The organism is Devosia sp. A449 (genome assembly GCF_054489375.1).
In genome coordinates this window covers 1-55,179 of record NZ_JBTMWU010000005.1, presented here as the reverse complement: position 1 = coordinate 55,179, position 55,179 = coordinate 1, and the positions used below count along the sequence as shown (strand labels likewise).

At 59.6% G+C, this 55,179-nt stretch carries 58 protein-coding genes, 1 tRNA gene and 3 pseudogenes; 25 read left to right on the top strand and 37 right to left on the bottom strand.

Translation table 11 applies throughout. The annotated features are described in order from the left end of the window. Positions 1–191: 191 nt before the first annotated feature. Entirely contained in the window at positions 192–356 is a 165-nt protein-coding gene (locus tag ACX3OW_RS14410) for a hypothetical protein (protein WP_459096487.1), read from the bottom strand. A gap of 124 nt (positions 357–480) precedes the next feature. Between ACX3OW_RS14410 and ACX3OW_RS14405 the strand changes: the two genes are divergently transcribed. From ACX3OW_RS14405 to ACX3OW_RS14390, 4 genes are all read left to right on the top strand, one after another. After that, a tRNA-Thr gene (locus ACX3OW_RS14405) sits at positions 481–555 on the top strand. Between the two features lie 222 nt (positions 556–777). Continuing rightward, positions 778–1,575, top strand: coding sequence for a hypothetical protein (locus ACX3OW_RS14400; RefSeq protein WP_459096486.1), 798 nt, complete (start codon positions 778–780; stop codon positions 1,573–1,575). A 219-nt stretch (positions 1,576–1,794) separates the two neighbouring features. Next, on the top strand, positions 1,795–2,067 hold the full coding sequence (locus ACX3OW_RS14395; RefSeq protein ID WP_459096485.1) for a DUF982 domain-containing protein: 273 nt from the start codon (positions 1,795–1,797) through the stop codon (positions 2,065–2,067). Positions 2,068–2,141: 74 nt separating this feature from the next. After that, positions 2,142–2,384, top strand: coding sequence for a hypothetical protein (locus tag ACX3OW_RS14390; protein WP_459096484.1), 243 nt, complete (start codon positions 2,142–2,144; stop codon positions 2,382–2,384). A gap of 146 nt (positions 2,385–2,530) precedes the next feature. On the opposite strand, the gene ACX3OW_RS14385 is transcribed toward ACX3OW_RS14390, so the two are convergent. Continuing rightward, positions 2,531–2,851 carry a hypothetical protein gene (locus ACX3OW_RS14385; RefSeq protein ID WP_459096483.1) on the bottom strand — a complete coding sequence of 107 codons (321 nt, stop codon included), beginning with the start codon at positions 2,849–2,851 and terminating at the stop codon, positions 2,531–2,533. Between the two features lie 632 nt (positions 2,852–3,483). Between ACX3OW_RS14385 and ACX3OW_RS14380 the strand changes: the two genes are divergently transcribed. Further along, on the top strand, positions 3,484–4,824 hold the full coding sequence (locus tag ACX3OW_RS14380) for a hypothetical protein (RefSeq protein WP_459096482.1): 1,341 nt from the start codon (positions 3,484–3,486) through the stop codon (positions 4,822–4,824). 22 nt (positions 4,825–4,846) lie between these two features. Here the strand turns inward: ACX3OW_RS14380 and ACX3OW_RS14375 are convergent, their stop codons facing one another. Next, a complete protein-coding gene (locus tag ACX3OW_RS14375) occupies positions 4,847–5,269 on the bottom strand; it encodes a nitroreductase/quinone reductase family protein (RefSeq protein WP_459096481.1) in 423 nt (140 codons plus the stop codon). A 104-nt stretch (positions 5,270–5,373) separates the two neighbouring features. Beyond that, a complete protein-coding gene (locus ACX3OW_RS14370) occupies positions 5,374–5,763 on the bottom strand; it encodes a PRC-barrel domain-containing protein (RefSeq protein WP_459096480.1) in 390 nt (129 codons plus the stop codon). 138 nt (positions 5,764–5,901) lie between these two features. On the opposite strand from ACX3OW_RS14370, the gene ACX3OW_RS14365 reads away from it, so the two are divergent. Both ACX3OW_RS14365 and ACX3OW_RS14360 read left to right on the top strand, forming a co-directional pair. Next, positions 5,902–6,159, top strand: a complete 258-nt coding sequence (locus ACX3OW_RS14365) for a hypothetical protein (RefSeq protein ID WP_459096479.1) — start codon at positions 5,902–5,904, stop codon at positions 6,157–6,159. Then, positions 6,159–6,473: a hypothetical protein gene (locus tag ACX3OW_RS14360; protein ID WP_459096478.1), complete on the top strand. Its 315-nt coding sequence runs from the start codon at positions 6,159–6,161 to the stop codon at positions 6,471–6,473. The genes ACX3OW_RS14365 and ACX3OW_RS14360 overlap by 1 nt, the downstream gene beginning before the upstream one ends. A gap of 65 nt (positions 6,474–6,538) precedes the next feature. Here ACX3OW_RS14360 and ACX3OW_RS14355 read toward each other — a convergent pair whose 3' ends face one another. The 3 genes from ACX3OW_RS14355 to ACX3OW_RS14345 all read right to left on the bottom strand — a co-directional run bounded on the left by ACX3OW_RS14355 (position 6,539) and on the right by ACX3OW_RS14345 (position 9,476). After that, the gene (locus tag ACX3OW_RS14355; protein WP_459096477.1) at positions 6,539–7,201 is read right to left on the bottom strand and encodes an OmpA family protein; all 663 of its coding nucleotides are present in this window, start codon (positions 7,199–7,201) and stop codon (positions 6,539–6,541) included. Between the two features lie 110 nt (positions 7,202–7,311). Next, positions 7,312–8,082: an SDR family NAD(P)-dependent oxidoreductase gene (locus ACX3OW_RS14350; protein ID WP_459096476.1), complete on the bottom strand. Its 771-nt coding sequence runs from the start codon at positions 8,080–8,082 to the stop codon at positions 7,312–7,314. 95 nt (positions 8,083–8,177) lie between these two features. Beyond that, entirely contained in the window at positions 8,178–9,476 is a 1,299-nt protein-coding gene (locus tag ACX3OW_RS14345) for a hypothetical protein (RefSeq protein ID WP_459096475.1), read from the bottom strand. Positions 9,477–9,814: 338 nt separating this feature from the next. On the opposite strand from ACX3OW_RS14345, the gene hemA reads away from it, so the two are divergent. Then, positions 9,815–11,095, top strand: a complete 1,281-nt coding sequence (hemA, locus tag ACX3OW_RS14340) for a 5-aminolevulinate synthase (RefSeq protein WP_459096474.1) — start codon at positions 9,815–9,817, stop codon at positions 11,093–11,095. 340 nt (positions 11,096–11,435) lie between these two features. Here the strand turns inward: hemA and ACX3OW_RS14335 are convergent. Together ACX3OW_RS14335 and ACX3OW_RS14330 are read right to left on the bottom strand one after the other, a co-directional pair. Further along, positions 11,436–11,618, bottom strand: a pseudogene (locus ACX3OW_RS14335) (response regulator transcription factor); the annotation flags it as partial. A gap of 313 nt (positions 11,619–11,931) precedes the next feature. Beyond that, the gene (locus tag ACX3OW_RS14330; RefSeq protein ID WP_459096473.1) at positions 11,932–12,498 is read right to left on the bottom strand and encodes a hypothetical protein; all 567 of its coding nucleotides are present in this window, start codon (positions 12,496–12,498) and stop codon (positions 11,932–11,934) included. 89 nt (positions 12,499–12,587) lie between these two features. Between ACX3OW_RS14330 and ACX3OW_RS14325 the strand changes: the two genes are divergently transcribed. The 3 genes from ACX3OW_RS14325 (at position 12,588) to ACX3OW_RS14315 (ending at position 14,352) form a co-directional block, all read left to right on the top strand. Beyond that, positions 12,588–12,965 carry a helix-turn-helix domain-containing protein gene (locus tag ACX3OW_RS14325; RefSeq protein ID WP_459096472.1) on the top strand — a complete coding sequence of 126 codons (378 nt, stop codon included), beginning with the start codon at positions 12,588–12,590 and terminating at the stop codon, positions 12,963–12,965. Positions 12,966–12,982: 17 nt separating this feature from the next. Further along, complete coding sequence (locus tag ACX3OW_RS14320) at positions 12,983–13,225, top strand: hypothetical protein (RefSeq protein ID WP_459096471.1); 243 nt, start codon at positions 12,983–12,985, stop codon at positions 13,223–13,225. 185 nt (positions 13,226–13,410) lie between these two features. Then, a complete protein-coding gene (locus ACX3OW_RS14315; protein ID WP_459096470.1) occupies positions 13,411–14,352 on the top strand; it encodes a tyrosine-type recombinase/integrase in 942 nt (313 codons plus the stop codon). Between the two features lie 927 nt (positions 14,353–15,279). On the opposite strand, the gene acnA is transcribed toward ACX3OW_RS14315, so the two are convergent. From acnA to ACX3OW_RS14275, 8 genes are all read right to left on the bottom strand, one after another. Continuing rightward, positions 15,280–17,751, bottom strand: a complete 2,472-nt coding sequence (acnA, locus tag ACX3OW_RS14310) for an aconitate hydratase AcnA (protein ID WP_459096469.1) — start codon at positions 17,749–17,751, stop codon at positions 15,280–15,282. Further along, complete coding sequence (locus tag ACX3OW_RS14305; RefSeq protein ID WP_459096468.1) at positions 17,748–18,974, bottom strand: CaiB/BaiF CoA transferase family protein; 1,227 nt, start codon at positions 18,972–18,974, stop codon at positions 17,748–17,750. The genes acnA and ACX3OW_RS14305 overlap by 4 nt, the downstream gene beginning before the upstream one ends. Continuing rightward, positions 18,967–19,797 (bottom strand): citryl-CoA lyase, encoded by an 831-nt coding sequence (locus ACX3OW_RS14300; RefSeq protein ID WP_459096467.1) that lies wholly within the window; start codon positions 19,795–19,797, stop codon positions 18,967–18,969. The genes ACX3OW_RS14305 and ACX3OW_RS14300 overlap by 8 nt, the downstream gene beginning before the upstream one ends. A gap of 4 nt (positions 19,798–19,801) precedes the next feature. Next, a complete protein-coding gene (locus ACX3OW_RS14295; RefSeq protein ID WP_459096466.1) occupies positions 19,802–20,233 on the bottom strand; it encodes an acyl-CoA thioesterase in 432 nt (143 codons plus the stop codon). Beyond that, positions 20,230–20,997, bottom strand: a complete 768-nt coding sequence (locus ACX3OW_RS14290; protein ID WP_459096465.1) for an enoyl-CoA hydratase/isomerase family protein — start codon at positions 20,995–20,997, stop codon at positions 20,230–20,232. Before ACX3OW_RS14290 ends, ACX3OW_RS14295 begins: the two co-directional genes overlap by 4 nt. Positions 20,998–21,255: 258 nt before the next feature. Continuing rightward, positions 21,256–22,227, bottom strand: coding sequence for a Bug family tripartite tricarboxylate transporter substrate binding protein (locus ACX3OW_RS14285; protein WP_459096464.1), 972 nt, complete (start codon positions 22,225–22,227; stop codon positions 21,256–21,258). 29 nt (positions 22,228–22,256) lie between these two features. After that, complete coding sequence (locus tag ACX3OW_RS14280; protein ID WP_459096463.1) at positions 22,257–22,748, bottom strand: hypothetical protein; 492 nt, start codon at positions 22,746–22,748, stop codon at positions 22,257–22,259. A 1-nt stretch (position 22,749) separates the two neighbouring features. Then, positions 22,750–23,274 carry an NIPSNAP family protein gene (locus tag ACX3OW_RS14275; RefSeq protein WP_459096462.1) on the bottom strand — a complete coding sequence of 175 codons (525 nt, stop codon included), beginning with the start codon at positions 23,272–23,274 and terminating at the stop codon, positions 22,750–22,752. Positions 23,275–23,597: 323 nt separating this feature from the next. Here ACX3OW_RS14275 and ACX3OW_RS14270 point away from each other — a divergent pair, with 323 nt between their 5' ends. Further along, positions 23,598–23,750 carry a hypothetical protein gene (locus ACX3OW_RS14270; protein WP_459096461.1) on the top strand — a complete coding sequence of 51 codons (153 nt, stop codon included), beginning with the start codon at positions 23,598–23,600 and terminating at the stop codon, positions 23,748–23,750. A 55-nt stretch (positions 23,751–23,805) separates the two neighbouring features. Here ACX3OW_RS14270 and ACX3OW_RS14265 read toward each other — a convergent pair whose 3' ends face one another. From ACX3OW_RS14265 to ACX3OW_RS14235, 7 genes are all read right to left on the bottom strand, one after another. Next, positions 23,806–25,311, bottom strand: a complete 1,506-nt coding sequence (locus ACX3OW_RS14265) for a class I adenylate-forming enzyme family protein (protein ID WP_459096460.1) — start codon at positions 25,309–25,311, stop codon at positions 23,806–23,808. Positions 25,312–25,382: 71 nt separating this feature from the next. Continuing rightward, positions 25,383–26,138 carry a citryl-CoA lyase gene (locus ACX3OW_RS14260; protein ID WP_459096459.1) on the bottom strand — a complete coding sequence of 252 codons (756 nt, stop codon included), beginning with the start codon at positions 26,136–26,138 and terminating at the stop codon, positions 25,383–25,385. 2 nt (positions 26,139–26,140) lie between these two features. Beyond that, the gene (locus ACX3OW_RS14255; RefSeq protein WP_459096458.1) at positions 26,141–27,298 is read right to left on the bottom strand and encodes a CaiB/BaiF CoA transferase family protein; all 1,158 of its coding nucleotides are present in this window, start codon (positions 27,296–27,298) and stop codon (positions 26,141–26,143) included. Between the two features lie 69 nt (positions 27,299–27,367). Continuing rightward, the gene (locus ACX3OW_RS14250) at positions 27,368–28,060 is read right to left on the bottom strand and encodes an IclR family transcriptional regulator (protein WP_459096457.1); all 693 of its coding nucleotides are present in this window, start codon (positions 28,058–28,060) and stop codon (positions 27,368–27,370) included. A gap of 227 nt (positions 28,061–28,287) precedes the next feature. Then, positions 28,288–29,790, bottom strand: a complete 1,503-nt coding sequence (locus ACX3OW_RS14245) for a tripartite tricarboxylate transporter permease (RefSeq protein ID WP_459096456.1) — start codon at positions 29,788–29,790, stop codon at positions 28,288–28,290. A gap of 9 nt (positions 29,791–29,799) precedes the next feature. Further along, a complete protein-coding gene (locus tag ACX3OW_RS14240; RefSeq protein ID WP_459096455.1) occupies positions 29,800–30,252 on the bottom strand; it encodes a tripartite tricarboxylate transporter TctB family protein in 453 nt (150 codons plus the stop codon). A 23-nt stretch (positions 30,253–30,275) separates the two neighbouring features. Further along, positions 30,276–31,256, bottom strand: coding sequence for a Bug family tripartite tricarboxylate transporter substrate binding protein (locus ACX3OW_RS14235; protein WP_459096454.1), 981 nt, complete (start codon positions 31,254–31,256; stop codon positions 30,276–30,278). A gap of 712 nt (positions 31,257–31,968) precedes the next feature. On the opposite strand from ACX3OW_RS14235, the gene ACX3OW_RS14230 reads away from it, so the two are divergent. Continuing rightward, positions 31,969–32,526 carry a hypothetical protein gene (locus tag ACX3OW_RS14230; protein WP_459096453.1) on the top strand — a complete coding sequence of 186 codons (558 nt, stop codon included), beginning with the start codon at positions 31,969–31,971 and terminating at the stop codon, positions 32,524–32,526. A 68-nt stretch (positions 32,527–32,594) separates the two neighbouring features. Here the strand turns inward: ACX3OW_RS14230 and ACX3OW_RS14225 are convergent. After that, positions 32,595–32,959: pseudogene (locus ACX3OW_RS14225) on the bottom strand (transposase); the annotation flags it as partial. A gap of 89 nt (positions 32,960–33,048) precedes the next feature. Here ACX3OW_RS14225 and ACX3OW_RS14220 point away from each other — a divergent pair. Beyond that, complete coding sequence (locus tag ACX3OW_RS14220; protein ID WP_459096452.1) at positions 33,049–33,429, top strand: hypothetical protein; 381 nt, start codon at positions 33,049–33,051, stop codon at positions 33,427–33,429. Positions 33,430–33,575: 146 nt separating this feature from the next. Here the strand turns inward: ACX3OW_RS14220 and ACX3OW_RS14215 are convergent, their stop codons facing one another. Both ACX3OW_RS14215 and ACX3OW_RS14210 read right to left on the bottom strand, forming a co-directional pair. Further along, entirely contained in the window at positions 33,576–34,427 is an 852-nt protein-coding gene (locus ACX3OW_RS14215) for a hypothetical protein (protein WP_459096451.1), read from the bottom strand. Between the two features lie 433 nt (positions 34,428–34,860). Continuing rightward, a complete protein-coding gene (locus tag ACX3OW_RS14210) occupies positions 34,861–35,757 on the bottom strand; it encodes a LysR substrate-binding domain-containing protein (protein WP_459096450.1) in 897 nt (298 codons plus the stop codon). Between the two features lie 109 nt (positions 35,758–35,866). Between ACX3OW_RS14210 and ACX3OW_RS14205 the strand changes: the two genes are divergently transcribed. The 7 genes and pseudogenes from ACX3OW_RS14205 to ACX3OW_RS14175 form a co-directional block, all read left to right on the top strand. After that, positions 35,867–36,745 carry an amidohydrolase family protein gene (locus tag ACX3OW_RS14205; RefSeq protein WP_459096449.1) on the top strand — a complete coding sequence of 293 codons (879 nt, stop codon included), beginning with the start codon at positions 35,867–35,869 and terminating at the stop codon, positions 36,743–36,745. A gap of 86 nt (positions 36,746–36,831) precedes the next feature. Next, entirely contained in the window at positions 36,832–37,794 is a 963-nt protein-coding gene (locus ACX3OW_RS14200) for a Bug family tripartite tricarboxylate transporter substrate binding protein (protein WP_459096448.1), read from the top strand. 82 nt (positions 37,795–37,876) lie between these two features. Next, positions 37,877–38,329 (top strand): tripartite tricarboxylate transporter TctB family protein, encoded by a 453-nt coding sequence (locus tag ACX3OW_RS14195; RefSeq protein ID WP_459096447.1) that lies wholly within the window; start codon positions 37,877–37,879, stop codon positions 38,327–38,329. Between the two features lie 13 nt (positions 38,330–38,342). After that, entirely contained in the window at positions 38,343–39,842 is a 1,500-nt protein-coding gene (locus ACX3OW_RS14190; protein ID WP_459096446.1) for a tripartite tricarboxylate transporter permease, read from the top strand. A gap of 52 nt (positions 39,843–39,894) precedes the next feature. After that, on the top strand, positions 39,895–40,500 hold the full coding sequence (locus ACX3OW_RS14185) for a glutathione S-transferase family protein (RefSeq protein WP_459096445.1): 606 nt from the start codon (positions 39,895–39,897) through the stop codon (positions 40,498–40,500). A 54-nt stretch (positions 40,501–40,554) separates the two neighbouring features. After that, a complete protein-coding gene (locus ACX3OW_RS14180; RefSeq protein ID WP_459096444.1) occupies positions 40,555–41,220 on the top strand; it encodes an RraA family protein in 666 nt (221 codons plus the stop codon). Positions 41,221–41,346: 126 nt separating this feature from the next. Continuing rightward, positions 41,347–41,647 (top strand): annotated as a pseudogene (locus ACX3OW_RS14175) (IS21 family transposase); the annotation flags it as partial. A gap of 18 nt (positions 41,648–41,665) precedes the next feature. Here the strand turns inward: ACX3OW_RS14175 and ACX3OW_RS14170 are convergent. Continuing rightward, positions 41,666–43,447, bottom strand: coding sequence for a recombinase family protein (locus tag ACX3OW_RS14170; protein WP_459096443.1), 1,782 nt, complete (start codon positions 43,445–43,447; stop codon positions 41,666–41,668). Continuing rightward, a complete protein-coding gene (locus ACX3OW_RS14165) occupies positions 43,383–43,763 on the bottom strand; it encodes a response regulator (RefSeq protein ID WP_459096442.1) in 381 nt (126 codons plus the stop codon). The genes ACX3OW_RS14170 and ACX3OW_RS14165 overlap by 65 nt, the downstream gene beginning before the upstream one ends. Positions 43,764–43,992: 229 nt before the next feature. Between ACX3OW_RS14165 and ACX3OW_RS14160 the strand changes: the two genes are divergently transcribed. Continuing rightward, on the top strand, positions 43,993–44,592 hold the full coding sequence (locus ACX3OW_RS14160; protein ID WP_459096441.1) for a hypothetical protein: 600 nt from the start codon (positions 43,993–43,995) through the stop codon (positions 44,590–44,592). Here ACX3OW_RS14160 and ACX3OW_RS14155 read toward each other — a convergent pair. From ACX3OW_RS14155 to mscL, 5 genes are all read right to left on the bottom strand, one after another. Continuing rightward, entirely contained in the window at positions 44,573–44,737 is a 165-nt protein-coding gene (locus ACX3OW_RS14155) for a hypothetical protein (protein ID WP_459096440.1), read from the bottom strand. The genes ACX3OW_RS14160 and ACX3OW_RS14155 overlap by 20 nt on opposite strands. Then, positions 44,700–45,212, bottom strand: coding sequence for a type II toxin-antitoxin system VapC family toxin (locus tag ACX3OW_RS14150; RefSeq protein ID WP_459096439.1), 513 nt, complete (start codon positions 45,210–45,212; stop codon positions 44,700–44,702). The genes ACX3OW_RS14155 and ACX3OW_RS14150 overlap by 38 nt, the downstream gene beginning before the upstream one ends. Continuing rightward, complete coding sequence (locus ACX3OW_RS14145) at positions 45,205–46,014, bottom strand: hypothetical protein (protein WP_459096438.1); 810 nt, start codon at positions 46,012–46,014, stop codon at positions 45,205–45,207. Before ACX3OW_RS14145 ends, ACX3OW_RS14150 begins: the two co-directional genes overlap by 8 nt. 40 nt (positions 46,015–46,054) lie before the next feature. Further along, positions 46,055–47,032 (bottom strand): IS1595 family transposase, encoded by a 978-nt coding sequence (locus ACX3OW_RS14140; protein ID WP_459096437.1) that lies wholly within the window; start codon positions 47,030–47,032, stop codon positions 46,055–46,057. A gap of 176 nt (positions 47,033–47,208) precedes the next feature. Further along, positions 47,209–47,643, bottom strand: a complete 435-nt coding sequence (mscL, locus tag ACX3OW_RS14135; protein WP_459096436.1) for a large conductance mechanosensitive channel protein MscL — start codon at positions 47,641–47,643, stop codon at positions 47,209–47,211. Between the two features lie 173 nt (positions 47,644–47,816). Between mscL and ACX3OW_RS14130 the strand changes: the two genes are divergently transcribed. Next, positions 47,817–49,439, top strand: coding sequence for an ATP-binding response regulator (locus ACX3OW_RS14130; protein WP_459096435.1), 1,623 nt, complete (start codon positions 47,817–47,819; stop codon positions 49,437–49,439). A gap of 10 nt (positions 49,440–49,449) precedes the next feature. Here the strand turns inward: ACX3OW_RS14130 and ACX3OW_RS14125 are convergent, their stop codons facing one another. Then, positions 49,450–50,805 carry an MATE family efflux transporter gene (locus ACX3OW_RS14125; protein ID WP_459096434.1) on the bottom strand — a complete coding sequence of 452 codons (1,356 nt, stop codon included), beginning with the start codon at positions 50,803–50,805 and terminating at the stop codon, positions 49,450–49,452. A 145-nt stretch (positions 50,806–50,950) separates the two neighbouring features. Beyond that, positions 50,951–51,244 (bottom strand): DUF6460 domain-containing protein, encoded by a 294-nt coding sequence (locus ACX3OW_RS14120; protein WP_459096433.1) that lies wholly within the window; start codon positions 51,242–51,244, stop codon positions 50,951–50,953. Positions 51,245–51,455: 211 nt separating this feature from the next. Here ACX3OW_RS14120 and ACX3OW_RS14115 point away from each other — a divergent pair, with 211 nt between their 5' ends. Next, positions 51,456–53,942, top strand: coding sequence for a ligase-associated DNA damage response DEXH box helicase (locus tag ACX3OW_RS14115; RefSeq protein ID WP_459096432.1), 2,487 nt, complete (start codon positions 51,456–51,458; stop codon positions 53,940–53,942). Positions 53,943–53,983: 41 nt separating this feature from the next. Beyond that, the gene (pdeM, locus tag ACX3OW_RS14110; RefSeq protein WP_459096431.1) at positions 53,984–54,646 is read left to right on the top strand and encodes a ligase-associated DNA damage response endonuclease PdeM; all 663 of its coding nucleotides are present in this window, start codon (positions 53,984–53,986) and stop codon (positions 54,644–54,646) included. Here pdeM and ACX3OW_RS14105 read toward each other — a convergent pair. Further along, positions 54,643–55,179, bottom strand: a 537-nt coding sequence (locus ACX3OW_RS14105; RefSeq protein ID WP_459096430.1) for a TIGR02186 family protein, incomplete at its 5' end; no start/stop codon positions are given. The genes pdeM and ACX3OW_RS14105 overlap by 4 nt on opposite strands.

Below are 55,179 nucleotides of genomic sequence, written 5' to 3'. Positions count from 1 at the left end.
CGCCGCACTCAGCGTCGATATGGGCATATTCACGTGAGGACGGCCTGCAACTCGTTGCTCTCTGCGCTTCCGGTGCTCACGTACTGCTGTACGCTCCGCTCCGGTTCTCGAAAGCCACGCCTTTCGTCTCGTCCTGACGTGAATCTTCTCCACATCGCAGTTCACTATCATCATAGTCGCCCGAAACTGGTTTACGGTTTATTGACCGTATCGGTTCCGGGGGGCGATTGGGGATCGGGCGCTTGCTGCTCGGATTGCTCGCGCGCCTTGGTCTGCCCCTTTCGCCGCTTGAGGTTTTCACGGAGCTTTGCGGCCAATCTTTGCTCACGTTGGGCGGCTTGTTGGGTTTTGGTCATCGCTGTGGGGAATCGTGTTGGCCGTTGAGATGGTTGATAGGCGTTTTTTGGCCTTGCGTCGAGGTTGGGCCTATGGCAAAGGAGCCCCGTCGCGCCGGGTAGCCCTACCCAACACCGCGCCGATGCTGCCGTAGCTCAGTGGTAGAGCACCCCCTTGGTAAGGGGGAGGCCGACAGTTCAATCCTGTCCGGCAGCACCAGTTTTCCCTTTGAAATCCTAGAGCTATCTGGTTTTACCAGGCAATCTGAAGCCGCCAGTGATTACACACGGGCGGTCCGCATGGGCCTTTCCATGCCTTGTCCTTTCAAGCATCGCAGCGCACTCCCTACGCGCTGGCTGAATTGGCACTTCCGGGCCTGCGGCCTATTGCTGGTCTTGGCGGGAGCGTGTCTAAGCCATGGCACAATGTAAGGGCTTGCCAATGCTTGATTCTTTCCTGCCGCGTGCGGCGCTTGGTGCTGGGTTGCTCGCCCTTGGCATGGTCGGTGGGCTTGCCCTGACCTCACCGGCATGGGCTGCGCCCGCAGTGAGCGGATGTTATGCCGGCAGCGAGGGCAACAGCGGGTTTGCTTACGGCGGGAACGCCTGTTCGGCGCCGACCGGATCGGCCGGTTCGGATCGGTGGGACACCACCGGCTTTATCGGGCTCAGCTTTTCCATCGGCGACGGCTTCAATCCCCATCTCGCCGTCGGCCTGCGCCACACCAACGTCAATCCCAGCAATTTCGTCTATGGCGGTGAAATCAACGCCTCGGTCTCCCTGATCAAGGGGCTCGAGGACATGCAAGTTCGTCTGCTCGGCATCGCCGGCGACGCCGGCACGCTCGGCGTCGGCCTGCTCGGGAATGCCGGCATCGGCTGGGATTTTGGCGCAAATTCGCTGTTGTTGAACGCCGGCCTGCAGGTGCCGTATGCGCGCTTCTTCATCGACTATACCGTTGATGACAGCGCGCTGCGCGCCTTCCTCGAGGCCAACTCCTACGGCAGAATCGAAACCGTGCAGAACACGCTGACCTGCGGCAGTGGCACGGTGCTGGCCAATGGCGCCGAAATGCTCCAGCAATGGGCAAGCGTCCTGCCCTCTACGGGCGTGTCGGGCGATATTTTCGCCGGATCTATCTTGTTTCCTGGCGCCTTCACCGAAGCCTTTGCCGGCGCCCCGTCGACTGCCTTCGTCAACGGTCAGTCCTGCTTCGAGGTGGGGCAGATACTTAACTAGCAGCAGTCCTGCGCCATATTGTACGCCTTGCGCCAGCGGCGGGGCGCACACTTACGCTTGCCCGGTTTTTGAACAGGCCGGCTGAGGCGTGGGCGCGGGCAACCCTAAATATGCCAACCCCTTGAATTCCCAAATTTATCCACCATGTATATTGGGCGGGGTCGCCCGCACCTCAATATAATAAAATATTTGGAGCACATGATGGGAAGAAAACCATTCATGCGGCCCGTTTTTCTTCGGCTAAAACAAAGCCGGACTGGAAACTATCAGGCTCGCAACGCCTCTGAGGCAATGGAATACTTGAAGCTTTTTTGGCCTGGCGCCAGAACCGGCGAGTACAGGCGTGCAAAAGCCATGTGTCGCAGCGCCTTGGACAACCTCGTATCGGCCGAGTCCGCGCGCAACTATTTGATTGCGGCAGCGGAGCGCGCCGGCATTCTCGACCGCGTCGTCAACCAGAGCAGCGTGCCGCCCGCACATGCGGCCGCATAGCACTGCCGGCGCATCACGCATATGCGCTCCCGGCATTTGAGGAACCTACCCCACCCAGCTAGAAGGAAATGAACATGACCAACATCAACTATTCCGCCCCCGCCGAACTTTTTCCCGGCAGGAACGCGAAAACATCGCGCCAGATCGGCTATCGGCGCTTCGCCTCGGTTGCTGAGGCTGTCCGCTTCGCCGTCGAGGATATGCCGGCCATCTTGCTGCGCGGGGCTTACCTCGAAGTGGAAGAGAAGCGTTTCGACGGCTCGCAAATCCGCACCCTCTACAACGCTGAAACCTTCCCACTGGCGCGTGCTGCGTAAGCTTGGAGCGAAACGCCGCAGGCTTTCGCCGAACGGTTGCATCCATGCCGGCAGAGCCTGGTGACTGAAAGACAGACCGCCCCGCAATGCAGCGGGCCGGTCCTTTCGCCGTTGGATAACAGACAACAACAACTCTGCCTTGCGGCTCAGGCCAGGATGGCGGTGCCGTTGGTCTTGTTGGCAGGCCTGGGGCTGTAGGAGCGGATGGCGGCGGCCGGTGTCACGTCGGCGGGAACGGCAGGGCGTGGCGCCAGGGCCTTGGTCTTGGGGACGCTTGCCGGCTTGGGTTTTGCAGCCGGGTTCATCGCGCGACTGGCGGCGGCGAAGCGGCGTTTCTGGCTGGGAGACATGTCGGCAAGCAGGCTGGTGATCAGCGGCAGCACCCGCTCGTCAAAATAGTCACGGGTAACGCTAGCCCCGACACTGATCCCTTTATTGGTAATATTGAAGTCGATGCGGTCTTTCACTCGTCCGCACCTTTTAAATATTGCCCATAGCAGTGTGATGACATGGCTCTGCCGTCAAATCATTGGCGAAATTCGATTCCCCGGCCGGTGTGCGTTCATTAGAATCGCGCCTTCGGCCGGCTCGACCAATTCATACAACTGAACCGCAGACGTTAACGACGACGGCGAGTTTGTGGTTAATATTTGGTTAATGAAATTGGTAAAGTTTTAGGCTTTTTGTCTGCTTTTCGACGGCTCCAGCAGGCCAGATCCCTTCCCCCAAACGGCGTGCCGTGCAGTAGCCACGAGAAAAATAGCTCGCCTCTAAATTCTGTAAGCCCTTATTTTTACTCAGCTAATTTCCTACACGCAGATTCACCCGCCGCGTTTTCCTGGTGCAGATGGCCAATGTGGTTTGGCCGCTAGCTCTGCGGCGGCGGCGTGTGATTGCGGCGGGCAGCGCTGTTAATAAGGGGTGATAACCACCCGCGGCGGTGGATGGCGGGCGTGAGATATGGCATGCCATGCTTAACGCTGGTAGTTAATGACTCCTTAACGGGGCCTATCGAGGTCGGCAGGGCGAAGGCTGAGGCGGGTACGGCACACGAAGATGCCGCGCTATTGCCGCCCAATATATCGAGGGGAATCGCCGAATGGTTGCGGCATGGGTTGAGACGCTGGCCGACAGGGTTGGGCTGAAGCCGAAGCGCGTGGCCCCGAGCCGGCGCCCGGTACCGCGCGCGCCGGCGGAGCGTCCACGCGGCGATGTGTTCGAACAGCGATTAGAGGCCATTTTCGAGGGCACGCGCCCGGTGGCGGGTCGCGTGGTCGGCGGCAGCCTGGAATTCGCTGGCCTGAGCGAGATCCGCTCCGCGCTGGGCGTGACCTGGGACCTGGTGCGCGAGCGCGTGCGCCAGATTACGGAAACGGAACTGCAGCGGCAGCTGCGGCCGCTCGACCTCTACCGCATCTACAATAATTCAACCTATCTGCTGTGCCTGTTCGACCTGTCCGAGGCCGAAGCGCGCAGCAGAATCGGCCTGATTTCCCAGAGCATCTGCGACGCGCTGGTGACGGAAATTCCCTTCATTCGTGGCCGCATCCGGCCGGAACATTTCGTCGGCACCCTCAATGGCGGAGCCCTGCATGGCGTTGAGGGGACGCTGATCGACCGGCTGTTCAATTACACGCGGACGATCAAGGACGAAGCCCAACGCAAGACCGCCGGCAGCACGCGCTCCCTGGTGGACCGTTCAAGAGTGCTGTTTTCGCCGTGCTGGAAGCGCTCCAAGAATGTCGTGGCGCTCAACCGCTGCATTCTGGATGCCAGAGGGCGCGGCCATGGGCAAAGCCGATTGGCCTATGGGGACTATGACGAAGCCGCCGCCAATCTGGACTTTCTCATGCTGTCACGGGCGGCAAAGTCGCTCTACGAGATGAAGCCGTCCGGACGCGCCGCGCCGGTGCTGATCCCGGTGCAATATGAGACGCTGAGCAATTCGCGCAGTTTTGCCACCTACGCGGCGCTGCTGGCCGCAATTCGCGGGCCATACCGGCGGCTGATTGCCCTGCAAATCGTGGATATCGACAGTTCGCATACGCCGCAGGCCATATTGGAGGTGGTGAACAGACTGTCGCCACAGGTCAAATGGCTGTCGCTGACCTTCGACCTGTCCGATCTGCGGATTGCCGAAGCCGCGCAGCTGCCGGTCTGGGCGCTGGCGACCGATCTCAGCAATTGGCGCAGCACCGACGGTTCGGTGTATCAAAAGCTGTGCCAGCTTCGCGCCGTCGCCTCCGCCGCCGGGCTGAACACGATTGCGCGCGGCGTCGACTCCGTCGGCCTGGCGCAATTGGGGGTCAAGGCCGGCATCACCTATATGGACGGCTCAGCGATCCAGCCGCTCTCCTATAGTCCACGCCCCATCAGCCCGCTAACGGCAACGCCGTTCGGCTTTTCGTCGGGCGATTTCATGAAGCGCTGGCATACCTGACGGCATTAGCCGTGGCTCGGGGTCAGCGTCGGGTCAGCTCGACCACTGGAATGACGTCGCGGGTGGTGGTCTCTGCATATTTGGCGAATTGCGGAAACAGGCTCGCCTGTTTGGCATAGACGCTGTCGCGCTCGGCCCCGTCCAGCACGCGGGCGCGCACCGGAATGCGCTCGATCGTGGTGCCATCGCCCACTGAGATATCAAACTCGGGCTGAGCGACAACATTGTGAAACCACGCCGGGTCCTTCGGGCCGCCGCCATAGGAGCCGAAGACATACCAGGGGCCGGCTGCCTCTTGCAGGAACATCAGCGGCTGAGTCCGTTCCAGGCCGGATTTCGCCCCGCTAGCGTGCAACAGCAGCACCGGGGCGTCCTTGAAATGGCCGCCGGGGTGGCCGCCATGGCGATTGAAGTCGGCGATAACCTGCTCGTTAAAATTGCTCATGCTGCCAACCTCATCTGCCTTGGGAAACAAGCCTTACAACTATCCGCCGGCCTGTCGAGGACGAAAGCGCGTCCCCTCTCTGAGCGGAGAGGGGACGCAGGCGCCTAGATCCAATAAGGCGGGACGCCATAATGGTCATAGACCTTGCGGCCATTTTCGGCGGTCCAATAATCGTCGTCTTCATCCTCATATTTCGGCGCATTGGTGAGCTGCTCCTTGGTCACGTCGACCCGGTAGCCGCCCAGGCTCTCGTCGTAATTGAGCTTGGACCAGGGCAGCGGATAATGCTCGTTGCCGATGCCGAGGAAGCCGCCGAAGCTGAGCACGGCATAGGAGACCTTGCCGCTGCGCTTTTCCACCAGGATGCGCTCGATCGAGCCGATATGCTCGCCCCGCGGATCATAAACCTTGGTGCCTTCAACCTTGTCAGAGGCGATGAGATCGTGGGTTTCCTTGACGGTGCCGTCGCCAGCGCGAATGTCTTCGTAAGCCATCTCGTTCTCCTGTGTTGGGTGTGCTGGGTCAACGTCGCCCCGGCGCAGGGGTTCCGACAAAGAACGGGGGAACTCCCGGCGCAGCGGCGCATTTGATCTCTGAGCAGTCCTCAACCCCATATGCCAAGGAGAAGTGCCATGGTTTTTGACAGCCTCCGCGACCGCATCGGTGGGCACGACAAGATTACGCCGATGGGTATCGCCCATAACAGCCTATTCACCGCCAAGGAGAAGATCGACCTGCTGCAACAGCTCAAGGCGGATGTGACCGGCGCCAGCCATGAGGGCGAGGATTTCGGCTTCGACGCCGACGAGATCGATCGCGCCATCGCCGAAATTCGCGAAGGCGTGCAGAACGGCGTCGGCACTCAAACGGTCTTCAAGGGAGATTTCTGATGGCAACTGTCCCCAAACAACCCCTGCCCAATGTGGCGCGGGTCGATGCGCTGGTCGACGAAAATGGCTCGCGCATTGACGTGCCGGAAAATTCGCCCCTGCGGGTGGCCGGTGAGCATGACGCATCGGTTGGCGGCACCAGCCCGACCAATTGGTGGCTCTATGGGCTGATCGGCCTCGCCATCATCATCGCCGTGCTGCTGGTGATGCAGATGCTGCAGGGCGCGCCGGCCACCGATATGCAGCCGGGCACCCCGACCTCGGAAAGCGTGGTCACGCCGGCGACCGATCCGGCCATGCCGGTGGCCCAGTAAACCCACCGCACCACGAAAAAAGGCGCGACCCGGAGGTCGCGCCTTTTGTTGGTCTAGCGTCGCGATCAGCCGTTGATCGGGGCGATCTGGATTTCGACGCGGCGGTTCTGCGCGCGGCCCTGCTCGGTAGCGTTGGACGCGATCGGGCTCGTTTCGCCCTTGCCTTCGATATAGAAGCGGCGCTGATCGATGCCCTGATTGGCCAGAATGGTGGCCACGGAAACGGCGCGGCGCTGGCTGAGGCTGAGATTGTAATTATCGTCGCCCTGGCTGTCGGTGTGGCCATAGACGTCGACAATCGACTTATCAAACTTCTTGAGCACCAGCGCGACCGAGACCAGCGTCTGGTTGAAGCCGGGGTTCACCGTCGACTGATCGGTGGCGAAGGTGATGTTGGACGGCATGTTGAGCACGATGTTCTGGCCGACACGGGTCACCGAAACGCCGGTGCCCTGCAGCTGTGCGCGCAGCTCGGATTCCTGCTGGTCCATATAGGCGCCGATGCCGGCGCCGGTCAGGCCACCCACGCCAGCGCCGATCAGCGCGCCGACGCGCGGATCACCACCGACCGCCGCGCCGACCAGAGCACCAGCCACCGCGCCACCACCGGCACCGAGCAGGCCGCCGCCGGCGGTGTTGGAAAGCTGCTGCTGGCCAGTATAGGCGTTGGTCGTGCAGGCAGAGAGTGCCATGGCGGCCGCGAAAGCGACCAGAATCTTCGACTTCATCAAGAATCCCCCTGAAGGATTGGTATATGGCCAGTTGGTGACCACTGAATACGGCAGCATGGTGGTGAACGATAGCGCCTGAACGGCAGATGAACCAGTCTTGGCGATAATCAGCTATTCGCCCAGCCGCCATCGACCAGAAATTGCTGGGCCGAGATCATGGCGCTGTCTTCTGCGGCCAGAAACAGCGCCATGCGCGCCACGTCCTGCGGATGAGCGTGACCGGCCAGCGCCTGCTCGGCCTCGATGCTGCGCAAAGCCGCCTCGTCGATCCACAGCGCCAGCTGGCGCTCGGTGATGACCGCGCCGGGCACCAGCGAATTGACGCGAATGCCGGATTTGCCCAGCTCGCGCGCCATGGAACGGGTCAGGCCATGGATCGCCGCCTTGGCGGTTTCATAGATGGGAATGCCGGGCGACATGATCATCCAGCTGATCGAGCCGGTATTGATGATCGAGCCGCGCCCGGCCTTGATCATGCCCGGCGCCACGGCCTGGATGGCAAAGAACGCATGCTTGAGATTGACCGCCATATTGTCATCCCAATAGGCGGGCGTGACCTGACGCCAGTCATGGCGCTGGTCATGGGCAGCATTATTGACCAGCACCAGCGCATCGCCATGGGCTTCGGCAAAGCCGGCAATGGCGGCCTGATAGGCCGTGGTGTCGGTGATATCGCAGGCGGTGAAGCGCACGCTGTGGCCGGCTTGGGTCAGCTCGGCCGCCAGTTTTTTGCCCTCGGTTTTGGCGATATCGACAAAGCCGACCTTGGCGCCCTGCGCGGCAAAGTGGCGGACAAGACTTTCCCCAATGCCCGAGGCACCGCCTGAAATAACGACGGGCGTGCTGGACAGACTGGGATAATGCGCAAATTCGATCATGAAGCCTCCGGTTGACCGCGTGGGTAGCGCGGGCATGCCGGGGGAGCAAGTCTAGCGTTCCCTCTCCTCGGGGGAGAGCGGGAAGAGGGCTCGCGCTACCCGCGCGGGGCGACGTCGCGCGCCTCCATCGCCTCGAGCAGCGCCACCACCTTGTCGACATTGGCCAGATGCCGGGTCTCCATGGAGAAATTCAGCGTCACATGCTCGCGACCGGGGCAAAAGGTGACGATATTGGTGGCCGGGTGCCAGGCGCCGCAATAGATCGGCTCGATCAACCCATGGGTCATCGGGCCATAGGTGCGGTGCGGCGGCACCAGCGTCAGCACCACATGGATGCCGCCATTGAAGCGCCAGAAGCGTTTGCCCGGCAGCGCGGGCAGCACGCGGTTGAAGCCGCGCAGCGCCTTGAACATGGCGTTCATCATCACCTGGAATTTGGTGATGTCCTTCTGCTCGATGCTGGCCACGGTAGCGTCGACGGCGTGGACGTAATCGACGAAATCCTCGAGCACGGTGAATTTGGCTTCCAGCGCCCGCACCCGGAAAAACTCGTCATCGGCGTCGTTCCGCCGGGTATCGAGCATGGTATAGGCGGCGGCGATCACCTTCTTGCTCATCGCCTTTTCGGCGCCGGTGCCATTGAGCGCGTGGGTCACCAGCGCAAACAGCAAGGAGCGCTGCCGCACGCCGAGCTTGTTGGCCAATTGGCGCAGTCGGTGGCGCTGCAGCGCCAGGGTGCGGAAGCCCCAGGGCTGTTCCGCCGGTGCCAGCACGCTGGCGATGGCGATATAGAGTACCGCCATGAACCCACCCTGCAGCGCCCCCTTGCAGCGGGCGCGCCAACCCAGCCGATTAGAACGATCCGACATGGTGCCGTGGCTGGCCGATTGCGAGCGGGTCAGCAGCGCCGAATCCGAACCTTCAAGCAGCGCATGGCTGGAGCGGATCTGGATGATCGACGCCCGCCCCGCCGCATCCGGCCCGCCCCGGCGCACCGCCGCCATGACGCGGAATAGCGGCAGATCCTTGTGCTCGAAGATATCCAGCGATTTGCCGAGCCAGCGGTCGGGATAACCATCCAGTTCATCCACCAGCTCGACAGTGGTGATGGCATCGAGAATATGTTTGGGAAAGGGTTGGCCGGGGCGCGCGCCGGCAAAGCCATGCGTCAGCTGCGGCGCCAGCGCCACCATTTCGGCCACCAGATTGCCCAGCCGGTCCTGATCGAAGCTCTGGGTGGAAAAGGCGGTGAAAAACACCGTGTCCTTGCCCTCGAACAGGAACCACTGGAAATCGGTGAACAGGGCCTGCGGATGGCGGCGCACCGCGGCCTGGGCCAGGTCGAGAATCTCGGCCGGCTGACCAGCAAAGCTGGTCGACGAAAAACTCTTCACGGAACTCACCCCCTCATGAGACCCACGCAGCTTTCACGTGATGGTAATCCGGGAGCTGTTCGGCTTCAACTGGGCGCAACGCCGTCCGTTAACGCGCCGATAGCGCGGCGAACTGCTCTGGCAGACCCAGCCAGACAATCGACACAGACGCATTGGCAGATGGGTCGCTTCACCTTAGAATGACTCTGATGTTTTCGTGCAGCCACCTGTTGCTTGAACGCGTTAGCAGGTCGCGCGGCGAATTGACCTATGTCAATGCGGTCGCCGCCAACCTAGATATGCTCTCCTCGAAGCAGGGTTTTCGGCCCGGCAGCAGCGGGGCACGGAAGGATTTTTCGATGGATTATCGCGGCATATTCGAAGAGGCAGTCGACACGCTGCGGGCGGAAAAGCGCTATCGCGTGTTCGCCGATATCGAGCGTATTGCCGGCCGGTTCCCGCGCGCCATCTACCGTGATGACGCCGACAACCAGCGCGAACTAACCATCTGGTGCTCCAATGACTATCTGGGCATGGGCCAGCACCCCAAGGTGATTGCGGCGATGCAGGATACGGCCGGCCGCCTCGGCGTCGGCTCGGGCGGCACCCGTAATATCTCGGGCACCAACCGCCCGCTGGTCGAGCTGGAGCGTTCGCTCGCCGATTTGCACCGCAAGGAAGCCGCGCTGATCTTCACCTCGGGCTTTGTTTCCAATGAAGCCTCGATCGCCACCATTGCGCGGCTGCTGCCCGATTGCATGATTTTCTCCGACCAGCTCAACCACGCCTCGATGATCCAGGGCGTGCGCCAGTCGGGCATGGAGAAGAAGATTTTCCGCCATAACGATGTGGCCCATCTGCGCGAATTGCTCGCCGCCACTGACCGCAAGCGGCCCAAGCTGATCGTGTTTGAATCGGTTTACTCGATGGATGGCGACATCGCCCCGATCAAGGAAATCTGCGATCTGGCCGAGGAATTCGGCGCGCTGACCTATATCGATGAAGTCCATGCCGTGGGCATGTATGGCCCGCGCGGCGGCGGCATTGCCGAGCGCGACGGCCTGATGGATCGTATCGACGTCATCGAAGGCACGCTGGCCAAGGGTTTTGGCGCGATGGGCGGCTATATCGCCGCCAACAAGGCGATCGTTGACGCGGTGCGCTCCTATGCGCCCGAATTCATCTTCACCACCTCCCTGCCCCCGGCGCTCTGCGCAGCGGCCCACGCTTCGATCGAGCATCTCAAAACCTCGACCCATGAGCGCGTCATGCATCAGCGCCAGGCGCGGCTGACCAAGGCGATCCTGGCCGATGCCGGCCTGCCGGTGATGGACACCGAAACCCATATCGTGCCGCTGATCGTCGGCGATGCCCGCGCCGTCAAGGCCGCCAGCGACATGCTGCTCGACAAGCACAATATCTATGTGCAGCCGATCAACTACCCCACCGTGCCCAAGGGCACCGAGCGCCTGCGCATCACGCCGACGCCGCTGCATACCGACGAAATGATCTTCGCCCTGCGCCACGCGCTGGTCAGCGTCTGGACCAGCCTCGAACTGCCGCGCGAAGCCGCCGACGCCAAGATCACGGCGCGTAAGCTGACCTCGGGTGATCTGACGCTGCCGACCAGCGGCGGCTGAAGGAACGGGCAAACCGGCCCGCTATTATTGGGGCCGGTGCCCAATTCCAACATCGCAAACGCGGTGTCATCCCCCGCCTTGAGCCGGGACCCATCCTGAGATGGGTGTGCCGACTTGATCGGGGGATGGGCCCCGGCTCAAGGCCGGGGTGACATCGTGGGTGGGGCGTACCGCAACACACACACTGGCGAGCGCACGCCCCGTTCTTTCGTCATTGCCGGGCTGGTCTCGGCAATCCAGCGATGGATGCGCGCCCCCATGGACCACCCGGACAAGCCGGGTGGTGACGGTGGGGAGAACGGGTGTTGACGGCGTGTGGAATTGACGGCGAGCGAACGCCCTAGCTCGTCAGCACGATCCGCATCAAATCGGCGGTGTTCCTGGCGCCCAGTTTTTCCATCACTCGCGCCCGATGCACTTCGATGGTGCGGGGGGAGATGCCCAGTTCGCGGCCAGCTTCCTTGTTGGACTGGCCGTTGGTGATCAGCTGCAGCACTTCGCGCTCGCGCGGGGTGAGTTGGGAGAAGCCGCGCACCTCCACCGGACGCCGCCCGCCCTGCATCGCTCCCAGATGCACGTCGCGGCGGAGCGCGTCGCGGATGACGGTCAGCAGATGCTCGGTATCGATCGGCTTGGAGATGACGTCGGACGCCCCCAGCTTCATCGCCGTCACCGCCGCCTCGACCTGCGGCGCGTCGGCCAGCATAATAGTATATGGTATTAAATACGGTTGAGGTTAAATGCACTGAGACCGTAGCAGCGTCACTGACAGGCCTCGTTGGCGAGGTCGCCGCTAGTAGGTAACAAGCGGCAACCGTCGTCAGCGCCTCTAGGAGCTAGCGCAACGGAGCCAATCTCAGGGCGTCAACCGGGTCCATCCGAATGCGACAAACATCTGCGCAGTTACCGGTCAGCACCATGGTCAAACTGTCACGCTGCCCGTCTGCAAGAATGGTGAAAACAACACCGGCGATTGTTTCATGGCTCTGAATGCCGTTTGGGAGGCTGACGGACTCAACCTGGAAATTCGGTCCAAGCATTTCTTGGGTCTCAGAGGCAACATTGGACTTCATGCGTGCGATCCGGTCATTTTGGTCACTCGCGTATGCCCAAAAAATACCACCAGCGATTATTGCGGCAAAAGCGAGTGCCGACCCCCACAGCCTGAACTTGCCACGGCGAATTTGCTCAGCTGGCGATAAGATTGGCGATCCGGCTTCGGCAATTCCAGTAGCTCCTTGGGTTGATTTGCGTTTTCTTGTCCAAAAGAAGACCGCCAGTCCAGCCGCGAGCCCCAGCATCAAAGCAAGTTCGGAATGGCCAAATGGTAAGGCTACCGCACCAATCAAAAACCCTCCAAGGGTTGCCCCGATTACCTTCAAAGCTCGATATATTCTGCTCATACAAATACCCCCTTGCGGACCTTCCGCTGCGACGTATTTGGTATAACGGTATCATCTGATCTGATAAATGGTATTGTTGGATATTTTCATTGTTGCGCGTCTGGGACACCTCATTGTCCATGAGCCAACGAGCCGACTATCCAACCATTTTCAAAGAGCGCTTGAAGGCGCTGCGTGAGGCCAAGTTGGGTTTAACGCAGAGCGGGCTCGGTGCTGCTGCGGGCCTCTCGCCTGTTACGATCAGTAAGTTTGAGCAGGGGGTAAACTTACCCACGTTCGGCGCGCTAATGGCGCTCTGCGAGGCCTTGGACGTTTCACCAAGTGATCTGGTGGGATGGCCCTCAGACGGCGCGGGTCAGCAGGCAATAGACACCAGGCTATACAAGCTTCAGAAGGCGCTTCTTAAGCTCAAACCCGGACAGGCGTCGGCAATCTTGGAAATGGTCGAAAAACTGAGCCGGGACTAATCGGCCGCGAGGTTATGATGGCATTGAAATGGACTGGCTCTCTAGATGGCCTAAAGCAGGCCGTCACCTTTGCTGGACGCGTAGGTGAATGGGATGAGGAAATTGACCCAAAAGTGTTCAGGGGCACAGGTGGTGAATTGCTTCGCTACTGGCCCTCGACCCATTCAATCCAATTCCAAGGGAAAGGCGCGGAAAGCTTCGAGGCCGATCTGAAGGCGGAAATCAACCGCACTCGAAATACCTTGGATTTTGGTGACTAACCACACCGGGCTCGCGTTCGCATAGGTGAGGGGGAGCTTCGCACCCCACTCACCGCGCCTCCGAAGCCTATCGGCCGGATGGAAACAAGATCGGGCCAGCATGGAATCCACCTATTCGGCGATATATAAAGTACGTTATATTATACCAGTGACAACGATGGCTGGTATAAATGGAACTAGGCCTTATGCGAATAGAAGCGCCGCCAGATCTCTCTCTGGTGGCAAACTCCGGAACTGACGCTTTCGATCAGATGCTGGAGTTCTTTACGACCCAACTTAGCAACAAAAACACACGGACTGCCTACCATCAGGCGGTCCGAAGTTTTTTTAGATGGTTGGAAGGAACGGGCGTCCACGAGCTACGCGATGTGAAACCCATTCACGTGGCAGCTTGGGTTGAGACCATGCGGGAAAGCTACGCCATTCCCACAGTGAAGCTAAAACTCACGGCGGTAACGATGTTGTTCGACTGGTTCGTCGTTAAGCACGTCATTCTTACAAATCCCGCCAAGTCCGTGCGGAGCCCGAGATACAGTATCCAGACAGGCAAAACGCCAGTGATGAGTGCGACCCAGGCGAGGTCACTCCTGACCGCGATCGATGACTCCACCGTTATCGGCCGTCGAGACAAAGCTCTAATAAGCCTGATGCTCTATACGTTCGTGCGCGTTGGGGCAGCGTTGACGATGAGGAAAAGCGACGTACTGCTGAGACAGCACCGTATGTGGGTAAGGCTCATGGAAAAGGGGGGCAAAGCGCACGAGATGCCCTGCCATCATGAGCTTGAAGATACATTGCGCGCCTATCTTAACGACTGCCAGATGGAACCCGATCAAGCATACCTTTTCCGCTCCATAGACAGATCAGCCCAACTCACCCTGAAAAGGCTGCTGCCGGCGAATTTCTATCAGCGAGTGCAGGTACACGCGCGGGCTGCTGGGCTTGACAGCCACATCACCAGCCATTCTTTTCGAGCCACCGGGATTACCACGTATCTATCAAACAAGGGCTCGCTAGAGCTCGCTGCAAAGATGGCCAACCATAGCTCCACACGGACGACCCAATTATACGACCGCCGGCATGATGCAATCGCCGTAGCCGAAGTCGAGAGAATACGGTTTGAATGACGTCCCTGGACTGAACAGGCGCGTATGTCAGGTACTCGCCCGGACATGGGACCCACTCGGCACGGTGGTCAGGGGTGGGTTTGACGACGAATATGATTCCTACTCTCTAGGCATACAACGCCTTATCCTGTCTGGAGCATCGCCCAAAGCGGTAGCGTCCTATCTGCTGAGTATTGAGGTGGATCGCATGGGACTTGTCCCGGACCCGACAAGAGCAGCGAAGGTAGCTCGGATATTCTCCACCTCGTTGGTGGCTATACGATGACCGAAATCCCTGGCGTCCTCAACACACCCTATGACGGGGAGGCACCTGCTGGCAGCATGGGGCAGCTTTCCATTCATCCTGATCCGGCGGGCCGATGAGCCTGCTGCCGGGTGGTGGACGGCGATGGGCAATTTGGTTGCCGATGGTGAGCCGGGCGAACTGCAGGTCAGCATGCCTATTGCCCTCAAAGGCTATTTCCGCATCCTGAACAGACCGCGGAATGCTAGCAGGGCGAGTGGTTCCGTACGGGCGATCTGGTGCAGGTGCGCCGCGACGGCACAGGTGCTTCTATTTCCTCTCACGCCTCAAGGACATTATCCGGCGCCGTGGCGAGAACATTTCGGGGACCGAGCTCGATCAGGTGCTCGCCCAGTACCGTCTGCGCGGCTCGGGGCCGCGATCGGCGTTGACTCGCCCTTTGGCGACCAAGACATTCTCATGGCTGTGGTGCCAAAGCCAAGTGCAAGCCTGGAGCCTGGAGCCTGGAGCCTGGAGCCTGGAGCCTGGAGCCTGGAGCCTGGAGCCGCAGGAAATCCTCGCATGGTGCGAGGGCAAGCTGGCCTCGATCAAGCGTCCACGTTATGTCGCGATTGTCGAGAGCATGCCGCTGACGCCAACCCACAAGGCTGCCAAGGCCAGCATGCGGCGGACCTCCACTTTCCTCATTTGCCCGAGAGCAGCCCGCCCCGCCGCCAGCACGATACTTCAAAAGGTGTGTCGAGGCGGCAGCGGCCGCGGACGACAACGCTCTCACCATGTGTGGTCAGCGTAATGAGAAGGTTGATGCCCGGGTCTATCTTGCTTGAAGGCATGTCGATCGATACCAGCGTTTCTGGCGTGACTGAGGCATTGTCGGGCAGCTCGACTGGAAGGACGCCGACCAGAGCCAGGTTGGAGCGGTGAATGCGCTCGAATGACCGCGCAAGCACAGCCTTCACGCCCAGCGCCCTTATGCCCTTAGCGGCCCAATCGCGCGCTGAACCGACCCCATAGTTTTCGCCGGCAACGATGACCAGAGGCTGCCCCTCGTCGCGATAGCGCTTGGCGACCTGGTGCAGGTCGCCGCTGTCTCCGCTGGGAATGTGGCGGGTGGTCCAGCCCTGACCGAGAGCATGGGCAAGGCGGGGATTGGCAAAGGTGCCGCGCGCCATGACTTCGGGATTGCCGCGGCGCGCGCCGTAAGTGCCGAAAGCGTGTACGGGAACAGCGCAATCCGTGAGATAGCGCCCCGCCGGGCTCTGTGGATCGATGCGACCAACCGGCGAGATATGGTCGGTGGTAATGAGATCGCCCAGCACCAGCAGGGGCCGAGCCGGTGCAAGTATCTGTTCGCCTGGCACGTCGCTGAAGAGTCCGGGAAGACAGATATAGGTGCTGTCCGAAGGCCAGGAGAAAAGGTCACCCTGCGGCGTTTCGAGCGCTTCCCAGCGATCAAGATGTGGATTGCTGACGCTTTGGGAGAAGCGGATGCTAGAGACGAGAGCCTGGACCTTGGCGTCCTGCGGCCAGAGGTCCGAAAGGTAGACGGGCCTGCCGTCAGGCCCACGCGTGAGCGGATCGTTCGCGATATCCATTCGCAGGTGACCCGCGATGGCGAGGGCAACAACGAGCGGTGGTGAGGCAAGAAAATTGCTCTGCACCGCCGGGTGAATGCGCGCCTGGAAATTGCGATTGCCGGAGAGGACGGCCGCCACATTGAGCGAGGCTTCGGTAATTTGCTCAGCTAGGCCTCGGACCAGATTGCCCGAATTGCCGACGCAAGTCATGCAGCCGACGCCGGTCACCCAGAATCCGAGCTTCTGGAGGGGCTCGAGGAGACCGAGCTGTTCGAGATATGCGATGACCTGCCTGGAGCCGGGCGAGAGACTGGTGCGGACGTGGGTAGGGACTTCGAGGCCGAGCTCCACGGCCTTGCGGGCAACAAGGCCGGCAGCGACCATGGCGGCGGGGTTTGCCGTATTTGTGCAGCTCGTAATGGCGGCGATCACCACATCGCCGCTCGAGAGCGCCTCGCCTCGGGGGGCGTCCTCGAAGGCGGTCTTGACCTGATCGAGCGTCTGCACCTGATGCGGCAGGCTCGGACCTGAAACGGTGGGGACGACCAGCGCCAGATCAAAGGTGAGAACCCGGTTATAACGGCGCTGACGCGGCTGCAAGACTTTGTGGCGACCGAGATAGGCCGAGAGGCGCTCTGCGGCGGCGATCTTGCCTACACTCGCGAGATAGGCACACGCGATCTCATCGGGCGGGAACAGCGTTGCTGTTGCTCCATATTCCGGCGCCATGTTCGATACGGTTGCGCGGTCGGCCACGGTAAGCGCGGCGGCGCCCGGTCCGAAACATTCGACGATCGAGCCGACAACCCCGTGAGATCGCAAAAAAGCTGTGAGACGCAAGGCGATATCAGTCGCCATGACGCCGGGAGGCGGCGCGCCGACAAGCTCGAGCCCGACAAATTCGGGCTGCGCCATTTCGACCGGCTGATCGAGCAGAACGGACATGGCCTCAATGCCGCCGACGCCCCAGGCGAGTATCCCGATTCCGCCCGCCATCGTGGAATGGCTGTCAGTGCCGACGAGACTGTCCGGATGCATCCAGCCAGCTTCCGCGCGAACCGGCTCGCACCATTGTTCGAGATTGACCTGGTGGACGATCCCGCCGCCCGAAGGAACGACTTCGAGGTTTTCAAAAGCCTGTTCCGCCCAGCGCAGAAAAACGAAGCGCTCTTCGTTGTCGCGATATTCCTGGTCGAGATTGACCCTTTCCGAGCCCTGCCCGGTCGCGGTGTTGACCACGGAATGGTCGATGACGAGATGTGTTGGGCGCGCGAGCTTGATATCCTCGGCCTTGCCGCCTGCCTTGACATGGCGATGGCGGAGGCCAGCAATATCGAGCAGGGTTGGCGTTCCGGCATAGTCCTGCATGAGGACGCGATGCGGATAGTATTGCACGACCTCGCCCCAGGCCGGGACAGCGGTCATTGCGAGACGGCGAATGACGCTTTCGAGCATGATGAGCTGGGCAATGGGCGCATCTGCCAGCTCAGGCGCGGAGGCAACAAGGCGATCGAGTGCGATCTCCTTGAATGCTACCCCGTCCTCCATCACCTCGTGAACGAAAGAGGGCGCGCTCATTGCTCGATCGCGACGCCACTAATGGATGCCGGTTCGGAACCTGGCACAGCGAGAACGATGTTTTTTTCGATCAGGCCCTTGATCTCGTCGATGCTGAGCCCCAGTTCGGTCAGAACCTGCCAGGTCCGATCGCCTGCCGGGGGCGGATTGGTTGCGGTCTTGGTCACCCCTTCCATGGCGATGGGCAGTGCAGGAAGCCGGACATTGGTGCCATCGGGCAGGGCGACGGTCATCAGGCCATCGGTGGCGGCCAGATGTGGATCTTCGAAAAGCTGTTCGGGTCGGCGAATTTCTGCGAAGGGAATACGGGAGCGCTCGCAAAGGTCGGTGGCCTCGGCGAGGTCGAGACCAGCAAAGAATGTACGCAGCTCGGTCATGAGCTGAGGCCGAACGACGATGCGCTGATTGTTGGTTAGAAGCTCCGGATCGGCTGCTAGCTCTGACAGTCCGGCCTCGGTCGTGAACCGCTGCCAGTGGGCGTCGCTGGTAATGCCGACGAATAATCGCTCCTCATCCCGGAGCGGGAAGATGTCATAGACGGCCCAGGCGGAAACGCGGTTCGGCATGGGCGGAACCGGGTCGTCGATCTGGTCGGCATAGCAAAGATGCTGGCCCATGAGGAAGACTGCGGACTCATAGAGCGAGGAGCCGACGAGCTGGCCCTTGCCCGTAATGTCACGCTGTCGCAGGGCAGCCTGGATGCCAATAACGGCAAACATGCCGCCGACGATGTCGATGACCGAAGAGCCGGCGCGCAGCGGCATGCCCTTCGGCCCGGTCATATAGGCAAGGCCCGACATCATCTGCACGATTTCGTCAAGCGCTAGGCGGCTGCCATAGGGGCCGTCGAAAAAGCCCTTGAGCGAGGCAAAGACCAGTCGCGGATTGATCGCGCTGAGCGTCTTATAACCAATGCCGAGGCGATCCATAGTGCCGGGACCGAAATTCTCGATCACCACATCGGCTTCCGCCACGAGCTTCTTGATGAGCGCATTGCCCTCGGTCGTCTTGAGATCGACCGCGAGGCTATGTTTGTTGCGGTTGAAGAAGCCGAAATAGCCAGTGCCAAAGCCCTTGAGGTGCCGCGTCGGATCTCCACCGGGGGCCGGTTCGATCTTGAGCACCTCGGCCCCGAGATCAGCCAGGATCATGCCGCAGCACGGACCCATGACGGTGTGGCCGAAATCGAGGACGCGAATGCCCTTGAGAGGTCCGTCAGTCATCAGCGGCCCCCACCTTCTTGTCGCCATCCGGTCCTGCAAAAAGGTAAGGAATGGTTGGCGGCATCGGGCCCTTGATGCGTTGTCCCTGCTGCATCTGCTCAACCGTGTGGGCGAGAATGCCAACCGACCGCGAGAGAATGAAAAGGCCGCGTGCTTCTTCGGCAGAAAACCCGAGTTCGCCGAAGATGACAGCGGTCGCGCCATCGATATTCATCGGCACGCGGCGTCCTTTGGCGGATTTGAGCGCTTCCTCGATGGCAAGGCCGGCGCGGAGATATTTGCCCCCGCCCTCGCCCGCCGAAGTGGCTTCCCGCACAAGCGACATCAGTGGTTCAGCGCGCGGGTCGATGGGGTGGAAGCGGTGCCCGAAGCCGGGGATATGCTTGCGCTGGTCTACATGGTCGGCAACGAGCGCCTGAGCAGCAGCCTCGACATCGGGCGCATCGGCGATCTGGCTATAAAGGGCCAGACATTGCTGGCCTGCACCGCCATGAACATCCCCCAGGGCATTGATTGCCGACGCCATGGCATTATTGACACCGACCCCGCAGGTCGCGCTCATACGCGCAATCGCGATGGAGGGCGCGTGCGGACCGTGATCGACGGACGCCACCAGCGCGCCTTCGAGCAGCCGCTCCTGGGTGGGCGTCGGCATGCCGGCCCGCGTCATCAGCCAGATCATGGCAGTGAATGAGACCTTGCCGATCAGCGATTGCACCGGCTGGCCCCGCAGATTGATCACGCCAGGCTGGATTTCGATGATGCTGGTGCGCCACCATGCGGATGCGGCGTCGATATTCTGGCTATCGGCAGAACTGCTCATTTAGTCAGATCCCGGAATGGAAGTTCAGTGTTTGATTGAGGCTACTGCCAGGTTGGGACAACGCCTCGGGCCACGGCGTCGCCCCACCAGGTGTCACATGCACCATTACCGTCTCCGCCGATGCTGCATGTGTCTGTCCCTGGAAAATGACCTGGTGCAGCCGGAGCGAGGTTCGTCCAATCCGCATCGCGCGGGTGCCCGTCCTGATGCCTTCCCCATGGGAGAGCGATGCGTGGAAATCGATCTCGGTGCGGGCAACGACGGTGAGGCTGTCGTGCGGGAGAAAAGGCCGAACGTGCTTTGCGAGGAACTCGTATCGACCATTGGCAAAGAACACACCGAACACCGCGTTGTGCACATGTTTCTGAAAATCGATGTCGGACACTCGGACGGCGTCTTCGGTCCACTCGAACGTGGTGAGATCCAGGTTGCTCACTCGCTACGGCTTTCCTTGACAGCAAGGCCATATTCGCGAACGGCCTTCTCGCGATAGGCGCGCATTTCTTCATTGGCCTGGCGGCCGCGCAGGAGGCCATCTGCGAGCGGCATGTCGCCCACGGCCTGGAAGAGGCGCTTGGTCGCGGCGAGAGCTTCGGGCACGCGACCGGCGAGGAGACGCGCACATTCGTGCGCTTCCTCGAAGACATCACCGGACGCCACGCGAGTGATGAGGCCGATCGAGGCAGCCGTGTCTGCATCGATCAGCTTGCCGGTTGAGACCATCTCGAAAGCCCGCTTGCGCCCTACCTGCTTGGTGAGGTTGGCCATCACGACCGCCGGAACGAGTCCGTGCTTGATTTCGGGATAGCCGAGCTTGGCTTCCTTGTGAGCGATGGCGATGTCACAGGCCGTAGCAAGGCCGCAGCCGCCACCAACGGCATAACCCTGCACAGCGGCGATGACGACCTTTTCCATGTGCGGAATGCTGTGGTGTAGTTCATAGGTGAGGTTGGCGCGATGAGCGACGAGATCGGCCTTGTCGCTGGTGAGCTTAGCGAATTCCTTGGTGTCGGCACCGGTGCAGAAGCTGGTACCGGCACCACGAATCAGGACCACCTTGACCGTTTGATCCTTATCGGCCGCCTTGAGCGCCGCCGTCAGATGCGCATAGAGCTCGCTGTCCATTGCATTGAGTTGCTCCGGACGGTTGAGCGTGAGTATCCGCACACCATCAATGTCCTCGACGAGAAGGCAAGCCATCGAAATTCCTCGCAGTTCTTCTTAGTGGAACTTTATTCTGCGTGGAAGAATGTGTCAAGCGCGGTGGCCGTGCTTTCTGTGGTATTGATCGCGCGCTAAGTCAGATTTCATCTTGAGAATCAACGACGAAAGGCCCGCCCGAGCACGGATCGGACGGGCGTTGCAGATCTGGTGAATGCAGGTGTTTGGACCGAGTGCCCGCTACTGCGGACACCCATTTGCCAAAGGCATCGCCGGTATCAGCGGCGCCCATTTGCTTTATTCTATCGAAATGTTTGCGTCGCGAACAAGCTGCTCGTAACGAGCGAGGTCGGCATCGAGAGCCTTGGTCAGCACTTCCGGGCCGCCGCCAACGATCTCATAGGCCTGGGTCTGGAGATGCTTGACGACCTCGGGGTCGGCAAGGATTTCGTCGACTGTATCGGCGAGCAGCTGGATTCGGTCTTCGGGCGTCCCATCGGGAGCAAACAGGGCGAACCAGGCATCCATTTCATAGCCGGGCAAGGTCTCGGCAACGGCCGGAACGCCTTCGAGCATCGGCGATGCCTCTGCGGAAGTCATGGCCATCGGGATCAGGGCGCCGCTTTCGAAGTGCGGAGCGCCAGCCGGCAGGCCGGTGAACGAGGCGGCCAGTTCGCCTGAAAGCACCGCCGTGATCGCCGGCGAGGTACCGCGATAGGGGACGATGGTGGTTTCGATCTCGGCATATTGCTGCAGCAGTTCGGTCGCGAGGTGCGACGTGCCACCTAGACCGCCATTGCCGATAGTCACCTCGCCTGGATGCTCCTTGGCATAGGCGATGAGCTCGGGAAGCGTCTTGAGACCGGTTTCCGGATTGACGGCGAGCACCTGGAAGAAGCGCACCGGCATGGTGATGGGCGCAAAATCCGCCTTAGGGTCGAAACCGACATCCTTGTAGAGGAACGGGTTGGTCGCGATCGTGCCGGTCGAGGCAAAGATCATAGTGTAGCCATCGGCCTCGGAACGCGCCACTTCGCGCATGGCGAGATTGCCGTTTGCGCCTTCGCGGTTCTCGACAATGAAGGACTGGCCAAGCGCCTGGCCGAGCTTGTTGGCGATGAGGCGGGCCATAAAGTCGGTACCGCCGCCGGGGGCTGCTGGCACCAGGATGCTGACGGTCTTTTCCGGATAGTTTTCCTGGGCGATGGCCGTGCCGGCTGCGGTCAGCATGGTCGCTGCCGCCAGGAGAGTGGTTAGGGGCTTGAGCATGATTCCTCCCTTGCTCATTCTTGGGTGAACTAGATGGCCTTGGCCAAACTGGGCGCCAGCTGGCCTGGTTTTGTTGGTCGGCTGATCGCCAGGGCGACCGCTTCATCGGCGCCCTCGACGATGATCACCTGCGAGCCGATCGGCATTGCTGCGGGCGGCTCCATCAGGGGGATCGCAGCGAGGCCTTGCGTATCGAGGCCTGCCGGAGCGATGAGCGCGTATTTCTTGGTGGCGAAGTGACTGGTGAGCGCCTCGAACGTGGTCGCATTCAGGGCCACGGATTCTGTCCCGCTGCAGCGAATACTCTGGGCCGTTTCGGTATCGGCCTCGATCAGCGCGAACGGCTGTGCCGTTCCGCCTGTCGTAAGCACGAGGATGGCATTAACCATGCCGATCTCACACTGGAGCATCAGGGTGGCTTCGTAGCCGGCCTCAGCAATGAGGGCCTTGATGCGAGCTGCTGCGGCAGCGGATTTGCCCGGTGCAAAATCGAGCCAAGTCTGGCAGACTTCGATAGTCATTTCAGGCCCCTGAGATCGCGAGGGGCACGGCGAGTTCGGCGTGCATGGTGCGATTGCGTCCGCTGCCGCCTGCCGGCGGCCAGTGTCCGGTTGCAACGGCCTGGCGCCGGATGTCGGTGCGCTCGGCGAGGCTTTCGTAGGGGTAGATGTGCAGCAGCTGGATCGGATCGATGCCGGTTGAGCTGAAGACGCCGGTTATCGGCTTGATCGCCAGCCTATGAGGCAGGTTCTGGCGCCAGCCTTCGCGCGCTGCGACCAGCGATTCGGGCGACTGCAGGACATATCGACGAATTTCGAAGAGGGGCGCGTCAATCTTCCGGGCGCTAGCAAGGCCATCAAGGTCAGGTAGCAGTTCGAAATCGACGGCATTGTCCGCTGGCTCCAGCGTGGAGCTGGTGCCGTGAAGGACGAGCCCTCGGCGGGGACCGCCCATAACGATGGTCCATGCCCCAATGAGGTCCGAGCCTGCCTGCCGCGCATAGGCACTGGCGTCGGCAGCATCAACGAATTCGGCCAGTCGATACATATCTTAGAAATACATTCTGACAAACAGAATGTATTTCTAATGTCAGCCCCTCTGCTGCGTCAAGCCCGAATTGGATTCGAATCGGTGCGCCGCCCTAAATAAGCTAGCTACAACAGTGGATTGCACGGAATTTTGGGTAGTGCGCCCATTTGGTCCGGCAGGCAGCATTTCGCTAGAATTGACACCGTCGACTAATAGAATGCAGTTCTGAGGCGCGGCAAAGGAGGAAATGTTGCGCGCTTGGCGTCAAGGCAGTGCTTGCTTGAGCGTTCGAGCGTATCCACCGATCCAACCTGGCCCTGGTTGGGGGCTTTCCGGTGGAAATGTCTTCTGACGTACAGATAGCTCCGCAAACCCTGGTGCCGATCGAAGTGCCGGCGCAGGACATCATGCCCGGCATGGAACTCTCCATCACGCTCACGTATCAGGGCGAGAGCGTGCAGATCCCCCCGCTGCCGCCTCGACACCCCCTTTGAGGTGTCGTGCTGGCAACGCGGCGGACTGCTTTCCGGACGATAACGAAAGAAGATGTCAGCCGAACTCGGCTGACTTTTCTAAAAGCTGCGCCGAGTTCTGGCGCATAGCCGCCTTGGCCACCTTGTGCGTCGGCGTCAGCGGCAGGCTATCCACGATAGCCACGAAGCGGGGACGCTTGATCGAAGCCAGCTTGGCGTCGCACCAAGCCACGATGTCCTGCGGCTCCAGGGTCGCACCAGGCTTCGGCACAACGGCCATCAGAATGTCCTGGTCGCCAAATGGAGAATCGACGCCAATGGCGGCTCCCAGCAGGACCGAAGGATGCTGGGTCAGAACCTGGTCGAGCTCGGCCCCCGATATGTTCTCTCCCCGCCGGCGAATGATGTCCTTCAACCGGGAGAGGAAATAGTAGAAGCCGTCACTATCGCGGCGCACGAGGTCTCCGGTGCGAAACCAGCCCTCCTGCCAGGAGGCAGCGGTCTGTTCCGGGTCGCGGAAATAGCCCTGCATGGCGCTGGGTGTGCTGACCTGCAGCTCCCCAGGCTCTCCATCTTCAACCACATTGCCGTCATTGTCGACAACCCGGCACTTAGCCCATGCGCGCGCTGGATCAGGATGGATGGAAAGCTGCCCCATGCTGCCGGGAGGCGTATCCCCCGCATAGGGCGTACCGAGAATACCGGGAATCTCAGTCATGGCGTATCCGCCGATAAGATGCGGAATGCCGAAGCGCGTTCGAAGGGGCTGCATCATGCCGTACCGGACGCCGTAGATCTTCCTCAGCGTATGGTCCGGCCTGTACTCGTCATCGGGTCGGTTCAGTAGGATCGCGGCAATCGCTTCGATGATGTTGGTTTGCGTGATCTTGTGGCTATCGACAGTCTTCCAGAAGGAAGATGCCGAGAAGCGAGGCTCTATGAACAGGGCCGCGCCGGCAGCCCAGGCCCCGGCAATTGAATAGAACAGGGCATTGATGTGGAACATCGGCAGGATGGACAGCATGTGCTCATCGGACTGCAGATGTAAGCGCTGAACGAAGGCCTCACCAGCCGCGACGAAATTTGCCTGGCTGTGCATCACCCCTTTGGGCATGCCCGTCGTGCCGGACGTATAAACGATCAGAAGTGTCGAGCCGGCACCGGCGGGAGAAAACGCCACCTTGTTCTGGGCGAAGAGGGCATCGTCGAGACGCTCGAACCTCGAATTGGAGTGCTCCGCCGCCACCTGCAGGGCGACGACCTGGGCGTATTCATCGTAAAGAACGATGCCGGGCTCGCAGTGAGAGATGATCCGCGATGCCTCTAGTTCCTTATAGTCCGGGTTGATCGGCACGAAAACAGCTTCAATCAGGGCGCAGGCCTGAAGGACCAGCGGGTGCCAGGCGCTGTTGCGCGCCATGACAACCACCCGGTCGCCTTTGCCAATGCTCCGGCTGACAAGGCCTGCCGCCAAGCGGCGGGCGTCACGGACCATTTCCTGCCAGGTCCAGCGGCCCTGTCGGTCGCCGAGCATCAGGCTATGAGGCTTTGCCTCGGCCCGGCTGGCGATGAAGTCGGTCACGGACCCATCGTGGTCCCGGTAGAGGCGGATAACGTCGAACGGCGCGAGGTCCCTAGTATTCGAGCCGACCATCAGTCCTTGCCCTCATAAGGGATATTTTCTCTGGTGAGCCGCCACATTTCCCGTGCGGCCTTGTTCTGCTGCTCTTCGATGAGGTGCCCGGCAAGGCCCCCGGCTCGCGAAACCACCGCCACGCTCCGCATCGCCGAGATAGGAACTCCGATGTCGAGTAGGAGCGCCCCGATCGCACCGGTAGCGTTGATGGTGATGTGCTTGCCGTAATTGGCATCAACGGCGGCGCCAAGTTCAGCGAGGAGATCGCAATGCGTACTGGGGACGCCACTTTGTTTCCCCACCTCGAGCAGAGCGCCGGTGCGCGGATCATCGGGCTTATGCAGACGATGGCCGAAGCCCGGAATGGCGTGGCCCGACTGTCGGTGTTCCTGCACCACCGCCTCGAAATATGTTCGCGCGTCTTGCGCCTCTTTGCCAGCGGCGAGGATTTTGGCGCACCCGTCCATGGTGCCCGCAAAAACTGACCCCACGGAGAGAAGCCCCGCTGCAATGGCGACCTGCGGTTCCTCGGGAACGCTATCGGCGGTGAGCCGCGCGATCATCGATGTGGGTGTCCATCCATGTTCCATAAGCGTGACGAGACAGGCGTCCAGCACCTTGGTCTGCCCCGCATCCGGCACCGTGTGGCACACAAGGAAGTAGAGCATTTCGGTGAAGCTGCGCTGTCCGATGAGTTCGCCGGCCAGGCTCTTCCCGCGGATCGTCACCGACGATGCGTCAGATGTCGCGATATGTGTCTTTACCCCGGCCATGTTCAGCCCTCCCTGGCGCCATCGGAGAAACGCCCGGGACCGCTATTGAGCTCGGGGGCAATCCCCCGAAGATCGGAATGCGCTCCGTTGAGGGCGAGCGGCAGACGGACGAGTTTCAGCTTTTCGTCCTGCGCGTCGAGAAGCAAATCCATGGCCAGGGTCTGCGGGTGCTCGACCACCTGGGGGATGGAATGGATCGGCGCGCACGGAACGCCAGCGGCCTCGAGGACCTGCATCCAATAACCAAAGCCCTTCTGGACGATCTTCTCTTCGATCAACGGCAGCAGGACTGAACGATTCTGGGTGCGCGCCGAGTTCGTCAAGAACCGCGGGTCCTCGACCCATTGCGGCTCACCGAGCACCGCCGCGAGCTTTGCAAAGAGTCGGTCATTGCCTGCGGTAATCACCAGTGGCCCGTCCTTGGACTGGAACGCCTGATATGGCGTGAGGGAATTGTGACCCGTGCCAACGCGGGGCGGGATCGTGCCGGTGGCGCCATAGTCGGCAATGTGGCGAGCGGTCCAGCCCATCGCGGTTTCGAAAAGCGATGTGGTAACCACCCCGCCCTGCCCGGTCCGTTGCCGCTCCAGAAGAGCTGCCAGCGCGCCAATGACCGACCACATGCCGGTGCCGAGATCGACAACCGAGGCGCCAACGCGGGAAGCAGGTCCCTCAGGGTCGCCATTGATGCTGATGAGGCCCGAAAATGCCTGAAGGAGCGGCTCATAGCCGGGCTTACCGGCCATGGGCCCCGCATTCCCGAACGCCGTCTGCTCACAATAGATCAGCCGCGGATTGATCGCGCGGAGGTCATCTGCGCTGATTTCGAGTTTTTCGGGCACGCCCGGGCGGAGGTTGTGAACGAAAATGTCCGCGTTGCGGATGAGATCAAGAAAGAGCGCGCGATCCTGCTCTTGATCGATGGAGAGGACCACCGACTGCTTATTCCGGTTCATCAGGTGAAAGCTGGTGGAACTGCCGGCAACGAAGGGCGGGCCCCAGCCGCGGGCATCATCACCGCCAGGCTTTTCGACCTTGACGACCTCTGCACCAAGATCTGCAAGAATTGAGGCTGCATAGGGCGCAGCCAAATTTTGCCCCATCTCTACAACCTTAATGCCCTGGAGCACTGAAAGCCCCTTGCCGCCACCAAGTGTCATGCAACCCTCCCTGCTGTAGATCGTGCGACCTACATTCTATCTAACGCAAAGATATTCTGCAAGACAGAACTACGCCGTGGGCGCTTTTCCACCGATCTGGCGCTGCACCTCCTGCACCATATTGGCCAGAAGCTGCCTGTGACGGTCAATGGATTCATAGGTGAAACGCGAGCGGAGTCCGCTTATCGACATCGCGCCGATCACCGTTCCGGCCTGGCCGAAGAGAGGGGCGGAGACCGCGGCGGCGTCCGGATCACGTTCCCCGAGCGACACAACGTAGCCATCCGTCCTGATGCCTTCGAAACGTGAGCCCTCCTCCCCCTCGAACGCCAGAATAGCGAGGCCTGCCGCACCTTTATTGAGAGGCAGGCGATCGCCCTCCTCCACATGGTGACGAATGGCATGGGCAGAATTTTGGCGGACGACGCAGACGCGCTGTTCCCCGTCCCGAACGTAATAGGATGCGGTCTCGCCGCTTGCCTCTGCCAACCTGTTGACCGCGTCCTTGAGGACAACCGTAAGGTCAAACCCCTTCTGATACGACCGGGCCAATTGAGCACACGCAGGCCCAAGCGCATACCGGTTGTCCGTGCGCCGGCGAACGAAGTCAAACCGCTCCAATGACACGAGGATCCTCAGGATGGTGCTTTTATAGAGTCCCGTCGACAAGGATATCTCATGCAGAGTCATTGGCGCATTGCCATCAACGAGGCTCCGCAAGATTGTGAGCGCGCGGTCAACTGCCTCGACGCCTTTTTCCATTTATCAATCCTTATATTCCTGCCTGGGGCCAACGGATTTGCCCGCCATTCTGCGCCTATGTCTATGAAGTAACCCGAATTACCCTTTCGTCGAATACCCCTTTTGAGACTTTCGACAGGCAGCCAATCGGATCCACCTTAGAACACAGTTCCACTCTTCTCGCCCAACCATAAAAAAGGCGCCGGCAAGAACTCACCGACGCCGTAGTTCTGCATTTCAGGGGCTCGTCACACCTCTTCGAGGCTGTCCTCGCGCAGCTTGCGGAACTTGGGAAGCAAGACCGATGCGATGGCGAGTAGGGTCAGAAACAGGATCACCGCGCTGATCGGCCGCTGGACGAAGACGGTGAGATCTCCGCGCGACAGCAGCAGCGCACGACGAAGATACTCTTCCATCAGGGGCCCAAGCACGATGCCCAGCAGCAGAGGAGCGGGCTCGCAGTCGAACTTGGCGAGGACGTATCCGACGACGCCGAAGAACGCGAGCAGATAGAGATCGAAGGAGGAGCTCGCCAAGCTGAACACGCCGATGCAGCAGAAGGCAATGATGGCCGGGTAGAGGATACGGTACGGCACAGTCAGAAGCTTGACCCAGAGACCGACCATCGGAAGGTTCAGGATAAGCAGCATCACATTGCCGATCCACATCGAGGCGATGAGGCCCCAGAACAGCTCGGGCTGCTTGGTGATCAGGCTCGGTCCCGGCTGGATACCGTGGAGGATCAGCGCACCGATCATCAGCGCCATCACCGGCGTAGAGGGAATGCCAAGCGTGAGCATGGGGACAAAAGAGGCCTGAGCACCGGCGTTGTTGGCCGCTTCGGGCGCTGCAACGCCTTCGATTGCGCCCTTGCCGAACCGGCTGGGGTCCTTGGCAATCCGCTTTTCGAAAGCATATGCGCCGAGCGCGCCCAACAAGGCGCCGCTGCCAGGAATGAGCCCCAGCACCGCTCCAAAGCCCGTTCCGCGAAGGATAGGCGCGAACATGCGCCGGAAATCCTCGCGGGTCGGCATAAGTCCCGTCAGCTTCTGGACAGCGAAGGTCGAGCTGCCATGCTTTTCCAGGTTACGAATGATCTCGGAAACCCCGAACAGCCCCATCGCCACCACGACAAAGTCTATACCATCGACGAGATGATCGTTGCCGAAGGTGTAGCGGAGAGAACCGGAGTTGAGATCTGTGCCGACCGTGCCGAGCAGAAGGCCGAGCACCAGCATTCCCCCCGCTTTCAGCAGCGAGCCGTGCGCGAGGACGATAGTTGCGACGAGGCCAAGAACCATCAGGGCGAAATACTCCGCCGCCCCGAAGGACAGCGCCACCTGGGCCAGGGGCACCGCCAGCAAGGCGATCATGAGGGTGGTCACCGTACCAGCAAAGAAGGAACCGATTGCAGACGTCGCCAAGGCGACCCCACCGCGCCCCTGCCTCGCCATCTGATAGCCGTCAATTGCGGTGATGACCGACGTTGTCTCACCAGGCAGGTTCACCATAATGGAGGTGGTGGAGCCACCATACTGGGCGCCGTAGTAGATACCTGCCAGCATGATCAGTGCGCCGATCGGGGAAAGACTGAATGTCAGCGGCAGCAGCATCGCCACCGTGACGGTGGCACCCAAGCCCGGCAGGACTCCGATCGCAGTGCCAAGCGCCGCCCCGATGAAGCAGAACATTAGGTTTTCGAAGGTCAGGGTGACCTGAAGACCGAGAGCAAGGTTCGAGAAGATGTCCATTGCTGGTCCCTAGAAACGGAAGGTGAATGGGGTCAGGGACATACCCAAACCGTAGATGAAGGTGAGCACACAGAAGACCGAGAGCCCGGCCGCCAACACAAGAGCACGGACGATGTGGAACTCCTCGCTGGCGAGCGAGGCCAGGATCACGCTGAGACTCACGGCGGGTACAAGCCCGAGAGATCGAATGGATGCCCCGAACACGATCACCGACAATGAAAGCAGGATCACGGGCCGCAGTTCGACGCCCGTTATCGGCTGCCCCTTGGTTCGGAGGGCTGTGAAACAGCACCCCAAACCGATCGCGGAGAGGAGGTAGCCGAGTACAACGGGAAAGAACCCCGCACCCATCTGGCGGACAGAGCCGAAGTTATATTCTTGCCCGACGACAATGGCGCCGACGCCGATCATCAGGAATACCAGGCCAGCCGCCAGGTCACGGGGATTGCGGGTGATATCCATATCGCTTCTCTGAGGTTGACAAGTTACTCGATAGTGATGCCGGCAGCCTCAACTACTGCGGCCCACTTTTCGCGCTCCGCTGCAATGAATGCACCAAACTCATCAGGCGTGCTGCCGATCGGTGTCGCGCCGCCATCATTCTGGAGCCACTTGACCATCTCGGGGGCCCGCGCTGCGCCAGCAAACTCTTCCTGCAGCTTGGAAACCACGGTCTCGGGCGTATTCTTCGGCACGAGGATGCCGTACCAGGTGGTAATGGCGATGTCCCCGAAGCCTAGTTCGGCCGTTGTTGCGAGTTCTGGCAGCACCGGCGAGCGCTCAGGGCCGGTGAGCGCGAGAGCCCTCACGGTGCCAGATTCAAGATGCGGCATTGCTGACGGCAGCGGCGCGACGAACATTTCCACTTCGCCACTGACCACTGCGGTCATGGCTTGGGCGGCACCGCGGTACGGGATGTGGAGAATGTCGAGGCCAGCAACCATGTTCAGCAGCTCAGCGCCGAGCTGGTTCGACGTGCCCGCACCCGCAGACGCAAAGGAGAGTTCGCCCGGACGGGACTTTGCGTATTCAATGAACTCAGCCAGCGAATTTGCCGGAACTTCGGCGTTAACGAGAATGGCAAGGGGAGCTGCAGCCAACTGCGTAACTGGCTGGAGTGCCTCGGCGGGATCACTGGCCATGTCGGGGTAAAGAACCGGGTTAACGGCCATTGGGCCGAAATTACCTAGGAGCAGCATATAGCCATCGGGCTCAGCGCCGGCCACGGCATCGGTACCCACATTGCCATTGGCGCCCGGGCGGTTGTCTACGATAACCTTCTGACCGATGCTCTGCGTCACCCTGTCAGCAAAAAGTCGCGCGAGCGTGTCGGTGCCACCGCCTGGGGTGTAGGAAACGACCAGCGAGATCGTGCGGTTCGGATAGTCGTCCTGTGCCGCAACGCCGGGCGCCGCCATGGCACACAGTGCAAGCCCTATCATCAGTTTCGAAACATTCTTCAGCATTCCATCCTCCGAGAACAGCTGGCATTCTATCATTAAGAACGCGGTGCCGTCAGATAGAATTTAAGGTCGGTCTATTGTCAAGTGTTTTCAAGCTTGCTGCGCTCTACGATTGGACGCCGCCGTATCAACGCAAGGGGGGGCTCGGCGGCAACAAGCATTTCGTCAACCCTCTTTTTGCTTGATTGCAGGCTACGGCCCGTTTCTGCACCCTGCCCCGTCTGGAGCGCTAAGCAATGCCGGTAGATGGCCGTATCAGCCGCGCGGTCACCTGCAGACCCAGTTCCTTCGCGGCGACTGCTAAAAGGGGCGTTCCTGGCGTGGGTAGCTGAGATGCGCCAGTGCCGAAGTTCCACTTTCTCCAAATTCTTGCCAAAAGCCGCCATCCAACTTCCGGCCCAAATCTGCCGGTAGGCCAGTGTCCGATTTTGAGGAACTCCGCCTGAAAGCGGTCGGTCCGCACCCCCACTCCGAAAGTAGCCGCTGAAGAGCAGGCTGGCGGTTTTCAGGACATCCACTTGCCACTCTCGCTGCTATTTGCCATAAGCAAGCCGTATGCGAACTTGTGCCTAAGTTCGCCGCGGATTTCGCCTTCGAAATCCAGTTGTACTTTGTTCGAAGGGTTAGGGCAGCCCGATGTGCGGCCAATCTCGAAATCATTGCATAAGCAGTGAGGTCGGCAGGTTGGCTGTGTTTTCAGAACAAAGTGCTGACCATGAAAAATCAAAATAAAATTGTCGACTTCGCCGTTGAGCAGGCTGCCCGCCAAATTGCTCAACTTCTGGGGCAACGCTATTTGCCTATCGAAATGGAAATCGGTCCAGGCTGCTACTCCGTTAACCTGTACTATGATCGTCCAGCCATAGCCTCGTCGGGCACTAGTGACCTCTGGCAATGCTTTTTGAACGACCGTCGCAAGATCGAAGATATCCTAAAGCTACATATGGGGTCAGATTGGACCGAGCATGCATCGTTGCTTTCCGACAAGCAGCCGCGAATGCTCGATGACGGTACCTTCATTGTGTCCGTAGTGATCGCGGTGAAGGCTGAATATGATCCATGGGGCGGTGACGAGCACGCAGCAGAAGAAATGATGACGAACAACTGTGACCTAAGCGCGTGCTACGTACTTCCTTATCATCGGACCATTCAGGAGGCAGTTAGTGGGATCCTGAATGGGCCTAAGTTTGATGTGAACGCGCTCAAAGGTTTTGCCCGGGACATAGATCCTGAAGAATTTGCTCGGGACCTACTCGACCTGACCGGGGATTAATTGGAAGCTGTACCGTCATATTTTTGACGGTACAGCTTCAAACTCGTTGTAGTCATCGGGTTCACCGTGACACTCTGACTATCGATCACCCCGGCCGAGGGTGAGGCCTCTCGCCCTTCAAGCTCGGGGTGACCATCACCAGGTGATGGTTGATGATGGCGAGCAAGCCGCTGTCACGCCAGTTATAAAAATAGCGCTGCACCGTCGATGGCGGTGGAAATTCCCCAGGCAGCAGGCTCCACTGGCAGCCGCTTGAAGCCATGCAGAGAACAGCGTCCATTACCGCCCGTAAATCCGTGGTTCGGGGGCGACCGGTAGATCGCGCCGGCGGCAGCAGGGGCGCAAGGATCGCCCACTCCGGATCGGTCAGATCACTTGAACAGCGACGTCCACGTCGCGCATACTGGCGTCGGGCAGTTTCAGTCCAGGCCATTGTGGTCTCCGTTCAGTCTCGCAACCGAACTGAATCACAACTTGCTGAAACTGCTCAACTCTTTTTGGTTGAGCTCTAAGGTGGGGAAGATGCTGATTGATATGAGGACAGGTGCCAAAATTACCAAGGTCCCATTTGCGAAGGAATACGAGGCGTTTCTGTCCCGAATGTCCGACTCGGAATTGATTGAGATAAAGACCGAACTCAATGAAAAAATCCGAGGTACAGATATTCAGACCGCAGGTTGGATGCCGGGCCGCGACTGGAAAGGCACTGTTTTTCAGCCGATTTACAACAAAGCTGCGCGCGGAGACAGCTCAGCTGCGGCTCGATGCTTCGGGCTGATTGTCTGGCAAGTTTTTATGGAACGGCCTGAAATTTGGACCTCGGGTCGTTTTGAAAACAAAGGCGAGCCGATCGGCAGCCGCACGTACTTTCAGCCAAACTACGTTGCTCCCTTAGCGAAATAGCAGCCTCGGCAAGCCGCTGATCATCACGAGCGCATAAGGAAACCTGAGAAAAATGCTGACCTAAAGCGCCACATGCTCATGACGGCGCTAGAGCAGCAGACGGTGGCAAAGCGGTGCTGACCGGAGATTAATTGGAAGCTGTACCGTCAGATTTTTGACGGTACAGCTTCAAACTCGTTGTAGTCATCGGGCTCACCATACACAGCATTATTCGCGACAGCGTCCACCTCGGCCCTTTTGAAACTGTTTCTCAGTCTGCGGACAGCGGGGCTCACCTGATCACGAATGTGTAGATAGCCCCAACCAATCGCACCCGTGCCAACCGGCTTAGGATATACTCGAAGGTCGCTTAGCGCAGCGCTAGGGGTGTGTACCGACTTGGTGAACGCCTTGAGTAGGTAGTCAGTGCTCGACCCAGCCATCCAGGGTCGCACGTCAAGGCTATCAACCAAGGTACGGTGCTGGAAGTCAGCTACCAGCAAGGGATCAGCTAAAGCCTGCTCAAACTTCTCGCGATGAGATGACCTGCTAACCAAGATAGCATGCCAATGAAGGTTTGTGATCTCCGAGCCAGACGTTCGACCATACTTGGCCTCATTGTGGTCTGCTGCCACGATAGCCAATGGCCAGTCTAGAGCCCGGCCCTTGTTGGTCCAGTGGTTCCCGAGGGCCTTTTTAGCCGCTGTCATATAGAGGTTATGGAAGGCGTCCATCTCGAGGGATGAGTCAGCCTGCGGTAGACCTCGATTAAACTTGCTGCGTGCCATCTTTCCGCGATTGAACGTAGCAGAAATAAAGAACGCATTTGCCGACATATACTCGTCAAGCGACGAGTAGCGTTCCGCAACTTCGCTGGATCGGAATTGCTGGATAATTCCATTTACCCAGGCCGCATACTCTTTCCGTTGTTTTTCAAGCGACAGCGGTGCAATTATATTTTTTGAAATCTTTACATTCGAACGATCATTTGAATTTGAAGATTTTGTTTGAATTTTCAATTTGGAAAATTTCCACGTTTAGACTTCCCGGGCGGGAGCCGCCAGAGATGCCAAAATTGTTTTCTATTGGGGTTTGCTCAAGGGAGTTCTCGCATGAGCTTGATCAATTTACCCCCATACCGACCCAGTGGAAAGGAAGGTGAAAACGAAAGTTTCACGGGTATTTAGTCGTCTGTCGCCATTAACACGCGCACTTCCGTTGAAATGATCCAGAAGTTCTACATGCCGGAAATCACGCCTGAGCATCGCGCTGCGAGCTTGAACCCCAAATGGGGCCGCTGACGATCCGCCAGCGGCGCCCGAGGGTTCGGGCCCCACAATCTTGGTGGCATACTCGGGCTTGATGCTCAGCACAAAATCGTGCCGAGGGCAGCGGACATTTACCCTTATGAGTCTACTTGCCTAAAAACTAGGAATGAAGGCGTTTGCAAATCTAGCGCGATTCAGACAGCAGGCTTGACTTCAATATCCAGTCGCGAAAATCGTGTAATGCCCGATGATGCGGGGTCTGTGCTGGATAAGTTAAATAGAACGCCTTCTCACTCAGGCACCGGTGACCAACGGGTGCAATTAGGCGCCCGTTCTGTAACTCATCCCTGACTAACTGTTCGTATACAATCGCTATCCCCAGGCCATCGCGCGCGGCTTGATACATCAGAACCGAGTTCTCAAAACTCATTTTGTGCGATGCCCGGGGTATCTCGCCGCCCACCGAGTTGAGCCATAGGTCCCAATCACCCGGTCTAGCTAACGAATAGAGCCATGTGCCATAACGAAGGTCCTCGATAGCGTTAATTGCCCCGTTCTCAACCATGAAGCTCGGGCTGCAAACCGGCACCAAATCCATAACCAGCAGTCGGTGGCTTATTGTACGCGGCCATCTTCCGTCCCCCAGCTGCACTACGACGTCAGCCTTGGCCTGCGCAATGTCGGTGTTTCCCATCGTAGTGGTGAGCATGATGTCATGTTGTGGAAAGGCCCGATGAAAATCAGGCAGACGCGGCATCAGCCAGCGCATTGCCAAGGTCGGTGGGCAGGCAATATGCAGGGGCTGCTCGGCATTCTGTTGGTCGATTTGTGAGGCAGCATCAACCATCATCGCGAAGGACTGGCTCACAGCCGAAAGAAAGTGCACCCCCGCGGCAGTCAACTTCACCTGACGGTGCGCGCGCCTAAAAAGACTGGTGCCGAGTTCGCCTTCTAGCAAAAGAATCTGCCGGCTGACGGCACCTGGCGTGACATTGAGCTCTTCTGCGGCGCGGGTGAAACTTAGATGCCTTCCGGCCGCTTCGAACGCTCGAATCGCCTTCAGAGATGGCAGTCTGCGCATCGTCGTTCCTTGACTTCAACTCAACTAAGTGCCTGTTTTTCTCGTTTGACCGCATCCTCAGTGGCACGGATAGTCCTGCTCGAACTTGTAGACGAGTGGGTCACATTCAATGGTTGAAAACGTAAGTCCAGTCCTTAATTTGTGCCAAGCTCCGGATTTGGCGACAAGACGTCCCAAAATTGCTGTTCCAGCCGGCGCATGTGATACTCATGCTCACCTGTATGAGGACGGTCAGTATCCCCTAAAACCAAGTCGCCCATTTACGCCCGCCGCGGTCCGGATAGACGACTATCGTGCTATGCTGACAAAACTGGGGATTCAACGGGCAGTGATCGTCCATTCGGGTGTCCATGTGGATCACCAGATAACGATTGACGCGCTCAAAGCATCGAATGGCCAGTGGAGAGGCATCACCGTTGCCGATCCTAATATGTCCGAGGCCGAGATCGCTGATCTGAATGCCGTGGGCTTCAGGGGCGTACGCTTCAATCCGTTCAACGCACCAGTAGCCGGCATCGCAGGCATCGAGGAGTTGTCGGAACGTATCGCGCCTTTCGGATGGCATGTGCAATTGCACATCAACGCTGCTGATCTGGTGGATATGGCGCCGCGCCTTAGGCAACTGCCGGTGGAGATCGTCATCGATCATCTGGGGCATATGCCGACAGCACTGGGTATCGATCACCCGGGTTTCCAGTTGCTGCTCCATATGGTCAAGAACGAGGGTTGGTGGATCAAACTCTCTGCACCCATGCGCTTCGAAGATGCGCAGTTGCCCTATTCCTCGTTGATTCCATTTGCTCAGGCGCTGATCGCTGCCAACCCGTCACGCATGCTTTGGGGCAGTGACTGGCCGCATGTTAGTTTTTCGGGGACCATGCCGAATGACGCGGACCTTCTCGACCTGCTGGCTATATGGGCGCCCGACCCGGAAGTTCAGAAGCAGATCCTGGTTGATAACCCAGCTCATCTGTATGGCTTCAAATGAATGTCTATATGTGGCACCGAGAGCCATGGAGGCGCGGTGTCTGTTCAATTACTGACATCACCAAAAAAATAAAAACGGAGGAGAAAATGAAGTCATTTTTGGCCGCGGTATCTGTTGGCTTGCTAGCCGCTATCCCACTGGCGGCAAGCGCACAGGAGTTCCCGCAGAAGGAAGTCTCACTCGCCATCGCCTTCTCTGCGGGCGGCTCTACCGACGTGCTGGCTCGCTATGTGGCAGACGGCTTGGGCAAGTCCTGGGGCCAGACGGTTGTGCCACAAAATTTGCCAGGCGCTGGTACAGCAATCGCTGCAGCCCACGTAGCTGAGGCAGAGCCTGACGGATATACGATTTTGTTCGTCTCCTCCAGCTACACGACCAATGCTGCGCTCCAGCCCAACCTGCCATTCGATCCCAAGGCCGATCTGATACCCGTCGCCAGCGTCTCGCTTGGCCAAAGCGCGGTGACGGTCGGAAGCGGGGTTCAGGCCACTACGATCACCGAGTTCGTCGAAGAAGCCAAAGGCCGCGGCATGTTCTATGCGACGGCAGGCTTGGGCAGTTCTTCCCATTTTAGCGCAGAACTGTTCAATGCCGCGACCGACTCGAACATCGAGCCTGTACACTATAAAGGTGCCGCTGAATCGATACCCGACCTCGTAAGTGGACGGGTAGACGCATGGTTCGGTAGCGTCGCTCAAGTCTTACCTGCGGTTCATGCCGGACAGCTTCGCGTACTCGCTGTAAGCAACGAAATGCGCGCACCCGCCCTGCCGGATGTGCCGACACTAATAGAAGCAGGCATCGAAGGTGCTGATCCGCGCGGCGTCAGGATGCTGCTTTTTGTTCCTGCCGAGACGCCCATCGCTATCCAAGAACGCATCAACGCCAGCGTCAACGAATTGATGCGCACTCCTGAGGCGATCGAATTCCTTGCCAGCCAAAGCTTCCTGGCAGATCCGAAATCTGTCGCAGAAGTGACGACACTGGTCAGCGAAGAAATTGATCGGTGGAGAGATATCGCAGAAACCCGCGGAATTGTCGCTGAGTAACAACCCGCCGGGAGGCCGGACCTTGTCCGGCCTCCCGGCAAGTCTTCAGTTGCGGCGTTTATTTCGAGTTGTGGGGGCGGGCATGAGAATTGCCAATGTAAGAGACTTCTGCGTGGGTCTTTTGTACCTGATTGCGGGCGTGACAATTGCCATCGGCGCAAGCAGCTATCGGATGGGCGTCGCCAGTTCCATGGGGCCAGGATACTTTCCGTTCTGGATCGGCATACTGCTCGCACTGACCGGACTTGGTCTCTGCATACGTGCCAACATGTGGTCCGGCGAAGCTCAGCCTGTCGGCAAGTTTGATCTCAGAGTTTTACTCGCCATTATAGGCGCGGTGGCGTCCTTCGGATTACTGCTGCCACGTGGTGGGATCATCGTAGCTGTCGTAGCCGTCGTTGCCATATCCAGCCTTGCCTCCCGGAACACATCAGTTCTGTTCACCGCCGCGACGGCGATCGCCCTTTCTGCAATCTCGGTATTGGTCTTCGTGGTCGGACTTGGCCTTCGATTTCCTGTATTTCCGCGGCTTTGAGAAGAGATAGACGATGGAACTTCTGAACAATCTGTCCATTGGGTTCAGCGTTGCCCTCACCGCACAGAACATTGCCTATGCCTTCATGGGCTGTCTTCTAGGAACGCTGATTGGCATCCTTCCTGGTCTCGGCCCCCTGGCGACGATTTCTATGTTGCTCCCATTCACCTATGGTCTCGAGCCGGTTACCGCTCTGATCATGCTGGCGGGCATCTATTACGGATCGGCCTATGGCGGTTCTACGACCGCGATCTTGGTCAATATGCCAGGCGAGACCTCATCTGCAGTCACCGTTATTGATGGCTACCAGATGGCTCGAAACGGACGGGCCGGCGTTGCGCTATCGACAGCGGCCATTGGATCGTTCTTTGCCGGCACGGTTGGAACCCTGACCGTCGCCCTGTTCGCCATGCCGCTGAGCAGCGCCGCCTTTAGTTTCGGCGCGCCTGAGTATTTCGGGTTGATGGTCGTTGGTCTGGTTTGCGCGGTATCACTGGAATCCCGATCATTGCTCAAGTCCCTTGGCATGGTTCTAGTGGGCCTGTTTCTTGGAAGCGTGGGCACCGACGTCCATTCCGGCGTGCAGCGGTTCACTTTCGGCATGCCTGCCCTGTGGGAGGGCATCGACTTCATCGTTCTAGCCGTTGGGATATTTGCCATTGGCGAAATTGTGGGCAGCCTCGAGAACGGCAAGCCACCTGAATCATTTGTTAAGAAGGTCAACAGCCTGTTCCCAAACTGGGAAGATATTCGCAGAATGACTCCCGCGATATTACGCGGCACGATGATCGGCTCGTTCTTTGGGCTGTTGCCGGGCGCAGGTCTGTCGATAGCTTCGTTCTTTTCGTACAGTTTCGAGCAGAAGGTTTCTCGTCATTCGAGCGAGTTCGGCAAAGGCGCAATCGAAGGCGTGGCTGCTCCCGAGGCGGCCAACAATGCCGCAGCACAGACTGCATTTATACCGACCCTTATACTTGGCGTTCCGGGCAGTGCGACCATGGCCCTATTGCTCGGCGCCATGATCGTTCACAATATTCAGCCTGGTCCAAGCGTCATCAATTCCAACCCTACCTTGTTCTGGGGTCTCATCGCCTCGATGTGGATCGGCAACCTGATGTTGGTAATCCTCAACCTTCCCTTGGTTGGCATATGGATCAAACTGCTTTCCATACCTTATCGAGCGCTCTTTCCGTCAATACTGGTGTTTTGCTGCATCGGGATTTATTCGGTACGATCCTCCACGTTTGACATCTTTCTGGCCATGTTGATCGGCGCAGTTGGTTACCTGATGCGCAAGCTTGAATGCCCACCGGCGCCGCTCATTCTCGGCTTTGTGCTGGGGCCGATGATCGAAGAAAACTTCCGACGCGCGCTTGTGCTTGGAAGAGGAGACCCGGCAATATTCTATCAATCCCCCATTTCGATATCCCTCATCATGGTCGGAGCAATCGCCTTGGCGGTGACGGTTCTTCCAGTCTTCAAGCGCGCTCGTGTTGCGAGCGAGGAAGAATAGTCAGCGGCCAAGGCTGCCGCATTAAATTTAAGCAAAAAGGACTGCACATACTATGAAGCTCATGCACGGCAAGGTTTCTCCTTTCGTCCGCAAGGTAATGATCGCAGCGCACGAAAAGGGCCTGGCAGATTCGATCGAAATTGTCCCGACTGCTGTTGGTCAGGGAAAGGTCAACGACGACCTGATGAAGCTCAATCCCATTGGAAAGATACCGACACTTGTCGTCTCGGAAGATTTCAGCATCTTCGATTCTATGGTGATCTGCGAATATTTTGATTTTCTCAAGTCTGAAAAGCGGCTTATCCCGGTGGACCCGATGCAACGCATTCGGGTTCTGACGATAAACGCTGTGGCGGATGGTTTGCTCGTAGCATTGACGCTGGCAAAGGTTGAAGCATCGCGCGCGCCGGAAAAGCAATGGGCGGAGTTCCATGCGGCGCAAACGGCTAAGGTAATGGCCTGCCTGGCGTCATTGGCCGACGCCGAGCTTGGAGGTGAGGGGCCCATCAGCATTTCCGAAATCGCGACCATTTCTGCATTGGGAATGCTGGATTTTAGAGCGCCGGAAATCGACTGGCGGTCCCGGCACAAGGCTCTGGCCGCCTGGATGGACAGGCAGGCTGACCGCGCGTCGGTTCTCGCGACAACACCTAACTGATCGCACCAGGTACGATCAGGCAACGGGCATCAGGTTCGACAGGGAAGAGCCATAATGTTGGGTTTCAGAATTGAACGTAGTGTTCCGCGTGTAGAACAGGTATGGGTCGACAGGTTCGCGAGCCTTCCGGTCGCCAATGTCAGCGATGCGATGTCCCGAATGTTTGCGGGTGGCGCATCGCTTCGACCCATGCATGCGGGCGGTTCCCTAGCCGGCCCCGCCTTGACGGTGCGCACGTCTCCCGGCGATAATCTGATGATCCAGAAGGCGATCGATATCGCAGGGTCGGGCGACGTCATTGTCGTGGATGGCGGCGGCGAGGTTACCAACGCCTTGGTCGGTGAGTTGATGATCGCTCACGCCCGCAACAGGGGGATCGCTGGCTTCGTGATTAACGGCGCCATCAGGGACCACAAAATGATATCAGCCGGTAATTTTCCTGTTTTTGCGGTGGGCGTCACTCACCGGGGGCCACACAAGAACGGGCCAGGCGAGATCAATGTTTCTGTCTCGCTCGATGGCATGGTCGTGTCTCCGGGGGATCTGGTGCTCGGCGATGCCGATGGCGTTGTCGCGGTACCCCAATCCCATCTTGCCGAGGTTTTTGAGATCGCCGAGGAAAAATATCGGATGGAGGCCGCGCAGCTGGTGGCTATCACCGAACGTCGCAATTCGCGCGACTGGATCAACGATGCGCTTCGGCGTTTGGGCGTGTTGTAATTGATACGGGTTTACGCTGACCTGAGCCCGGAGTTCCCACCGGTCTAGCAGAGAGTCCGCGGGGTGATTTGATGCGCTCCCCGACTTCGGACCACCCGGCATCAGTGCGCCTGCGGCACGAGCACCTTCGTGTTCGACCCACTGCATATCTGGCGCGCTAATCGAGACCAAACCGAACGCGCTCGATCGGGCAGCACCGCTGCAAGGCTGGGACCTGCCGGAGGAGTTCCAGCATTTGTGGCATCTGCTTGAGGCCCGCATGGGCAATCGCGGTAAGCGCGAGTTCATCCAGATCCTGCGATTGCTGGAAGCCATGCCCCAGGTCGTGGTCACCGCGGCGGTGACCCATGCCATTCAGCTGGGCGCCATCGGCTTCGACGCGGTCAAGCAGATCGCCCAGGCCCGGCTCGTCAATCGACCGCTCCGGAATGCAGAGAGCCCGGTCTCACGGCTGGTCATCAGGCGTAAGTTTCGAAAAGTGTTTCGTACCAAATTCTGTATGGATCACCGTGGCCGCATTCTCATCGACCTCGGCTGTTTGAATAAGTTTTTGGGAATTAGAGCGATCCACTGTTACCACCCGGGCTTCGCCGCCGATGAGCGCCACGGTGAAGGTCGGCTCATCCAAGCGATTAACGCGATCCCGCTCCGCCATATGGGCGAGTAATTTCGATCGGTACGCAGCGTCAGGTTCATGAACGTCCAAGAAATCAGACATTTGAGCACGGTTCACCGCACGGCCCCTGACGGACAGTTTTAACGATAGGACCATTCGGGATAGCCGATCTGCCAACCTAGCCCTCAATGCAAAAGCTTCATCGCCAGTCGCGTGCTGAAGTAGCTTGATACCCTCTGTTACTTCTTCTGCAGGAACCTGTCGGTCGGACGCGCTGGCCAAGGCTTCTTTCGCTTTGGTCAACTGGTCGGTCACCAGCTCAATCTCACTTTGGGTCTCTTCAAGGCGGTCGCGCAGATAAGCGACGGAGACGCTGGATTGATCAATTAGGTCATAGGTTTTGTCACGTCGGGCGGTCAGCAGCCGCAGGCGTTCTTCAATGGCGGTGATTTCCTGCTCAAATTCGTGCGCACGACCACCGGCATCGCTGGAACGAAGCAATTCAGTGAGATTCACCTCTCGGGTAAACGTAAAAAACGCTTCCTCGAAGTGGTCGTAACGCCAGCCCTCCTGCACGTCGCAACCAAGCTTCCTAATTGCGTTGCTGCACTTTAGATATTTGCCGCCTTGTGGCCTGGCCCCTTTGTTGACCAATCGCATTTTGGCGCCGCAGTATGCACAAGTGGCAATGTGCGAAAAAATATTCTGATACGTATTGCCCTTGCGCCCGCCATGGAGAGTTGCACGCCCGCGTCGTGCTACCTGCACCAGCAAGAATTTATCCTCCGAGATAACCGCCGGAAAGTATCCTTTGATGGGTTCACCGACGGGAGTGCTCACGCCATCAACGACGCGGTGGGGCTGAAATTCGCCTACCACTGCCCGGTTTTTCAGGATTTTCTCCACGTACGAGCTGTGCCAGCCTTCTGAGCGGCCAAATGGTTTTGAACCCTGTGAATTGAGCATGCGGACTATGGAATGTGGCCCCATGCCCTCCAAGGCAAGGTCAAACATGCGGCGAACGAGATCCCCCTTGCTGCTATCGAGGACAAATTGTGTTCCATCGTCAGATAGTCGAAGCCAGGCTGGAGCGTGTTTCGTCAACTTTTTTGTACCAATATTGGCACGCTTTTTCTCCCAAGCGGCAGCGACGCGAACGCTTTTGATGTGCGACTCTTCATTGGCCCGGCTCATCACCACAATGGAGTAGATGAGGGACTGAAGATTATCTTCACCCGCGCGATAAACCTGGCCGTCAGATAGGGTTACGACATTTATCCCGGCTTGGGTTATCGCCCATAGCAGCTGGAGAGCAGGCCGGATTTTCTCGCGGCTTAGGCGGTCAAGTGACTCCACCAACAGATACGAGTTCCTGGGTATCTCGCCGGCCTGAACGGCGGCCAAAAAAACGGAAAGTGCGCCTTTGGCAGCGTTAGCGCCTTTGAAGGCCGACACGCCAATGTCGTGGAGCTTGAAATCTTCAACGAGTCTAAGCCCATGATCTTGGGCATATTTGCCACTGGCGTCCACCTGCCTGCGCAGGCTGTCACCTTTGAGCTGCTCCAAGGTGGACATACGTACATAAGAATAAGCGAGTGGCGGTGCGGTCATAAATCAATGCTACGGTATCGGTCAATTTAATACCATACGCTATTATGAAGACCGGCGTGCCGGTGCGCATCGATTTGACCCGGCGCAGCAGGCCCAGCCCACTCTCCTCGCCGACCCGCAGATTGAGCACGACGATGTCGGGTCGCCGTCGCTCCAGGCTGACGATGAAATGCGCCGCCTCCAGCGAAAAAATCGTCTGGAAACCTTCGAGGCGGAACAAAATGCTCAGGGCCTCGCAGGTGGCCGGGTCCGCATCGACAATGTGGATCATCCGGTCGCGGTTCAGGAAGGAATGGTAATAGATGCCGTCGCTCATGTTGCCCTCTGCCCAGTTCAAATTCACGCTGATCGTGACCACCCGGTTCGAGGCGTTGTCGGCGAGGCCTACCGAGGCAGGTCCGCTGGCGCGGCCAGCAGGTGAATCGCTAAGGTAGTTTGCGCTAAGTGTTCCTGCCGTCGACAAGGACAACGCGTAGGATAGACCAGGCGATTATATACTTCACACACCCATACCGAATCAGTGGGAGTGGTGATAAGAAGAATCGATGGACGCGATCAATTTCGCTAAAGAGAACTGGGCCGTGATTGAGCAAGCGCCGTGGGCGTTTGTGGTGTGCGCCGCGCTATTCCTAGGGATCGGCTTCGCTGTCTCTAGTCGTCTGACATCCGAACGATTGGCTTTAGCCGAGGATCGCGTAACCGACTACAAGGAAAAGCTTGAGGGTAAGTCCCCGGAAGAAGCGGCGCAGCTGATTGGCGCTCTCGAAAAGAGATTGTCTGCGATAGAACCCCTCACGCTCAGCGGGAGGCAAATGGACGAGTTGGCTGTTGCACTTAGCAAAGCCCCGGCGACCGTTGACGTTGTTCATGATGGAATTAGCGCTGGCTCAAAGAAATTACATGGGCAGTTAATGGCCGTTTTTCAGAAAAGCGGATGGGCTGTCGATCAAGGTATGATTGTGGGTATGGGCATGCAGCCTAAGTCGGCGATAGCAATTTTCGCCAGAAATGGCACCCCCGGTCTCCAGACGATGATTTCAACTTTCCACGAAGTCGGTTTGCAGTTTGAATATCAAGACGAAGAAAGAATCATAAGCGGGCGTCCCAACGCCATTTACCTGCTGGTCACTTCTCCGACTTCTTAGCCTCTGGCTTTGCCTTCGCCACTTTCTTCAACGCACGGTCAAAAGCCGCCTCGTCCTCGTTCGTTTCGAGTTCGCGGGCGGCTTCTTTGAATTTGTCGATCTGCGACTTATTGGGGTTCGAAAAGGCTGTTTTGGCGGTACTCACCGGGCAAGTTCCTCGTATCTCTGACCGCCCGTAGATCGCATTGTCCGATCTTTGAGCGGTCGAATTTCTTCTTCAGTCTACCGTCCACCGAAAGCATCTCATCGCACCCTAAATCGAGAGCCGTGGCGACATGAATGCGGTCTGCTGCCTTTTCGGAAAACCCTTCATTCCAATAAAGGTCACGCGCACGTATGGCCACGAAGGGCGACATGCCATGTACTTGCACACCGTCTTTGCCAGATAGAAGCAATCGCTCAATCCGGTTTTTCAACGCCTCGTCCGGCTCTTGCATTCGGTCCACGCGCAGCACTTCCGCAACGGTCATCATCGAGGTCCAGACCTCGATTTTTCCATCCCGGCTGGCGTTGAGAAGGCGCTTGGTCATATCTGCGTCTTCTGGATGATCTAGAGGGAGCTTCCGCTCCTCCTTCAACATCTCGATAAAACAGCAGGCGTCTAGGTAAACCCTAGTCATCGCCCCTCGTTCTGTCCAAAAAGGAAACTACGCCTTCGTCGCCAATCATGTCTTTGACGCTGCCTGGTAGGGCAGAAAACTCTGCGTCACTCAGGCGAGGATAAACCAGAACGTCACTCACCGTCATTTCCGTTGGGGAGCCAGTGAGGCGATCTGCCGTGATCATTCCGCCAAGGTGTACAACTGCGTCCTTGTCTTCGAATGCCGCATAGACCTTTGCGTAAAGACCCGCCGCGTATGCGCACTTCACCGTCGCAGCGGACGCGAAGTCCTTCAAATTGAAGTACCCATTTTCCTTATACCAAGTCGCGGGTCGCCCTTGGAGCGACCCTTGGTAGGTGAACGGCTCCTCTAGGGCTTCCTTCATCAGCACCGCTGCCGACTTGGTCAGTTTCTCCCACCTCGGCTCATCATCAGCGCCGGTCAGCAAGCCAATGCGAATTGCTTCGTCATTGTCCATTTCAGCGCCTAGCGCGACGAAGCTTTGGATGGTCTTCTTGGTGAAGTTGGAGGGAACCCGTTGCGGCGCCTTCGTCAGACCATAGGACGAGAAAAACTCAATACCCGCGTCAAATCCGGCAACTGCTGCAGTATCAAATTCACTGTAGCTCTCAACGGTGCTGCCAAAGGAGCTATCGTAGAAATCGGAGGCGACCAGATCGCCAATCGATATTTTCGCGCCAGCATCGTCAGCCAAGTTACGGAGAAACCGCTCCACGGAGCCCGACAGTTTTCCAAGCTTATCCAGTCGGACGCCATGGCCTCCGGGATTAATTTCTAGCTTGAATCGCAAACGGGCCATCTTCCGGCCTACTCGATACGCGCCATGTAAACGGGCCCCCTTACCTACCAACTGTTTGATAGGTCAACCGCTTGCCGACGATAGCACGGAGGGCGTGACCGGCGCGAGCCTGATCATCAACCCCAAGGGCAATACGGTTATTGTACCGGAAATCGAACTCAGCCAGATACCGGTGCAGGTGCTTTTCAGAACAGTGCTGGTACACGCCTTTCATCCCCCTCTTGAAGATGCTGAATACGCCTTCGATGGTATTCGTGTAGGCCTCGCCGCGAACGTATTCCTCAGCGCCGTGGTTGACCGTCTCGTGGCCAAGGAACTCGCGGGCAATCTTGGTGTAGAGGCGGCTTTCGTCGGTGTTCAGAATCGTCTCGCGGTTGACGTTGGCAGCGACGATGTTTCCCACGGTGGTTACGTCCGCACGGTCAACGTGGAAGGAACGGACAGAGCCGCCGCGCTCAACCAGAGCGACAACCGCGCGCTTGCCAGAAGGGCCGCGACGGGTCTTGGACTTGAATGGCTGGCCGCTGGTGCGAGTGGTCGGCTGTTCTTCGGTCTTGCCGAAGTAGGTTTCATCCGCCTCAACCACGGAACCGTTGCCGCCCATCGGGGACAGGTCGCCAGCGCGCATTGCTTCGCGGATGCGGTGCGCAAGGAACCAAGCGGTCTTGTAGGTGACTTCAAGCGTCCGGTGAATCTGGTGGGCAGAGACGCCCTTCTTGCTCGACACCATCAGGTGAATGGCCTGCAACCACTTGTGCAGTTCTAGGTGGCTTTCCTCAAAGATGGTGCCGATGCGAACCGTGAACTGGCTACGGCACTGGCCGCACTTCTTGAGGCCGTGGCGGATAACGCCTTCCGGGTTCTTCTTGGAAGGCTTGGTACGGACGTTGTTTAGGACATAAATCCGCTCGACACCCCCGCAATGCGGGCACACAGGACCATTTTCCCAAAGCGTTGCTTCAACATGAGCAAAAGCAGCGGCTTCATCGTGGAAATAGGGCTTGGAAAGAACGGACATAGAGGTAACTCCTTGAGATCATTAGACCTCAAGTACATGGGTTTGTCAAATACATAATCGCCATAGACCACCTATATATTAGGTTTATTTGCCTATCGCGCAAATGTCAACGGAATTCAATCCTATATTTTTGGCAAAGGAAAGGCCGGCGACCAGGGATCGCCGGCCGGTCTGGTTTAGCGCGGGCTGGCGCGCAGCGCGTCGCGAATTTCGGTGAGCAGCACTTCTTCCTTGCTCGGCGCGGGGGCTTCGACCACGGGCTCGGCAGCGGCCTGGCGCTTGAGCTTGTTGATGCCCTTGACCACCATGAACAGCACGAAGGCGATGATGGTGAATTTCACCACGGCGTTGATGAACAACCCGATATTGAGGGTGGCGATACCGGCATCCTTGGCGGCGGCGAGCGAGGGCACCGCAATGTTGTCGGGGTTGGACAGGACGATGAACAGATTGGAAAAATCGATGCCACCGATGATCAACCCGATCAGCGGCATGAACACGTCGTCGACGATGGAGGAAACGATGGCGCCGAAGGCAGCACCAATGATCACGCCGATCGCCAAGTCAATCATATTGCCTTTGATGGCGAAGTCCCTGAATTCCTTGAACATTGCTGGCTCTCTAGTTTGGTGTCCGTCCCTACCCAAGACGGCCGCACGATATGCGGGGATTAAGAATTCCTTAGCTGACGGCTAAATGCAATGGGTCCACAGTAGGTCTTGCGCAGGTTTCATGGCGAGCCGATAGTCCGGCCGCACCCCGACAGCCCAGGACTGCCACCAAAATGCCCGCTCACAAAGGCGATGAAGCAGCCCGTCTCAGACAGGCGCTCGACCATATTCCGCAAGGCGTTGCGGTGTTTGACGCCGCCCTGCGATTGGCCACGTCCAATAGCCGCTACAACACGCTGCTGGCGCTGCCGCCCGAGCTGATCAAAATCGGCATGCCGCTATTCGACATCGCGCTGTTTCTGGCCGACCGGGGCGATCTGGGCGTCGGCGACGCGGCGCGGCTGGCCATTGAGCGCATCAATGTGCTGACCGCGATGCCCAGCACGGTGACGCAGCGGCTGGGTAATGCCGGGCAGATGCTCGAATTTCATTCCAGTCGCCTGCCCGATGGCGGCCTGGTGGTCAGCTTTTCCGACGTGACGGCGCGGGTGCGGGCCGAGCGGGAACTGGCGGGGATGAACCAGTCGCTGGAAGAACGGGTGGCCGAACGCACGGCGGCGCTGACCAGGGTCAATGCCGAGCTTGAAACCGCCCGCGCCAAGGCCGATGCCGCCAATCACGACAAAACGCGGTTTCTCGCCGCGGCCAGCCATGACCTGCTGCAGCCGCTCAACGCGGCGCGGCTCTATACCTCGACGCTGATCGAGCGCTCCAAATCGACCGGGCTGGCCGATCTGGCCAATTCCATCGAGGCGTCCCTGACGGCGGTCGAGGAAATCATGGGCGCGCTGCTCGATATTTCGCGCATCGACAGCGGTGCGCTCAAGCCGATGCTGGCGCCAGTGGCCGGGCGCGATGTGCTCAAAAAGATCGAGCTGGAATTCGGGCCTATGGCGCGGGCGCGCAATATTACCCTGCGCGTTGTCGGCACCGATGGCTCGGTGCTGGCAGACCGGGCCTTGATCGGCCGCATCGTGCAAAATCTGGTGTCCAACGCCATCAAATATACCCCATCCGGCGGCAAGGTGCTGGTCGGCTTCCGACGGCGCGGCAGCCGCTTGCGGCTCGACGTGGTCGATACCGGCATCGGTTTCAATCGCGACCAGCACAAGCTGCTGTTCGCTGAATTCTCCCGGCTCGAACGCGGCGCCCGCATGGCGCAGGGACTGGGGCTGGGCCTATCCATCGTGCAGCGTCTGGTGACTGCGCTGGGGCTGACGCTCGAACTCGACAGCACCGAAGGTCGCGGCTCGCGCTTCTCGCTGTTCCTGCCGTCGACGCGCACCGTCCGCGCCACCGAGGAAGCCAGCATCGCGCCCACCGAAATCAGCTTCGGCACGCTGGGGCTGAAGATCCTCTGCGTCGACAATGAGCGGGCCATCATCGAGGCGATGGAGGGGCTGCTGCGGCATTGGGGCTGCGATGTGCGCAGCGCTCTGTCGCTCAAGCAGATCGACCGCGAGGGGCTGCTCGAAGGCTGGTATCCCGATCTGGTGCTGATGGATTACCATCTCGACCAAACTTCTGGCCTCGATGCCATCGAATGGCTGCGGCACAATCTGGGTGGCCATCTGCCGGCGGCGCTGGTCACTGCCGACCGCAGTCCGGCGGTGCGGGCGCTGGCCGAAGAGCGCGGCATTGCCGTGGTCAACAAGCCGGTCAAACCCGCCGCGCTACGCGCCGCGATCAGCGGGCTGGCCAATCAGAGCCGCACCACGGTCAAGCGCACCGGCTAGCCGTTGCGCCTCAGGCTATAGCGGTGAACAGCCCTGCCTTGCGCCGCTCCAGCGCCCACCAATAGATCGCGCCGCGCGCCACGAACCAGCAATGCATGGCGGCCCACAGCCCCCAATTGCCCAGCACCGGCTCCAGCGCCAGCGCCGCCACCAGGAACACCACTAGCGAAATCACCATGCCATTGCGCATGGTGGCATTGAGCGTGGTGCCCACCAGAATGCCGTCATAGACAAAGGCCGGCATGAAGGTGACGGTGCACAGCGCCGCGATCGGCAGATAGGTCAGCGCATAGGCCTGCACTTCGGCATTGGTGGTCATCAACCCGATCACCAATGGCCCGGCCAGATACCAGGCCACACCCAAGGTCAGCGTCAGGATCAGGCCCCACAGCATGCTCAGCCCATAGGCCTGATCGAAGGCCGGTCGCCAATTGGCGCCCACGGCCTTGCCGGTCAGTTGCTCGGCCGCCTGGGCGATGCCGTCGAGGAAATAGGCAATGATCATCAGCAGGTTGAGCAGCACCGCATTGGCCGACAGCGCCACCTCGCCCATGCGCGAGCCCTGTGCTGCGAACCAGCCATAGGCGCCCATCAGCGCTGCCGAACGGATCATCAGATCGCGGCTGAGCCCGAACATGCGCTTGAGCGCGACGGCGTCGAGCAATTCGCCCGGCGCGATCTTGCCGAGCACGGCGCGCAGCCCGCCATAGTGCCGCAGCAGCACGGCAAGCCCGACAATGCTGGCCACCACCTGCCCCAGCACCGTGCCCGCCGCTGCGCCGGCCACGCCCCAGCCCAGCCAATAGACAAAGCCGATGCTGAAAATGATGTTGATGCCATGCAGCAGCATCTGCAGCGCCATGCCGGTCTTGGCCGAGGCCCGGCCATAGAACCAGCCGAGCAGCGCGTAATTGACCAGCGAGAACGGCGCCGACCAGATGCGGACGTTGAAATACTCCGCCAGCGCGGTACTCGCCCCGGACTCAGGCGCCAGGGCAAGCGTCGCCAGCCATAAGGTCGGCGCAGCCAGCGCGATCATCAACACGCCGATGCCGACACCGAGCAGGATGGCGCGGCTGACATGCAGCAGCCCGTCACGCGGGTCGCGCGCACCAACCGCCTGCGCCGTCAGCCCGGCAGTGCCGATGCGCAGGAAATAGGCCAGCGAAAAAATGATGTCGAACAGCAGCGCGCCGAGCACCAGCCCGCCCAGCATGCCGGCATCGCCCAGCCGGCCGATGACGGCGATATCGACAATGCCCACCAGTGGCTCGGTGATGAAGGCCACCGAGGCCGGCAGCGCAATTTTCCACACATCGGCGTGGCGCACGTCGAACGGATGCTGCGGGCGGGGATTGGTGGGCATGGGAAAAACTCGGAGGGATCAGCGTTTCCTAGCACAGGATCGCCGCCGCCTCCCACAGCGGCATTGCAGCGCAGGGATCGTTCAAGTATCGCCCCTCATCCGCCCTTGGGCACCTTCCCCCAGGAGGGAGAAGGGAAAGGCGCTTTCAGCCGCGCCCCTTGCTGAGGCGGATGAGCAACCAGATCGGGACCACTAGCGCCGCGCCGGTGGCGATATAGCCGCCCAGATTGCGGAACAGACCGGCGCCATCGCGCAACGCCTCGCGCACCAGATCGATGGCCCCATTGACCACGCCCTGCACGTCGACGCCAAACACGCTCATGGCAAAGCCGACCAGCAGCGAGATGAACGCCAGCTTGAGCATGACATTGATGGGATGCCCGCCAAAGAAGCGCTCGATCGGGGAACGCCGCGTCTCGGTCTGGGGTTGATCGCTCATGCTGGCCTCGCCCTATTGTGGTGCTGGGGGATCATATAGGGTGTTTCTCGATTTGCAGAAGGTGTGACTTGCCAAGTTTGTGCTCAACCCACACCCCCTCCCGGCCTCCCCCATCAAGGGGGAGGTGCTGGGCCGGTGGGTTTGGTGAGATCGTGCCGCCATCACGGAACGACACCTCCCCCCTTGCGGGGGAGGCTGGAAGGGGGGATTTTTGACCCCGGTATTGCCCCCCATCATCGCCGACTGGTTCGCCCGCAAAGGCTGGTCCCCGCGGGCGCATCAGCTCGACGTTCTCGCCAGCTGGCAGGACGATGCCTCGGCGCTGCTGATCGCCCCGACCGGCGCCGGCAAAACCTTGGCCGGGTTCCTGCCGACGCTGGTCGATCTGGCGGAGGGCAAGTTCGAGGGGCTGCACACGCTCTATATTTCCCCGCTCAAAGCGCTGGCGGTCGACGTACAGCGCAATCTCAATACGCCCATTCTGGAAATGGGCCTCAACATCACCGCCGAAACCCGCACCGGCGACACGCCGCAATCGCGCCGCGCCCGGCAGCGGCAAAAGCCGCCGCATATTCTGCTGACCACGCCCGAGCAGCTCTGCCTGCTGATCAGCCATCCGCATGCCGATCTGTTCTTCGGCTCACTCAAGCGCATCGTGCTGGATGAATTGCACGCGCTGGTCACCTCCAAGCGCGGCGAATTGTTGTCGCTGGCGCTGGCCCGCATCGCCAAACTGGCGCCCGATCTGCATATCACCGCGCTCAGCGCCACGGTGGCGCGGCCCGATCTGCTGCGCGACTGGATTGCCCAGCCGGTGCCGCAGCGGCCAACCCATCTGCTCACCGCCACGGGCGGCGCGCCGCCGGTGCTGTCCATACTCGCCACCGAGGAGCGCCTGCCCTGGGCCGGGCATTCGGGCCGTTATGCCCATCGTGAGCTGTACGAAACCATCAAGCAGCACCGCACCACGCTGCTCTTCGTCAACACCCGCAGCCAGGCCGAAATGCTGTTTCAGGGGCTGTGGGCGATCAATGACGACATGCTGCCGATTGCGCTGCATCATGGCTCGCTCTCGGTGGAACAGCGCCGCAAGGTGGAAAGCGCCATGGTCTCGGGCAAGCTCAAGGCCGTGGTCTGCACCTCGACGCTCGATCTGGGCATCGACTGGGGCGATGTGGATCTTGTGGTACAGGTCGGTGCACCCAAAGGGTCTTCGCGCATGCTGCAGCGCATCGGCCGCGCCAATCACCGGCTCGACGAGGCGTCCAAGGCCGTGCTGGTGCCGTCCAATCGTTTCGAAGTGCTCGAATGCGAGGCGGCGGTGGAAGCCGTGGCCGAGAACCATCAGGATAGCGAAGACCCAGTGTCGGGCGGTTATGACGTGCTGGCCCAGCATATTCTGGGCATGGCCTGCGCCGCCCCCTTTGCCGCCAACGCGCTTTACGACGAAATCCGCCGCGCCTGGCCCTATCGCGACCTGCCGCGGGGCCAGTTCGACCGGGTGCTGGATTTCGTCGCCACTGGCGGCTACGCGCTGCGCGCCTATGAGCGCTATGCCCGCCTCAAGCTGACCGACGATGGCCACTGGCGCATCGCCAATCCGCAGGTGGCGCAGCAATATCGGCTCAATATCGGCACCATCATCGAGGAACCGATGGTGCGGGTTCGGCTGGTGCGAGCGCGCGGCGTCAAGAAGGGCCAAAGCAATAGCCCCATAGGCGCTGGCGGGCGGGTGCTGGGGGAAATGGAGGAATATTTCTTCGGCACGCTGCTGATCGGCGACACTTTTATGTTCGGCGGCGAAATCGTCGCCTTCGAGGGCATGCGCGACAACGAGGCCTTCGTGTCGCGCGCCCAGTCGGCCAACCCGAAAATTCCCAGCTACATGGGTGGCAAGTTCCCGCTCTCAACCTATCTGGCCGAGCGGGTGCGCAAGCTGCTCGATACGCCCGAAAGCTGGTCGGTGCTGCCGGATCAGGTGAGCGACTGGCTGCGCCTGCAGCGCGATATTTCGGTGCTGCCCAAGCGCGATAGCCTGCTGGTGGAAACCTTCCCCCATGGCACGCAGAACTATTTGGTGTGCTACCCCTTCGAAGGCCGCCTGGCGCACCAAACCCTGGGCATGCTGCTGACCCGACGGCTGGAACGCGCCCGCGCCCGGCCACTGGGTTTTGTCGCATCCGAATATGCGCTGGCCATCTGGGGGCTGGGCGATTTGTCCGGGCTGATCCGCAGCAAGCGGCTATCGCTGGATGAATTGTTTGCCGAAGACATGCTGGGCGACGATCTGGAAGCCTGGCTCGATGAATCGGCGCTGATGAAGCGCACTTTCCGCAACTGCGCCATCATCTCCGGGCTGATCGAGCGCCGTCATCCCGGCAAGGAGAAATCGGGCCGCCAGATCACCATGAGTTCGGACCTGATCTATGACGTGCTGTATCAGCACGAGCCCGATCACATTCTCATTCAGGCCACCCGCCGCGACGCCGCGCGCGGGTTGCTCGATATCGAGCGGCTGGGCACCATGCTGGCCCGCATTCGCAGCCACATCGTGCACAAGCCGCTGGCGCGCGTCTCGCCTCTCGCCGTGCCGCTGCTGCTCGATATCGGCAAGGAACCCATTTTCGGGGAAGGCCGCGAATCTGCTATGGCGGAAGCAGCCGACGAATTGCTGAAAGAGGCGATGGGCCAGAGTTGAATCAGCCCCAATATCAAGCCGAGGTCACGGAGACGCCGATCTTGCGCTTTGCCGGACATAATTTTGAGCCGCTGCCTTCGGGTGCCCTCTATTGGCACGCCGAGCGCACCCTGCTGGTCGCCGATCTGCATTTTGAAAAAATGGCCAGCTTTGCCCGGCGCGGCCAGTTGCTGCCGCCCTATGATACCGGCCTGACGTTGGCGCGGCTCGAAGCCGATCTGCGGCGCACTCATGCGCAGCGTCTGGTGTCGCTCGGCGACAGTTTTCATCGCGCTGATGCGAGCAAGCTGCTGACCAATGCGGACCGGATGCGGCTCGATGCGGTGACCGAAATGGTCGAGTGCATCTGGCTGTCGGGCAATCACGATCCGGCCCCGCACGCCATCGGCGGCATTTGCCTGCCGGAGCTCGAACTGGCCGGATTGACCCTGGCGCATGAACCGCAACGCGGTGCCAATGGGGTAATCAGCGGACATTTGCACCCCGCCGCGCATGTGCTGATGCAGGGCCGCTCGACCCGCCGCCCCTGCTTTGTCCACGACAACCGGCTCATGATCCTGCCCGCCTATGGATCGTCGACCGGCTCGATCAATATCCTGTCGCCGGCCTTTGTCGGCCTGTTCCACTGGCCGGCGCTGGAAGTCACCATGCTGGGCAAGGACCGGACGTATCCGGTCAGCCCCAAGCGGCTGGTGCGCGGTTAGCGCCGGAACACCACGCCACCGAGCCAGCCGGTGAACAGCGCCAGCAGCACGCAGACCAGGCCGTAGAGAAATGGCTGCTGCACCGAGGTCAGCGCCAGGAAACGCTCGAAGCCGATCTTGCGCACGGCAAAGCCTTCCGACTTGCGGGCGATGATCTCGCCATTCTTGAACACATAGGTCAGGGCGATATAGGGACCGGGGGGCGCGTTGCTGGGCAGGGTCAGGCGCGCCGAATAGAAATTGTCGGCGAGGAAATTGACGGCGTTCTCCTGCACCCCGAACAGGCCCTCTTCAGTCATCAGCCGCACCAGTTCGCGGCCGAAGATTGCGGTCTTCCACCAATCGGCGCTGGTGGTCGACAGCGTATAGGCCTCGGGCAGGATGGCGTTGGCGGTCAGGGTGGTGACATCGGTGATGTCGGTCAGCCGGCTGCTCGACAGCACGTGGAAATAGCTTGGGAAATTGCGGAACTCGACCTGATCGGTGTTGATCCAGGCGCCGAAATTATTGGTCATCTGGCGGGCGACGCGGTT

What these genes read in the sequence shown, in the direction of transcription:
- ACX3OW_RS14410 (WP_459096487.1), bottom strand. Translation starts at nt 356, where the DNA reads ATGACCAAAACCCAACAAGCCGCCCAACGTGAGCAAAGATTGGCCGCA.
- ACX3OW_RS14400 (WP_459096486.1), top strand. Translation starts at nt 778, where the DNA reads ATGCTTGATTCTTTCCTGCCGCGTGCGGCGCTTGGTGCTGGGTTGCTC.
- ACX3OW_RS14395 (WP_459096485.1), top strand. Translation starts at nt 1,795, where the DNA reads ATGCGGCCCGTTTTTCTTCGGCTAAAACAAAGCCGGACTGGAAACTAT.
- ACX3OW_RS14390 (WP_459096484.1), top strand. Translation starts at nt 2,142, where the DNA reads ATGACCAACATCAACTATTCCGCCCCCGCCGAACTTTTTCCCGGCAGG.
- ACX3OW_RS14380 (WP_459096482.1), top strand. Translation starts at nt 3,484, where the DNA reads ATGGTTGCGGCATGGGTTGAGACGCTGGCCGACAGGGTTGGGCTGAAG.
- ACX3OW_RS14375 (WP_459096481.1), bottom strand. Translation starts at nt 5,269, where the DNA reads ATGAGCAATTTTAACGAGCAGGTTATCGCCGACTTCAATCGCCATGGC.
- ACX3OW_RS14370 (WP_459096480.1), bottom strand. Translation starts at nt 5,763, where the DNA reads ATGGCTTACGAAGACATTCGCGCTGGCGACGGCACCGTCAAGGAAACC.
- ACX3OW_RS14365 (WP_459096479.1), top strand. Translation starts at nt 5,902, where the DNA reads ATGGTTTTTGACAGCCTCCGCGACCGCATCGGTGGGCACGACAAGATT.
- ACX3OW_RS14360 (WP_459096478.1), top strand. Translation starts at nt 6,159, where the DNA reads ATGGCAACTGTCCCCAAACAACCCCTGCCCAATGTGGCGCGGGTCGAT.
- ACX3OW_RS14355 (WP_459096477.1), bottom strand. Translation starts at nt 7,201, where the DNA reads ATGAAGTCGAAGATTCTGGTCGCTTTCGCGGCCGCCATGGCACTCTCT.
- ACX3OW_RS14350 (WP_459096476.1), bottom strand. Translation starts at nt 8,082, where the DNA reads ATGATCGAATTTGCGCATTATCCCAGTCTGTCCAGCACGCCCGTCGTT.
- hemA (WP_459096474.1), top strand. Translation starts at nt 9,815, where the DNA reads ATGGATTATCGCGGCATATTCGAAGAGGCAGTCGACACGCTGCGGGCG.
- ACX3OW_RS14330 (WP_459096473.1), bottom strand. Translation starts at nt 12,498, where the DNA reads ATGAGCAGAATATATCGAGCTTTGAAGGTAATCGGGGCAACCCTTGGA.
- ACX3OW_RS14320 (WP_459096471.1), top strand. Translation starts at nt 12,983, where the DNA reads ATGGCATTGAAATGGACTGGCTCTCTAGATGGCCTAAAGCAGGCCGTC.
- ACX3OW_RS14315 (WP_459096470.1), top strand. Translation starts at nt 13,411, where the DNA reads ATGCGAATAGAAGCGCCGCCAGATCTCTCTCTGGTGGCAAACTCCGGA.
- acnA (WP_459096469.1), bottom strand. Translation starts at nt 17,751, where the DNA reads ATGAGCGCGCCCTCTTTCGTTCACGAGGTGATGGAGGACGGGGTAGCA.
- ACX3OW_RS14305 (WP_459096468.1), bottom strand. Translation starts at nt 18,974, where the DNA reads ATGACTGACGGACCTCTCAAGGGCATTCGCGTCCTCGATTTCGGCCAC.
- ACX3OW_RS14300 (WP_459096467.1), bottom strand. Translation starts at nt 19,797, where the DNA reads ATGAGCAGTTCTGCCGATAGCCAGAATATCGACGCCGCATCCGCATGG.
- ACX3OW_RS14290 (WP_459096465.1), bottom strand. Translation starts at nt 20,997, where the DNA reads ATGGCTTGCCTTCTCGTCGAGGACATTGATGGTGTGCGGATACTCACG.
- ACX3OW_RS14285 (WP_459096464.1), bottom strand. Translation starts at nt 22,227, where the DNA reads ATGCTCAAGCCCCTAACCACTCTCCTGGCGGCAGCGACCATGCTGACC.
- ACX3OW_RS14280 (WP_459096463.1), bottom strand. Translation starts at nt 22,748, where the DNA reads ATGACTATCGAAGTCTGCCAGACTTGGCTCGATTTTGCACCGGGCAAA.
- ACX3OW_RS14275 (WP_459096462.1), bottom strand. Translation starts at nt 23,274, where the DNA reads ATGTATCGACTGGCCGAATTCGTTGATGCTGCCGACGCCAGTGCCTAT.
- ACX3OW_RS14270 (WP_459096461.1), top strand. Translation starts at nt 23,598, where the DNA reads ATGTCTTCTGACGTACAGATAGCTCCGCAAACCCTGGTGCCGATCGAA.
- ACX3OW_RS14260 (WP_459096459.1), bottom strand. Translation starts at nt 26,138, where the DNA reads ATGGCCGGGGTAAAGACACATATCGCGACATCTGACGCATCGTCGGTG.
- ACX3OW_RS14255 (WP_459096458.1), bottom strand. Translation starts at nt 27,298, where the DNA reads ATGACACTTGGTGGCGGCAAGGGGCTTTCAGTGCTCCAGGGCATTAAG.
- ACX3OW_RS14250 (WP_459096457.1), bottom strand. Translation starts at nt 28,060, where the DNA reads ATGGAAAAAGGCGTCGAGGCAGTTGACCGCGCGCTCACAATCTTGCGG.
- ACX3OW_RS14245 (WP_459096456.1), bottom strand. Translation starts at nt 29,790, where the DNA reads ATGGACATCTTCTCGAACCTTGCTCTCGGTCTTCAGGTCACCCTGACC.
- ACX3OW_RS14240 (WP_459096455.1), bottom strand. Translation starts at nt 30,252, where the DNA reads ATGGATATCACCCGCAATCCCCGTGACCTGGCGGCTGGCCTGGTATTC.
- ACX3OW_RS14235 (WP_459096454.1), bottom strand. Translation starts at nt 31,256, where the DNA reads ATGCTGAAGAATGTTTCGAAACTGATGATAGGGCTTGCACTGTGTGCC.
- ACX3OW_RS14230 (WP_459096453.1), top strand. Translation starts at nt 31,969, where the DNA reads ATGAAAAATCAAAATAAAATTGTCGACTTCGCCGTTGAGCAGGCTGCC.
- ACX3OW_RS14220 (WP_459096452.1), top strand. Translation starts at nt 33,049, where the DNA reads ATGCTGATTGATATGAGGACAGGTGCCAAAATTACCAAGGTCCCATTT.
- ACX3OW_RS14210 (WP_459096450.1), bottom strand. Translation starts at nt 35,757, where the DNA reads ATGCGCAGACTGCCATCTCTGAAGGCGATTCGAGCGTTCGAAGCGGCC.
- ACX3OW_RS14205 (WP_459096449.1), top strand. Translation starts at nt 35,867, where the DNA reads ATGGTTGAAAACGTAAGTCCAGTCCTTAATTTGTGCCAAGCTCCGGAT.
- ACX3OW_RS14200 (WP_459096448.1), top strand. Translation starts at nt 36,832, where the DNA reads ATGAAGTCATTTTTGGCCGCGGTATCTGTTGGCTTGCTAGCCGCTATC.
- ACX3OW_RS14195 (WP_459096447.1), top strand. Translation starts at nt 37,877, where the DNA reads ATGAGAATTGCCAATGTAAGAGACTTCTGCGTGGGTCTTTTGTACCTG.
- ACX3OW_RS14190 (WP_459096446.1), top strand. Translation starts at nt 38,343, where the DNA reads ATGGAACTTCTGAACAATCTGTCCATTGGGTTCAGCGTTGCCCTCACC.
- ACX3OW_RS14185 (WP_459096445.1), top strand. Translation starts at nt 39,895, where the DNA reads ATGAAGCTCATGCACGGCAAGGTTTCTCCTTTCGTCCGCAAGGTAATG.
- ACX3OW_RS14180 (WP_459096444.1), top strand. Translation starts at nt 40,555, where the DNA reads ATGTTGGGTTTCAGAATTGAACGTAGTGTTCCGCGTGTAGAACAGGTA.
- ACX3OW_RS14170 (WP_459096443.1), bottom strand. Translation starts at nt 43,447, where the DNA reads ATGACCGCACCGCCACTCGCTTATTCTTATGTACGTATGTCCACCTTG.
- ACX3OW_RS14165 (WP_459096442.1), bottom strand. Translation starts at nt 43,763, where the DNA reads ATGAGCGACGGCATCTATTACCATTCCTTCCTGAACCGCGACCGGATG.
- ACX3OW_RS14160 (WP_459096441.1), top strand. Translation starts at nt 43,993, where the DNA reads ATGGACGCGATCAATTTCGCTAAAGAGAACTGGGCCGTGATTGAGCAA.
- ACX3OW_RS14150 (WP_459096439.1), bottom strand. Translation starts at nt 45,212, where the DNA reads ATGACTAGGGTTTACCTAGACGCCTGCTGTTTTATCGAGATGTTGAAG.
- ACX3OW_RS14145 (WP_459096438.1), bottom strand. Translation starts at nt 46,014, where the DNA reads ATGGCCCGTTTGCGATTCAAGCTAGAAATTAATCCCGGAGGCCATGGC.
- ACX3OW_RS14140 (WP_459096437.1), bottom strand. Translation starts at nt 47,032, where the DNA reads ATGTCCGTTCTTTCCAAGCCCTATTTCCACGATGAAGCCGCTGCTTTT.
- mscL (WP_459096436.1), bottom strand. Translation starts at nt 47,643, where the DNA reads ATGTTCAAGGAATTCAGGGACTTCGCCATCAAAGGCAATATGATTGAC.
- ACX3OW_RS14130 (WP_459096435.1), top strand. Translation starts at nt 47,817, where the DNA reads ATGCCCGCTCACAAAGGCGATGAAGCAGCCCGTCTCAGACAGGCGCTC.
- ACX3OW_RS14125 (WP_459096434.1), bottom strand. Translation starts at nt 50,805, where the DNA reads ATGCCCACCAATCCCCGCCCGCAGCATCCGTTCGACGTGCGCCACGCC.
- ACX3OW_RS14120 (WP_459096433.1), bottom strand. Translation starts at nt 51,244, where the DNA reads ATGAGCGATCAACCCCAGACCGAGACGCGGCGTTCCCCGATCGAGCGC.